The sequence below is a fragment of the Rodentibacter heidelbergensis genome, from assembly GCF_002000125.1.
Lineage (GTDB): Bacteria > Pseudomonadota > Gammaproteobacteria > Enterobacterales > Pasteurellaceae > Rodentibacter > Rodentibacter heidelbergensis.
The window spans coordinates 1-57,671 of record NZ_MLHH01000005.1 but is presented as its reverse complement, the minus strand read 5'-3'; the positions used below and the strand labels follow the sequence as shown (position 1 = coordinate 57,671).

Below are 57,671 nucleotides of genomic sequence, written 5' to 3'. Positions count from 1 at the left end.
GATGTATTAGAGGCAATGCAATCTGATTCAGGTGAACGCCTCCAACATCTCCGTGTAGATGGTGGAGCGACAAACAATAACTTCTTAATGCAATTCCAAGCGGATATTTTAGATGTGAATGTAGAACGTCCTGTGGTGAAAGAAGTCACCGCCCTAGGCGCAGCCTACCTTGCAGGACTCGCCACCGGTTTCTGGAAAGATTTAGACGAGCTACGAGATAAAGCCCGTGTAGAACGCACTTTCACCCCAGATAACGATAACGAAAAACGTGAACGCCGTTACAAAGGCTGGAAAAAAGCCGTAAAACGCTCATTAGAATGGGCAAAAGAAGAGGATGTTTAACACAATATGCAAAAACAATGTAGAAGATCAGATTAAATCTGACAAATCACAATAAAACATGAGCGTTTCCTGAAGAGGAAACGCTCATGTTTTATGATTACAATCCCCTCATTAAACACTGGACCGGTTTACTCAATTTAGCTTAAGAACTAGGTAACATTCCCAAGCTTGCAAAATCATGGGTATGCTCCAAGATATATTTTATCGCTATCAACAGGCAGTTGAAGAAAGCGGTGTGGATGCGTGACTCAATTAAAACTGACGTGTCCCTAACATTAAAAATCGAGTCGATGAAAAAGTTGAAAAGCCGTGTTGTAGTTTGCTTTGGATAATCCAGTATTCGGATAAGCTCGGGTCAATAACGAAGTACGAAACAAGGTATTTTTGCTTCCGTAGGTGGTATCCAGCCGATTTGCTTAAGGCACTATATTGCTAATTTAACACAGTGATTGGCTGCAGTTGAAAAGCTAGTTGCCGAGCAAGGTATTCCTAGATACAAGCCTTAGAGCGTAAAAAGAAAGATGAGCTTGCTTATGGTGAAATTGAAACTGCTCACCCAGGCTATCTGGGAGGACAAGATACTTTCTATGTAGGTAATCTTAAAGGTGTTGGACGCATTTATCAGCAAACCTTTATTGATACATACAGCAAAGTTTGCATTTGCCAAGATTTACTAATATTACGTATTCTTACTGACAGAGGGAGAAAATATTGTGATAAGGTAGAAAATCACAATTATGAGCTTTATTTGGCAATTAATGATATTGACTATATAAAAACGAAAGTAAAACACCCGCAGACAAATGGTATCTGTGAACGTTTTAACAAAATCATTTTACAGGCTTATTTTATTTAAATTAGACATGAATAATGTTTGTTTATAAAAAATCTGCACCTTAATCAGCTGGTTAATGTATCCAACTTTTGGGGTGCAGATCTATCCTTAAAAAACGCGGTGCGATTTCAGTTTAAATTAACCAACGATTAGGCTTGACCTTTAACGGCTTTTAAACCCGGGAACGCAGCCGGTGTGCCTGCACGTTCTAATGCTTCTTCGATACGGATTAATTGGTTGTATTTTGCAATACGATCAGAACGGCTCATAGAACCGGTTTTGATTTGACCTGCTGCCGTACCCACCGCTAAATCAGCGATAGTCGCATCTTCGGTTTCACCGGAACGGTGAGAAATCACCGCAGTATAGCCGGCGTCTTTCGCCATTTTGATTGCCGCTAAGGTTTCCGTTAAAGAACCGATTTGGTTGAATTTGATTAAGATAGAGTTTGCGATACCTTTTTCGATACCTTCTTTTAAGATTTTAGTGTTAGTAACGAATAAGTCATCACCCACTAATTGCACTTTGTCGCCTAATACTTTGGTTTGATATGCAAAACCGTTCCAGTCAGACTCATCTTGGCCGTCTTCAATAGAAACGATCGGATATTGTTTGCAAAGCTCTTCAAGATAATGCGTGAATTCTTCGGAAGTGAATGAACGACCTTCGCCTTTCATTTCATATTTGCCGGTTTCTTTGTTATAGAACTCAGAAGAAGCGCAGTCCATTGCTAAGGTCACATCTTTACCTAATACATAACCGGCTTTTTCTACCGCTTCTTTGATACAAGCTAGGGCATCAGCGTTAGAAGCAAGATTTGGCGCAAAACCACCCTCATCACCAACAGCCGTGCTCATTCCTTTTGCTTTTAATACTTTTGCGAGATTGTGGAATACTTCCGCACCAATACGAAGTGCTTCACGCAATGTTTTTGCCCCTACCGGTTGGATCATAAATTCTTGAATATCAACATTATTGTCTGCATGCTCACCACCGTTGATGATGTTCATCATTGGTAATGGCATAGAATAAACGCCCGGCGTACCGTTGAGTTCTGCAATGTAAGCGTACAATGGTAAGCCTTTAGAAGCAGCGGCCGCTTTTGCGTTGGCTAATGAAACCGCTAAGATAGCATTAGCACCAAAGTTTGATTTGTTTTCTGTACCATCTAAGTCGATCATAATTTGGTCGATCTCAGCTTGGTTTAAAGCATTTTTACCCACTAATGCATCTGCGATAGGGCCGTTAACTGCTGCAACCGCTTTTAATACACCTTTACCTAGGAAACGTGATTTGTCACCATCGCGTAATTCTAATGCTTCACGAGAACCCGTTGATGCGCCTGATGGTGCAGCGGCTAGACCTACAAAACCACCTTCTAAATGAACTTCTGCTTCAACAGTTGGATTACCGCGTGAGTCGATGATTTCACGACCAATCACTTTAACGATTTTTGCCATTTTTGTTTTCCTCTTTAAGTTAATAAAAATGCGTATTAGGCGAACCTAAATCGTGCGCTATGATAAAGCTATTTTGTTTTTTTGTCTTGCAAAAAATGCTCTTGCCTTGATCTTTGTCTAATTTTTAAATGCTATAAAATGTAGCACTCTCTCCCGTCTTGCAGACAAGGTTAAGAAAAAGATGAAAATCACCGCATTTTTCATACCCTATCGCTCATGAAGCCATATTAACCAAGCTGTAAGGGAGGAACCGGTTTGCCAATTCTGGCGTAAAATTCCACCACAAAATCATCAAAGCGATCTTCTTCGATTGCTTGGCGAATTTCAGCCATAAGACGTTGATAATAACGCAAATTATGGATGGTATTTAAACGAGCGCCTAAAATCTCACCGCACTTATCCAAATGATATAAATAGGCTTTCGTGTAATTTTTACAGGTGTAGCAATCGCAATGAGGATCGAGTGGGCTGGTGTCATCACGGTATTTCGCATTACGAATTTTCACAATACCGTCCGTGACAAATAAGTGACCATTACGGGCATTACGGGTTGGCATCACACAGTCGAACATGTCGATACCACGGCGAACACCTTCAACCAAATCTTCCGGTTTCCCAACCCCCATTAAATAGCGTGGTTTATCTGCCGGAATTTGTGGACAGATATATTCCAAAATACGGTGCATATCTTCTTTTGGCTCGCCCACGGCCAATCCGCCTACGGCATAACCGTCAAAACCGATGTTGACTAAGCCCTCCAAAGAGATTTTACGCAATTCCTCAAATACCCCCCCTTGAATAATACCGAAAAGGGCGTTTTTATTGCCAAGTTCATCGAAGCGATCACGACTACGTTTTGCCCAACGAAGAGACATTTCCATAGACTTTTTGGCATAGTCAAAGGTGGCGGGATAAGGGGTACACTCATCGAAAATCATCACAATATCAGAGCCGAGATCATATTGAATTTCCATGGATTTTTCCGGGGAAAGAAAGATGCGTTCGCCATTAATCGGATTTTGAAATTTGACGCCCTCTTCAGTAATTTTGCGTAATTTACCGAGGCTAAATACTTGGAAACCACCACTATCCGTTAAAATTGGGCGATGCCACTGCATAAAATCATGCAGATCACCGTGTTTACACATCACTTCTTGTCCGGGGCGCAACCACAAATGGAAGGTATTCCCCAATAAGATATCAGCGCCCGTTGCCCGCACTTCTTCCGGTGTCATCCCTTTTACCGTACCATAAGTGCCCACCGGCATAAATGCAGGCGTTTCCACGCTAAATGTGCCTTGTGGACGTTCAAACACCAATCGACCACGGCGTGCATTACCGCTGGTTTTGTCTAATTCATATTTCATTTTCATTTCCTCAACGAATAAACAGTTCGAAGATTTTGTCAATAAAAAAGCCTGTTTAAATTTACAGGCTTTATGTTATACTTTTTTCAATGCTCTTTGAGCAGAGGCGGATCTGCGAAAAATCAGTCCGCCAGTGGCACCTGACGGGCTGTTTAAGTAGATCCTTAATGTTTTAACTATCCAATTAAGGATAAAAACCATGATTAAATTTATTATTAAACTAATCATCGTTACTCTGCTTTGCCTGCTATTAAAAGGTAGCGCTGGCTAAGCAGATTTACCGGAACAAGAGATAGTTAGCGCTATCTCTTGTTTTTTATTGTAGGCGTTGCCTTTCTTTAAGTCAAACGACTTATTCCAATCCCTTTACCTTCGGATTTTTTGTAATAAACATGGCATCACCATAGCTGAAAAAACGGTAGCGATTTTCGACCGCACTTTTATAAGCATTCATTGTGTGGCGAAAACCGGCAAAGGCAGAAACCAACATGATGAGCGTGCTTTCCGGTAAATGGAAGTTAGTGATTAAGGCATCCACCACTCGGAATATTTTCCCCGGATAAATAAAAATTGAAGTGTCGGAAAAATACGGTTCAATCAAATCCGAATTACCGTTTTCTTCTGCAGACAAGGCTGCGGTTTCAATCGATCGAACGGAAGTCGTCCCCACCGCAATCACACGCTTTCCCGCTTTTTTGGTAGCAATAATGGCATTGCACACTTCTTGTGAAAGCTCCACATATTCGGCGTGCATAATATGATCTTCAATATTTTCTACACGAACCGGCTGAAATGTCCCCGCCCCCACATGGAGTGTCACAAATTCAAAATTGACGCCTTTAGCTTGAAGTTTTGCCAACAGTTCATCATCAAAATGCAAGCCCGCAGTGGGGGCGGCTACTGCTCCCGGTACTTTGCTGTAAACGGTTTGGTAACATTCTTGATCCGCTTCTTCATCAGGGCGATCAATATAGGGCGGCAATGGCATATGTCCAATTTGTTGTAACACCGCTAAAACTGTGGTGGTTTTATCCTTTAATTCCACTTCAAAAAGGCTGCCATGACGTGCCGTCATTACCGTAGAAATACCGTGATTTTCTCCCAGTTTATCCTCCCCTAAAATTAACTCAGCCCCTTCCTTTGGTGATTTTGAAGAACGAATATGGGCAAGAAAACGGTGCTCATCCAACATCCGTTCGACTAACACCTCAATTTTTCCGCCACTGGCTTTGCGTCCAAACATTCGGGCGGGAATCACACGAGTATTGTTAAAAATTAATAAATCCCCTTCCTCAATGAGCTCTAATACCTCCGTGAAAGTGCGGTGAGAAATAGCACCATTTTCACCGTTTAATGTCAGAAGACGACAAGAGGAACGCTCTTCTTTTGGATAACGAGCAATAAGCTCGTCAGGTAAATCAAAATGGAAATCGGAAACTCGCATAGTAGTCTTTAGTTGATAAAAAGAATGGGTAGTCTAGTTGGAATAACTAGGAAGCTCAAGGGGAAATGACAAACCTTTCCCCTTTCTCAATTAAAGGATCATTTTAACTAATTTATCCGCTTTAACTCGGGCAAATTTTTTCAATAATTTTTGAACAGGTTCTGGATATTGGGAAAGCGCTTCTAACTCAGAATAATGTTTTAACACATGCGTATGTTGACGAATATGCTCAAGCTCTTTTTCAGCCTGATCCAGCAATTCTTGCTTCGGATCATGAATTAATAGGCCATTTTCCGCATCTAAACGCCACGCTCGAGGGTTTAAATTATTACCGGTTAATAAAATATAACGATTATCCACCCACACCCCTTTTAAGTGATAAGTGTTATCACCGTCTTTCCACAAGCGAATTGTTAATCGCCCCTGTTCAATTTCTTGTTGGAATTTTTCACAAAAATGGCGGAGATTACTTTCGTATAAATAAGGTAAAGCGCCTGCCATTTTGAACGGTTGTTCCGGTGGAATATAAAAATCGTTTGCCACTTTGTCGCCAACGATAATTTCGATCTTCTTGCCTGCCTCTAAAAGCGTGCTAATTTTATTTTGCAGGGTACGAGGAAAATTAAAATAAGGGGTACAAATGACTAAATTTTCTTGAACCTGCAAAAATAAATCTTCAATGATTTGGTTTAATTCATTGCCGGATGCGCCTAAACCAAATAAAGGGGAAATGCTTAAAATATCGGAAAAATCGGCCGCACTTTCCAAGCTATACTCCGCATGATTGGCTAAGTTTTTACGATAAGCACGAACTGCAGATCGAATTTCCTTGGTACGAGGGCGATTTGTGACATCAAGGGGATGAACCGCACTGAAGTCTAATAAATAATCATTAATAAAATTCACCATCGCATCGGCTAAAGCCTGATTGGTGATTTTTTGATAGCGATCATAGCGGTATTTATCACCTTGTTGTAAATAAACGTTGTTAATACTCGCACCGCTATAAAGTACCGTATCATCAAAAATAAATCCTTTGATATGTAAAACACCGAACACTTCACGGGTATTAATCGGTACCCCAAAAAACATATTCGGATCCTCTGAAAGCTGGTAAGTTTGACGCTGTTCCACATACCAATCGGCATTGGTTGCCGATTTTTCCGCCCCGAGTAGGTTGCGTTGACCCCGATGCCAATCGACAAGAATTTTGACATCCAATTCAGGGTGCTCTTGTTTTATGCGATAAATTTCGTCAAGAATCTCTTGCCCTGCTTCATCTTTTTGCCAATAAAGTGCGGTGACATAAATGCGTTTTTTAGAATTTCTAATTAATTCAATTAGTTGTGCTTTAAATTCAACCGGACTAAACAAAAACTCAACCTGCGCTTTTTCTAAGGGTAAAAAAGGCAAATTTTGGAGCTTTTGCTCAGTACGTTTTACTTTATTGATTAACATAATCTATCCTACAATTTCTAAGGAGCGGCTAGTTTACAATATTTCCTCTTAGGATTAATAGAAAAAAGGTTTTTTTTCGTTATAATGCTCACAAATTTTCATATTTTTTGACTATTTTTTAGACAAAAATTTCCTGAGTAACAGAGCATGAACCATTCCCGCAAACCCACTTTTCAATCCCATTCTGACAAAATTTTTCAAGAACGTCGTCCTAAAGGTGCACGTTCTCCGTCTGTTGAAGATCGCCAAAACGATGAAAAATACCGTCAAAATCGACCGCACTTTGATAACCAACGTGATAAAACTCATCTTCAAAGCAAAGTGCACGAACCGCATATTGAAACGCTTTCTCTCAACAAAGCGCCTTCTAAAGATAAGGGTGAACAAAATCAAGTAAAAGTCGTGATAAAAAGTCGGAAGAGCGAGAATAAGCCTAAAGAAAAGAAAACCGGCCCACTTTCTCCCCGAGCCCCGGAAAAAATCAAGAAAAATCGGGCAGAAGAAATGAAAGTCTGTGGTGAAAATGCCTGTTTGGAATTGTTTGCACAGCGTCCGGAAAACATTGTGCGAATTTGGGCGACGGTGCAAATGTCCCATAAGATCGGCGAAATATTGCGTTATTTAGCAGCAAACAAAAAAGTTTATCACATCGTAGATGACAAAGAGCTATCCCTTGTCAGTGGCACAGAACACCACGCTGGCATTTGTATGTTGGTGAAAAAACCACGTCCTTTCACCTTAGCGGGCTATTTGGCAATTCCCCGTCAGGAAGATGTCTTAGTTTTGTTGGATAAGGTCAATAATGCTCAAAATATCGGGGGCGTATTGCGTACCTGTGCCTTTTATGGGGTAAAAAATCTGATTACTGCCCATCCCGAAACAATCTATTCTTCAGCGGCAATGCGTGTTGCAGAAGGCGGGGCAGAACACCTCCGTTTATTGGAATGTTTGGACAGCGAATCAGCATTGCAACAACTTCGCCAAGCCGGTTACCAAGTGGTACATATTGCACAAGACAAAGCAGGACAGCCTCTCGATCAAGTGCAATTTCATCGGAAAGTCGTTTTTTTACTAAGCGAAACGCACACCGCTGATTTATACGAAAATCAAGACCTCAATCTTCGCTTATCTTTAAGTAATCCACTCAAAAGTGGGCTGAATATTGCCGTCAACAGCGGTATTTTGTTAGCAAAATGGTATTTTGCTCAATAAACCCTGTTTTATATAAATTGATGTCATCACACAAAAAATCGGCACCAATAATGGATGCCGATTTTTTATAAACGAAGTTTTTATTTTGACTGAGCGTCTTTTTTGAAACCGGATTCTACTTCTCGCATATCCGGTAATTGGTGTGCTATACCTTTATGGCAATCAATACAGGTTTTGCCTTCTGTTTTGATTTTCTCATGCATTTTCGCAGCAACAGGTCGTTGCTCACTAAAATTCATTCGCTCCACATTATGGCAATTACGACATTCTTGAGAATCATTGGCTTTCATTCTTGCCCATTCTCTTTCTGCCATTTCCAAACGGTGGGCGTTAAATTTCTCTAAGGTATCCACTTTGCCCGTATAATGTGCATACACCTCTTTTGCCGCAATGATTTTACGTTTCATCTTTGGCCCGAATTCATGCGGTACATGGCAATCCGGACAGCTCGCCCCCACACCGGTACGGGTTTGATAATGAGCACTGTGAAGATACTCCGGATAGGCATCATTCATATGACAACTGGCACAAAACTGCTCGGTGTTGGTTTTCTCCAAGCCATAATTAAAGCCAACCCAAGATAAGATCCCGCCAATAAATGCCAGTGTAATAATCGTGCCAACCGCCATTCGGCTTGGTTTACGAAACCAATGCCAAAAGCGCACAATGAAGTTTGGTTTTTTCTCTGACATAGTCTTCCCTCTTAGTTACCGTAGCCTTTCATTGGTTTGAAATCATTTGGCACGATAGGCTCTACGTTGGATTGGGAAACGTGGCACTGTAAACAGAAATAACGACGAGGAGAAGTATCCGAGCCAATATTCCCATCACGATCCATAAAATGCGTTGGGCTGATTCGCGTTGCACCGCTCAAACGTGAGTTTTCCGGGCTATGACAGTTTAAGCACTGGTTAACATTTTTTGTCACCTGATAATTCGCCACGCTATGCGGCACCATCGGTGGTTGGTTTACATAATTTAACGCTGATAATTCACTTTGGCGTGGCGCTTTGTGAAATGCAGGTGTTACATTTTCCGGTGATTGGGTTAAATCTTTGCCCACCGGTTGAACCTCTGTTGCCATTAATGAACCGGCAAAAAGTGCGGTCATTAATCCCACTAAAATTTTAGATTGTTTTTTAGTCATATTAATCACTCCCCTGAATGATCGAATCGAGTCGAGAATTTGAATACTTTTTCAGCACAAACGTCAATGCAACGTCCGCAGCTAATGCAATCTTTGGAAAGCACCAGTAGGCTTTCGTCTTTCTTACCATGTAAAGGTGAACGCAATACTTGGGGTTCCGGGCAAATGTTGTAGCAATCCATACAATTATCGCACTTCGTACGATCAATCACTTTAATTCGGATAAGACTTTTGCAGCCAATAACACCATACATTGCCCCTATCGGACATAAATGCCCACACCAACCATGTTCGGCAATCAATAAATCAAAAAGAAAAATAACCAGAATTAACCAAGCCGTTGCGCCTAAGCCAAAAACAAAGGCCCGACCTAATGCCGCCACAGGATTAATCCACTCCCACAACAACATTCCGCTTAACGCACTGCCGATTAAAATCATCAGCAAAATACCATAGCGTAATCCTCGTGGGAGTTTTGCCGTTTGCCGAATACCCAGTTTTCGGCGTAACCATGCGGCCGTATCGGTCACCATATTCAACGGACAAACCCAGCCACAAAACACCTTGCTCCCCACCAATGCATAAAAAAGCACAATGATGGCGGCACCGATAAGTGTGAGCGAATCAGGCAAATGACCGCTTGCAAGACTTTCTGCGGTAATGAGCGGATCACTAAAAGGCACGGTTTCCAGCAGTAAACTCCCGCTGTAATTCCCTTTTAAGATCCAAACACCCAAATAAGGTCCGCTCAAAAACATCGCAAGAATACTGAGTTGGCTTAAACGCCGCCAAAATAAAAAGCGATGAGCATACCACCTGCCCCATTTCTCTCTCGCCTCACGACCGGCATATTTCGGTGCGTTTGCCATTATTTCGCCCCTCCTAAAACCGGTGCTAACACAGGTTCAGCCGGCTCTGGCATAGCGAGGGTTTCAGGCATTCGGGTTGGTAAGGAAATCATTTCTTTTGGTGCAAGAGAATGACCGGCTTTCGCTTTTTCCTCCCAGCCTAAACGATAGTGTTTCCCCAACATTCCTTTCGCCAAATCCATCGGCAGGATTTTTATCGCTGCTTCCTCCAAAACACAGGCTTGTTCGCATTTTCCACAACCGGTACAGGCATCGGAATGAACCGTTGGGATAAACAATGCATGTTTATCTGAACGGGGGTTATGTTGTTTTTCCAAAGTGATCGCTTTGTCGATTAAAGGACAAACCCGATAACACACATCACAACGTAGCCCTTGCCAGTTTAAGCAGGTTTCGTGATCAAGCAGTACCGATAATCCCATTCGGGCATCATTAATATTTGTCGCATGGCGATCTAATGCCCCACTCGGGCAAGCATGGGCACAGGGAACATCCGGGCACATTTCGCATGGTTTATCACGAGCAATAAAATAAGGCGTTCCTGCTTCCACCGGGGATAATAATGAAGCTAAATGCAACATATCATAGGGGCATGCTTGCACACATTGACCACAACGAATACAAGCCGCAGAAAACGCTTTAGCATCTTGCAACGCAAAAGGAGGGCGTAAAGGCACGCCTTCACGAGCAAGGCTCTGATTTTGTTGTAATCCTAATAAAATCCCCACGCCAACAAGCCCGCCCGTGGTACGGACAGTTTCTTTTAAAAATCGGCGGCGTTCAGGATTAAGATTAGGCTTTTTCATTTTCTTTTTAATCATTGAGCGCACTTTACAACATTAACACTCTCAGTGAATGGGAAGAGAGAATGAAGTAAAGTGCGGTTGATTTCTTACATATTTTTTGCCTCCACCCGTTTACGGGGAAGGCAAGATACATTCACCTTGTAAAAATATTAAGCCGCTTTTTCCACTTTTACCGCACATTTTTTGAAGTCGGTTTCTTTTGAAATCGGGTCGGTTGCATCAAGTGTTAACACATTAGCAAGCTGACCGGCATCAAAGAAAGTGGTATAAACCAAACCTCTTGGCGGCTTATTACGTCCTCTTGTGTCTAAATGTGAAATCATTTCACCACGACGAGAAGAAATCTTAATTTTATCGCCATGACGTAACCCTCTTGCTTCAGCATCAAGTGGATGCATCCACACTAAATTATTTGGAAATGCACGGTGTAATTCCGGTACACGACGGGTCATCGAACCGGTATGCCAATGTTCTAACACACGGCCGGTTGATAACCATAAATCGAATTCCGCATCCGGTGATTCTGCCGCCGGCTCATATGGAACAGCAAGGATAATCGCTTTTTTATCCGGATAACCGTAAAATGCCACCCCTTCGCCTTCTTTCACATAAGGATCGTAACCTTCACGATAACGCCATAAGGTTTCTTTGCCATCCACCACCGGCCAGCGTAATCCACGGGCTTTATGGTAGGTATCAAATGGCGCTAAATCATGACCGTGTCCACGACCAAATTCCGCATATTCCTCAAATAACCCTTTGTGAACGTAGTAGCCAAAGTGTTCAGATTCGTCATTTAATTGACCTTCTGCCAGTTCACTTAATGGGAATTTATCGATCTGACCGTTTTTAAACAACACGTCATATAAAGTCTTACCACGATATTCCGGCATTTGTGCAAGTAATTCTTCCGTCCACATTTCATCGGTGGTGAAGTATTTGGCAAACTCCATTAACTGCCACAAGTCAGATTTCGCCTCACCCGGTGCTTTCACTTGCTGACGCCAGAATTGCGTACGGCGTTCTGCATTACCGTATGCCCCTTCTTTTTCCACCCACATCGCTGTTGGTAGGATTAAGTCTGCTGATAGTGCAGAAACCGTTGGATAAGGATCGGAAACAATCACGAAGTTGCCTTCTTTACGCCAGCCCGGTAAACGGTCAGCATTAATATTCGGCCCCGCTTGCATATTGTTGTTACACATCTGCCACAAGACGTTCATTTTTCCATCGTGCATTGCACGATCTTGGGCAATCGTATCCAAGCCGACTTTTTCAGAGATCGTCCCTTTTGGTAATTTCCAAATACGTTCAGCGGTTTCACGGTGTTGCGGATTGGTTACCACCAAATCTGCCGGTAAACGATGTGGGAAAGATCCCACCTCACGCGCTGTACCACAGGCTGAAGGTTGACCGGTTAAAGAGAATGGGCCACAGCCCGGAATAGAAATTTTGCCGGTTAATAAATGGATATTGTAGATAAGGTGGTTTGCCCAAACCCCACGGGAGTGTTGGTTAAAGCCCATTGTCCAGAAAGACACCACTTTTTTATTTGGATCGGCATAAAGTTTTGCCAAATGTTCCAGTTGATCTTTTGGTACACCGGATAATTCATGCACTTTATCAAGGGTATATTCTGAGACCAATTGCTTCAATTCTTCAAAAGAGGAATCGTACATTTTACCGGCTGTTTTACGGTTGGTGTCTTTCTCTAACGGATTTTCAGGACGTAAACCATAACCGATATTGGTTTCACCCCGTTTAAATTTGGTGTGTTTATTAACAAAATCCCAATTGATCGCATCATTTTGAATGAGATAGTTAATGATGTAGTTCATAATCGCCAAATCCGTTTGAGGTGTGAACACCAAACCATAATCGGCAAGCTCAAAACTACGATGTTCAAAGGTAGAAAGTACGGCCACTTTCACATCAGGATTAGAAATTCGGCGGTCTGTAATGCGTGACCACAAAATCGGGTGCATTTCCGCCATATTAGAACCCCAAAGCACAAATGCTTCAGCACGTTCAATATCATCATAGCAACCCATTGGCTCATCCATACCAAAGGTACGCATAAATGCCACTGCGGCAGATGCCATACAATGACGGGCATTCGGATCCACATTATTCGAACGGAAACCGGCTTTCCAAAGTTTGTTTTTCGCATAGCCTTCCCAAATAGTGGACTGACCGGAACTGAACATCCCAACGGCATTCTGACCGTTCTTTTTGAACGCTTCTTTAAATTTTTCCGCCATGGTTTTGAAAGCCACATCCCAAGAAACCGGCGCAAAATCCCCGTTTTTATCGAATTTGCCATTTGTCATACGCAACATTGGCTGTGTTAGACGATCCTTACCATACATAATTTTAGGTAAGAAATAACCTTTAATACAGTTTAAACCACGGTTTACTTCGGCATCCGGATCACCTTGAGAGGCGACCACTCGGCCCTCTTTCGTACCTACTAACACCGCACAACCCGTTCCACAAAAACGGCATACGGCTTTATCCCACTTGATTTCAGTTTCTGCCGCCACAACGTTTTTAACCGGAATAGTTAATCCCGCCGCAGTTGCCGCCGCCATCGCCGCATTGGCTTTCATAAAATCTCGACGACTTAAATTCATTGCATCACCCCTTCTCACAGATTGATTTGATCAATTTATTTCTTTTGCTCATCTTGCTCGTGATACACCAAGGATACATTAATCACCCCATCAATCTCTTTCACACTTTCGATATTATCCAGCAGAAGATGTTGATCATGTGATTGCATCACCACGACAAGTTTTCCCATTTTTTCATCAAAAACAGGGATTTCCGTATGTTTAATCGCTGAAAGTGCGGTCTGAATTTCCGCTAATTTTTCAGGATTGCCTTGCACAATTAGCCCAACAACATGCCAATCTTGTGCATTTTCTAAGGTTACATTTGTATTATTCATGCTTTAGTATTTTAATGGCACTCACAGGACAGCTTTGTATACAAGCCCCACAGCCGTTACATTGCTCCATCTCAACCCAAGGTTGCGCCACACCACCGCTTTGCAAACGAAATCGAATGGCATTCATAGAACAGCTATCTTGGCATGAACGACACTCAATACGATGCTGTGTTAAACAATGCTCATGAATGCGAATTTTATGTTCCCAAGGCGCTTCATCCACCGAACGGAAAACCGGTTGTTGGCAAGCCTCAACACACTTTTGACAAAAAGTACATTCGCCATTGTCAAAGCGAACTTCCGGAAAACCGCCCTCACCTTTGATTAAAATCTTTGTTTCACAGACTGTAAGACAAGCGTTGCAACGGGTACATTTGTCAATAAATTCACGTTCACCGATTGACCAAGGCGGGCGAACGGCATCAAACCGAGGCGTATTTTCTTGCTGAGATGAAGTTAAAAATCTACCCCGTAAAAATGCTCTGCGTGGTAAGTTTTCAACGACCATTTTTCTCGCCTTTTGTGAATAATTTCTCGCCTAATTTATCGGTGCTGAATTATGTAATTTATCCCCTAGAAAGAGAAACTACCAAAAAGAGGTAAATGAAGAAAAAAATGAACATTTGTTGTGATAGATCAAGAAAACTATTAGAAAGGACATTGACTTTAGCCGGCTGCTCTCAAATCAAAGAAAATGGGTGATGTAAAATACCATCGCACACAACCAATAGATAAAAAATAACCCCACAATGCTTTTCTTGTGGGGTCTATAAATAAACTCAACCTTGTTGATGAGAAGGTGATTTGCTTAAATGAAGGTTACCTCGCCTTTAAGTAAGGCGTTGATTGAAAGAGGGGGTTAACCCATCCCATATTTTTTCAATTTTTTGCGCAACGTACCACGATTGATACCAAGCATATTGGCGGCTCGGGTTTGATTACCACGGGTATATTGCATCACCATATCAAGCATTGGGTATTCAACTTCCGATAATACTAATTCGTAAAGGTCATTGACATCTTGACCATCTAATTGTGATAAATAATTACGTAATGCCTGTTTAACAGAATCACGCAATGGTTTGTTTGTTACTTGTGATTGAGCGTTTAACACGGATACGGTTAACGCATCAGACGGATTACGTTGTTGTTCTAACATTTTTCTCTATCCAAAATTGAATTAAAAAATTCTTCTAACACAACAAGTTGTTCCTTAGGATGGCTGATTGTGTTAAAAGTCTGTCTAAAAACGGAATCAGGTTGAATCCCCTGTAAATACCAAGCCACATGTTTACGGGCGATGCGATAGCCTTTTTGTTCACCATAGAATTCATGTAATTCTTGAATATGATGCAAAATTTGACCGCACTTTTCGCTTAAACCGGGTGGTTGAATCATCGAATCATGCTCAATAAAACCCACTACCTGCTGAAATAGCCAGGGATTACCAAGCGCTGCCCGACCTATCATAATTGCATCAGCACCGGTGTAATCAAGTACTGATTTTGCTTTTTGAGCGGAATCAATATCGCCATTTGCAATGACAGGAATGGAAATGGCTTGTTTTACCGCACGAATATTGTCGTATTCTGCTTCACCTTCAAAAAGACATTCTCTCGTCCGCCCATGAATGGTTAAAGCCTGAATGCCGGATTGTTCGGCAATTTTACCGATTTGCACACAGTTTTGGTGGGATTTATCCCAGCCCGTACGAATTTTTAACGTCACCGGTACATTCACCGCATTGATCACTTCCCGTAGAATGTTTTCTACCAAATCAGGAAATTGCAAAAGCGCAGAACCGGCAAGTTTACGATTTACCTTTTTGGCAGGACATCCCATATTAATATCAATGATCTCTGCCCCGTACTCCACATTAATGGCCGCCGCTTTCGCCATTTCTAAAGGATCAGATCCTGCAATTTGCACGGCATTGATGCCGAGATCATCACTATGGGCTAAACGAAGTTGAGATTTTTCCGTATGCCAAACCTGAGGATTGGTGGACATCATTTCTGAAAATGTCAGTCCCGCACCATAATGTGCACAAAGGCGGCGAAAGGGCTTATCGGTAATGCCTGCCATGGGGGCGAGTAAAACACGATTTTTCAATTGGTATGAACCGATTTTCACCTCTACCACCCTTACAAGCCTAACCCCAGCGTTGCTGCCCGCATTATGGTGAAATGAGGCAACAACCGACAAGGCGTGCTATGATACGCATTTTGCTTGAGTTTGCAAGGGAAAGTTGCTCAAAAAAACGCCTTATTCCGAGTGATAAAACCTCATTGCTTCTAGCAAGAGGTCACATCACTTAATAAGAATGTCATCTTTGAGTGATGATTTGATAATCGTCATTCATTCGTTTTGTTCTATAACACAGAACAAAAGCGCAATGGAATAAGATAAGACGGATAGTTTGAGTAAAATAGACACTGATAAATGGAAATAATGAGAAGAAACATTCCCTTTACCAACGTCCATGCAAACGATTACCTGGTCTTACCTGTAATTCTGCACCATTCTTCGCGTACAGCAACAGGCTCTAAGCGAAAGGTTTGTGCGTAGGCTTCACAAACTGATGGGGCTTGGCTTTCTAAAATACCGGATAAACCCAAATGGCCGTTTTCTTTAACAAGTTGGCTAATCACGGGGTAAAGCGCTTTTAAGGGGCCGGCAAGAATATTGGCAACAACAACATCTGCTTTTAGATTTTCCGGTTTTTCATCCGATAAAAAGAGTTGTAAACGATCCGCCACACCATTTTGTTCCGCATTATTACGGCTGGCAAGAATGGCTTGCGGATCGATGTCAATGCCAATCGCACTTTTTGCTCCCAGTTTTAATGCTGCAATAGCTAAAATACCCGAACCACAACCGAAATCAATGACGGTTTTGCCTTTTAAATCCAATCCGTCTAACCATTCTAAACAAAGGGCGGTTGTCGGGTGCGTGCCCGTACCAAATGCAAGGCCGGGGTCTAACATCACATTGACGGCATTTTCATCCGGTACTTCTCGCCAACTTGGGCAAATCCATAAACGCTGGCCAAACCGCATTGGATGGAAATTATCCATCCATTCCCGCTCCCAATCTTTGTCTTCAATTTGTTCGACTTTATAAGCGGTATGCTCATCTAAATGCCCAGCTTGTTTCAGTAAATCGACAATTTCTGCCATATCGGTTTGTGCATCAAATAAAGCGATCACATCGGTATTGCCCCAAAGACGGGTTTCACCGGGCAAGGGTTCAAAAATAGGGGTATCTTGGCTGTCCATAAAAGTAACGGATACCGAACCGATTTCTTCTAGGAAATCACTGATTTTTTCTGCTTTTTCATTAGTGCTATTCAGGCGAATTTGAATCCAAGCCATATCTTTTCCTTATTCAATTAGTCTTTTTCATAACCTTCGTAATAGTAAGATTGTTCAATTCCTTTAAAAATGATTTCTCGATTATCAACATCACTGGTTAAATTCATTTGTAATAGAAAACGAATTTCTAAATCGTTAATTGGACTAGGTTCCATCGCTTGTAAATATTGTGTTTTATCAATATGTTGCCAATTGACAACTTTACCTAAGTTTTTCTTAAGAATTAAATCAAGCCAGATCCTTGTTGAACGTCCATTCCCTTCTAAAAAGGGGTGAGCAATATTCATTTCCACATATTTACTTACAATATCCTCAAAAGTCTCTTCCGGCATGAGTTCAATTTTGGCGAGCGCTTCCTTTAAATAAAGGGAATTTACAAAGCGAAAATGCCCCTTTGAGATATTTTGCTCACGAATTATGCCGGCAAACTCATAAAGTCCGCCAAAAAGATATTGATGAATTTGTTGTAAGCCTTTTGTTGAGCCGATTTCAATTTGATGAATATCACCACTTTCAAACAAACGATAAGCATTTTCTAGGCTCTGTTGATCAATTTTTTTCACGCTATTTTTCCTAAATGAGAAGGGGCATTATACCGATTTTTTCAATAATTTCGGCAGTAAGGTTGAGCCTAGGGTGGCAAACATAATCATTACGATGCCGACTAGGGTAGAAAATGAAAGGGTTTCACCCAGTAGAACGACGGCAAATAAAATACCGAATAACGGCTCAAGGGAAACTAAAATGCCGGAAAGATTGGCATTTACCGTATTTAAGCCTTTATTCCATAGCCAATAGGCCAGCCAACTGCAACCGATGGCGAGATAAAATAACCCGATAATGCCGTATCCATTGAGGTTAACTTCCCAAGTTTCAGTTAGTAGGAAGGTGAATGGCAAAGTCGTTATTGTTCCCAATACAATGGTTGCCGAGGTATAAGCCTGGGTAGAGATTTTTGCAATGACGGATTGTGTCCAACGTAATACACAGGCGAAAATGATGCCGGCAGCTAACACTAATAAACAGCCGAATAGGCTAATTTCATTAATTCCTTCATTGTGTTGTCCGCCGTTGATCATCACCGCCACCCCGAAAAAGGCGAAAGCACCGAAGAGCCAATGAAACCATTTTGCCTTGTCTTTAAAAAAGAAATGCCCCACAAACACAACGAGTAAAGGCTCAAGCCCAATCATCGTAACAGCACTGGAAGCTGAGGTATATTTCAAACCGATAAATTGTAGTAAGAAAACCGCTGTATAATTAAAAAAGGCGAGCCACCACAACTGTTTTCTCATCCCTTTATCAATTTTCTTCCAACGGCGTAGAAAAAGCGGAAAAACAAAAATCATTGCAATAATTAACCGCACTTGCACCACGAGGACAGGATCCATCATTGAATAAGTGAATTTTGCGGCAATTAATGAACTGCTCCAAAGCAGCAGTGCGATAATTTGATAGAGCATGATTTTTATTTCATTGTGAAGACACACTTTCTGTGTCTGGTAATAACCTATTAAACAATTTAATCTTATTCCGGATACCTGTAGAGCACCCTAACACATCATACCAGTTAACACCTAAAGTGCGGTTATTTTTTCTGCTGTTTTTCCACTGTTTTTTCCACTACGGCTCTCGCCCCATTTATTCCCCACCAAAAATGCGATTAAACCGAAGATCAATGCCGGTACGATTTGATGGAAGCCTAAGAGCTTGATATTAAATTGGGTAAGCCAAACATAGCTGCTTAACCCCACCATCATTGAGCTTAATGCACCATAAGCATTGGCTTTATCCCAATAAATCCCCAACAAAATAACCCATAAAAAAGCCGCCTCTAATCCACCAAAAGCGAATAAATTGAGCCAAATGATCATCTCAGGCGGATTGAGCGCTGCCAAAATTAAAAGTGCGGTCAAAATGAGCGTAATAATTGAAGAAAAGACACTGATTTTTTTCTCATTTTTTGCCGCATTCGGTTTGGCGGCAAGATATAAATCTTTAATAAAAATTGACGATGATTGAATAAGTTGCGCATCAATGGTGGACATAATGGCAGACATGGGGGCAGCTAAGAAAATGCCTGCCACAATCGGTGGCAGCACCTGCAACATGAGGGTAGGAATCACCTGATCCGCAATGGTTAAATCCGGTATAATCGCCCGCCCTAATGCCCCGGCTAAATGCATTCCGAACATAATAAAGGAAAGCACCATGGTACCAATTAGCATGCCACGATGTAAGGCTTTACTATCTTTGAATGCCATGGCACGCACTGCAGTGTGTGGCAATCCCACCACACCAAAACAGACCAACACCCAAAAGGAGGCCATGAATTGAAAACCGAGCATTTCATTCGGGCCATAAGGACTGACTAATGCCGGATCAATTTCCGTTAATTTATTGACCGCACTTTCCACGCCGCCAAGGGCATAGATTGTACCACCAAGTAAAATAACCGTACCAATAATCATCACCGTTCCTTGAATGGTGTCGGTGAGTACCACCGCACGAAAACCACCAATAAAGGTATAAATCCCCACGGTAAAGGCAAACAGTAAAAGCGCTTGTGTGTAAGAAATCCCAATGGTGGTTTCAAGTAATCTTGCCCCACCGATAAATTGCACCGTCATTGCCGCAAAGAAGGCGAGTAACAACGCTAGACTAGAAAGCCAAACGAGATATTTGTTTTTATAACGATAAAGAAACAGATCATTAAGCGTGAGCGCATGGGTTTCCCGTGAAAGGAGGGCAAATTTTTTGCCTAATACGCCCAAAGCAAGCCACACCGCCGGCACTTGGATCATGGCAAGCAATACCCAACCTAATCCATATTTATAAGCCGCCCCCGGCCCACCGACAAAAGAACTTGCACTGGCATAGGTGGACGCCGTTGTCATAGCCAGAACGAAACCTGTCATCGAACGGTTGCCCACATAATATTCCGTTAAAAAATCCCCTTTGGTTCGTTTCACATAAGCATAGATCGCCGCACCAAATACAAAGGCAAGATAGAGAATTAAAGGAAAAATAATACCAAGGTTCACCGGCTATCTCCTTTATCCTCAATATCTAAGGAAATATCCAGATAAACAATTTTAACCACCCAATAACCGACAACGCAAAACAAAATCGGTAAGTAAATGCAGGAAAGCTCAAACCAAAGGGGAAAACCAATAGGCCCTTGGGTTTCTTTCGGTAAGTAAGCACACAAACACCAGCCAACCACATATAACAGGGTAAGCCCAAATGCCCATTTTGCTTCCTTAGCGGCTTGTTTGTACCGTTGTGTGAGCGTCATCAAAAATCTCCTTAAAAGGTTTTGCTCATTTCTAAATAAACACGGCTTTTATCATAACGATAAAAGGGATGATTGCTGTTTATTTTTTGATAAGTCCAAGTTATTTTTGGCGTTATTCCCCAAAAATAAACATCACGATGCCATAAAGTGACGGAAGTAAAATATTCATCATTTTTCTGACGAATTTGAAAAAAATCAATATCTTTATAAGTTCGTCTTGCATAAGCAAGGGTTAAACGGGAAGAAATTCCCCACGGCCATTCTTGCCCCCAAGTAAGACGCATATTCTTGCGTTGGTAGGCATTATCTCGATCTCTCGTATTTTCACGGTTGTAATCGAGCCCTGCCAGCCAATATTGCCCGCTCTTTGGAACATAAAGCAGGCTGTTGGACCAAAGATAATTATTGCCATTGAGATGTTTTCGCCAATCATAACGCTGTTCGCCATACTCAAGTGCGGTCGAAATTTGCCATTTTTCATTGAGCCAATAATTTGCCTCTAATCGTAGCCCAGAATTTTTTGAATATTGTTTTAATGAATTACTGCCCGATGAACCACCGCCATACCAACGTTTTTCCATAAAGGGCATAAGTGAGGTTTCAAAACGTGCAGTTTGATAACCTACCCCAGTCCCCACACGAAAGGTGAATTCATTGTATTTTTTGTTATTCCAAAAATATCGCCCTTGGCCTTCAAATTGCAGTTTGGTGTAGAGATTATTCGCCCAAGACCATTTTTTCTCTGCATTTAAAGCGTAGGAAAAACCCTGCGCACTTTCTTTTTCCCAAGCATTCCAATTGCCAATTTTTGTGCCGGATTTAGGCGCGTTATTGATGTTTGATTCATTTAAATAACTCACCCCCCCGTTCACTTTCCATTGGTTTCGTTTGTTTAAAGCCGAGAGATATTCATCAATCACAACCACCATTTCAGGGGAAATATTTTCGGCACGCAGTTTTTGGAATTGGTCTTTTGCTGCTTCATTGTCATTATTTAGAAAGAGTACTTGGGCTAGTTGATAACGCAATGGAAGAATATCGGAATGTTGGCTAAAAAGCGAACGATAACGTTGTACTGCTTGCCCAGTATCACCCTGTCGGCGGGCGTAAATTGCTTTCGCCCATTCAAATAGTACAGGATCTTTTTCAGGCAAATTTTGATAAAGCGGTAGCAATAATTCCACCACTTCGCCGTTGTTTTGCAACACTGCCGGAACCATTCCTCGAACGATTAAATCAGGATATTGAGCTAATTGTTCTTTGGTTACTGAAAGGATCGATTTTTCTTCTTTTGCGACATTTGGTACTTGTTCGTTGAGTTTTGGTGCGGCGACCTGAAGGCGATCATGGGTTAAGTCATTTTTCGATTGTGCTATTTCAGCTTGCACAACGGCAGAAAATACGACACCCAATAGCGAGGCTAATAAAGTTTTCGTCAATTTCATTTTGTATTATATCAGGATAGAAATAAAGCAAGCGCAATGCTTGCTTTATTAAATGAGCGTAAGGAGGAAAAATTATTTTTTTTGCGCGCCATACACACCAAGGTAGGTTTCTTTAGGATTGATGTAACTACCTATTAGTTCACCGGCATTATCACCGTAGAATCGCCCCTCTGTTATCGTCCCCGCTGAACTTTCACCGAAGAATTGATTACCATTGATGTCAGCGGAAATATCAATAACGTTATTACTCTTAGTGGTTAAGTGACCTGATAAGGTTTTATCTGAGAAGTTAGCCGTAAATTTAGCTTTTGTTTGAACAAAATCATCAATGATGCCTTTGTCTGTACTAGAGTAAGTATGAACGCCAATACCTTCATAAGTCGCAGATCCGGAGGTTGGCATATTGTTTGTCAGGTTTACACCGTAAGCGACCAAATATTGATTTTGCAAGTCTTTATCGGCGACAAAACCCAAACGAGTAGTTTGACCTCCACCCACATAACGAAATTTTGTTGCATCAATAATCGTTGAAATTGAACCATAGACATTCAGTGGTATAAGTGTAATAGATTTACCTTCAACATTAATCACATTGAAATTATCTTCAGAAGATGCTGTCGTAAATAGTTCTTGAACATTACCCTCCGCCTTAGGGATTAAGTATCCTGCAGGTCGCTTATCCACCGAATGAGCAGGCGCCTCTACCCGTGTTAATGGTTGTACTGGCTTAGATGGTTGTGGTTCAGTAGAATTGGCGTTTTGATCGTTTTTTTCATCCGGTTGTGGGTGGGGGCGCTTCAGGATTTACTACGTCCGGTTGTTGTGCCGGTTGTGAAGGTTCAACGTTTGATTGATTCGGCTGTGTTGGCGTTATTGGTTGCGGATCACTGTTACTTCCTCCCCCACTACTTCCACAAGCTGAAATCATTAATGCGGCGAGTGTTGTTAAACTAAATTTAACTAATGTCTTTTTTATTCGTGTCATAAAGGCTCCTTACTTAATTGTTAATCATTGGCAAATCGGCAGTATAGCCTAATGAATCACCTTTGTTAAGCAAATAACCTTCTTAGATTTAAAATCCTTTATAAAGTAAAAGAGCGGTCAGAAATCCACAAGATTTTTTTCGGTATTATGCAGCAGTTTCACAACGTTGCTTTTTTGTTATCTTGTAGGGGCACACTGCGTGTGTCCCTACGTTCTATTAAAATTTCTATTTTTGTGCATTTGCGACATAATATCGTTTTTTTGACCGCGCTTTTTTCGTTAATAATGGCGATTATTTTACACGAGAAACATATTCGCCTGAACGGGTATCCACTTTAATCACTTCGCCGATTTGGACGAACAGAGGCACTTTGACTACCGCACCGGTACTGAGGGTTGCCGGTTTACCGCCGGTACCTGCCGTGTCGCCTTTTAAGCCAGGGTCGGTATCGACAATTTCTAATTCAACAAAGTTGGGTGGTGTCACGGTGATAGGTGAACCATTCCATAAAGTAACGATACAATCAGCCTGGTCTAACAACCATTTTTCAGCCTCCCCTACGGCTTTTGCATCGGCGGAATATTGTTCAAAAGTTTCCGGATGCATGAAATACCAAAACGCTTCGTCTTTGTATGAATAGGTTAAGTTGAGATCCATCACATCAGCGGCTTCAACAGACGTTCCGGATTTGAAGTTCACATCCAACACTTTGCCTGAAATGAGTTTGCGAATACGGGTGCGGGTAAATGCTTGACCTTTTCCCGGTTTAACGAATTCATTTTCAATAATCACGCAAGGCTCGCCGTCTTGCATAAATTTTAGACCCGGTTTGAAATCACTGGTAGTATATGTAGCCATATTAAATATCCTAAAAATAGAAATGGTTTGAAAAGTGCGTATTTTAACTCAAGACCCCACCATTAGAGAAGAACAAAATTGGCTCCCTATTCTAAAAAATGCCATTTCCGACCCTCGTTTATTACTCCGTCAATTAAATTTATCAGAACAAGATTTTGCGCCCTCATTCAATGCCCGTAGGCTTTTCGCCCTTCGAGTGCCTCAACCTTTTGTGGATAAAATAGAAAAAGGTAACCCAAAAGATCCCCTTTTCTTACAAGTGATGTGTTCGGATTTGGAATTTGTGCAAGCGGAGGGGTTTTCGCCTGATCCCCTCGAAGAACAAGAGGCCAATGCCGTTCCCAATATTTTGCATAAATATCAAAATCGCCTTTTATTTATGGTGAAGGGGGGGTGCGCCATCAATTGTCGCTATTGTTTCCGCCGCCATTTTCCCTATGATGAAAACCCAAGCAATAAAAGAAGCTGGCAACAGGCATTAGATTACATTGCCGAACATAGCGAAATCGAAGAGGTGATTTTCTCCGGCGGTGATCCCTTAATGGCGAAAGATCAGGAATTGGCTTGGTTGATAAAACAGCTTGAAAATCTACCGCACTTACAACGGTTGCGTATCCACACCCGTTTACCGATTGTTATCCCCCAACGTATTACCGATCCCCTTTGTCATATTTTGGCCGAAACCCCTTTACAAACGGTGATGGTCACCCATATTAATCACCCTAATGAAATTGATGATCTTTTAGCCGAGGCGATGAAAAAACTCCGTCATGCGGGAGTTACATTGCTTAACCAATCGGTGTTGCTGAAAGGTGTTAATGATGATGCGCAAGTGTTAAAAAAACTCAGTGATCAATTATTTCGCATTGGGATTTTACCCTATTACCTGCATTTGCTAGACAAAGTGCAAGGGGCAAGCCATTTTCTTGTGAGCGATACGGACGCCCACGCCATTTATAAAACCTTACAATCCCTCACTTCCGGTTATTTAGTGCCTAAATTAGCCCGTGAGATCGCAGGTGAACCAAATAAGACTTTATACGCCGAATAAGATCCGATAAAATATGCCGGATTTTTTCACCGCACTTTTGTCGTGGTGAGATCAAAAGAATAATTATTAAATGAGGCAATCTGTGAATTCTATGAATAACAATCAATCAAACGATAACCAATCACAAAATGAACTTGATCTCGGGCTCAATCAAGCGGATTCAATTACGCCAAGAAAACCGATCCAATCAAGTGAATCATTCTTTGATAAAGCAAAAGGATTATTTGGGCGTAAAGATCAACCTGAAACGCAATTTCATGTGCGTAAAGAACCGACTTTTGGTGAAAGTTCGACACAAGAAACCGCTCAATCCTCCCACTTAGCGTTTACTACGGAATTAAAAACCACTGCTGAAAATGTAACGCAAACAACTATTGAAAAAGTTGAAGACCAAGTAGAAGAACTTAAAGAAAGCGTGGTTTCAACCACTGAGCAGGCCAAAGAAACCTTAGCCGGTGGGGCTGCTGCCGTAGCAACGGCATTAAAACGCCCTGAAAAATGGAAAATCTTACAAATTTTACCGGAAAAACACCGTCGTCTTTTTATTGCGATTTTGGCGTTAGTGTTGCTGTTAATCCTCTTTTTCGCCTTAAAACCGAATTCGGATACGGTGGAATCCTTTGAGCTACAAAACAGCAATGAAATTCCGGTGCAATTCCAATCCTTAGATCAATCACAACCCATTGAAACCACGGTGTTAGATAATATTCCTGCGCCACAAGAAACGGCACCGGTTGCTGAGCCACAAGCCAATGCTTCAGCAGAACCCGGCAAAATGGAATATATGGGCGATGCACAAAAAGATGCGCCAAAACAGCAGGAAAGCGTTGTGGCAGCACCTTCTGTACAACCTGAAACCCTCCCTATTGCTCCGGTTAGTCCACAACCGGCCAAACAGATTGAAGCCCGTCGTGAAACGGTCAGCCGTGAAACGGCTAAACCGTTTGTACAAGCACCTAAAGTTGTCGAAAAAACCGTTGTGAAACCACAGGTTCAAACGAAACCGGCTCAAGCGAAAAGCGAACAGGTACGACAAGCGCCGGTGAAAGAAGTCAAACCTGTCGAGAAAAAAGCCATAGAGAAAAATGAACGCAAAGTACAAATTGTTGAAGCAAAACCGGCAACCAATGCTGTGAAAACAACCGCCTCCGGTAGCGCAAGCAAAACCTTAACCGTGCCGAAAGGGGTTTCTTTGATGCAGGTGTTCCGTGATAACAATTTGAATATTTCCGATGTGAATGCGATGACCAAAGCCAATGGTGCAGGCAATGCGTTGAGCAGTTTTAAACCGGGCGATAAAGTTCAAGTTTCCTTGAACGGACAAGGGCGAGTCAATGAGCTGCGTTTATCGAACGGAGCAAAATTTGTACGTCAGTCTGACGGTTCATATCAATTCCAAAAATAATTTTAAGGGCGAACATTCGCCCTTTTTGTTTCCTTTCGGTGGAGGATTATGCTAAAGAAAACATTATTTATTTCGACCGCACTTTTACTGAGCGGTTGCAGCCAAAGCCCTTTATTAAATGAACCGCCTCAACAAAAAATGGTGGTACAAAAAGTGGATAAAACCTCTCAAATCGGTTCAGCAAAATTGTATTTTTGCAAAGATGATAAGGAAGTTCGTGTGGTGCACACCACACAGAAACGAAATAAAAAAATGTTAAAACAAGTGTCCATCAGCTTTAATCAAGTTACGGAAAAACTCACCCTGATGATTTCCGAGCGGGGCAATAATTACGGTAATATCCGTTGGACATGGTTTGAACGCAATGATTTTAGCACTTTGAAAACCAGTGTCGGTGAAATTTTAGCAGCGCAATGTCGGCTTAAATCCACCTCCTCATCAACGAGCAAATAAGCGGTGTTAAACGAGCTTCAACGCGGTTTTGTTTTACACCGCCGTCCTTATAGTGAAACCAGTTTGTTAGTCGATCTTTTCACAGAAGAAAGCGGTCGGCTTACCGTCATCGCCAAAGGTGCACGGGCAAAACGCTCAACATGGAAATCCGTTTTACAGCCCTTCACGCCCCTTTTATTGCGCTGGACAGGAAAACGCGGGCTGAAAACCCTCACCAAAGCAGAACCGGCAGCGATGAGTTTACCCTTACAACAAACCTCACTTTATAGTGGTTTTTATGTGAATGAATTGCTCACTCGTGTGATAGAGCCTGAAACGGCCAATCCACAATTATTCCAACATTACCTACAATGTTTAACCCGTTTGGCAACCGAAGCCAATGTCGAACCTTGCTTACGTTTATTTGAATTTAACTTACTTCAAATTTTGGGCTATGGTGTGGATTTTTTACATTGCGCCGGTTCCGGTCAGCCGGTCGATCCAACCATGACTTATCGCTATCGTGAGGAAAAAGGCTTTATTGCCTCTTTGGTGAAAGATAATCTCACCTTTTACGGGCGGGAGCTGATTGCCTTTGCCAATCTTGATTTCTCCGATGAGGCGGTACGTCAAGCGGCTAAGCGTTTTACACGTCAAGCACTCAAACCCTACCTAGGCGATAAACCCTTAAAAAGCCGGGAATTATTCACTCAACAGGTTTTATTTTTAAAATAATGGCACTGCTTTATACTCAACAGAAAAAATCCAATCCACCACAAAAGATCAGCGCAACCATTATCGAGCTGGATTATCAAGGTTTAGGTGTGGCAAAAATTAACGGTAAGACTTGGTTTATCGAAAATGCCTTACCTCAAGAAAAACTAGAAGCGCTCGTTATCGAAGAAAAACGCCAATATGGACGGGCAGTAGCCAAAAAATGGCTTGAAAAAAGCCCCCATAGGGTTTTGCCACCCTGTCCCTATTATGAACGTTGCGGTGGTTGCCAAGCTCAACATATTCCCATCGAAATGCAACGTGAAGCGAAACAATCCGCTCTGTTCAAACGTTTGGTAAAACTTCAGCAAGAGCCTATTGATTTCCAACCAATGATTTGTGGTGAGCCTTGGCAATATCGCCGACGGGTGCGTTTAAGCCTAAAATTTACCCCCAAAACGAAACAAATTGACATGGGGTTTCGCCAGAAAAACACGCATGATTTAATCTCAGTGGCTCGTTGTGAAGTGGTCGAACCTGCTATCAATCATTTACTCCCTAAACTGACCGCACTTTTGAGCGATTATTCCACCCCAAAACAACTTGGACATATTGAATTGGTCGCCGCAGACAATGGCGTGGCGATGTTGTTACGCTATATGGGAAATCTCGCCGAAATTGACCGCACTTTACTCATCCATTTTGCCAAGCAAGAAAATATCATGCTTTTTCTACAAAGTGATGAGGGGATAGAACAACTTTATGGCGAGCCTCCCTATTACCAATTTAGCGATAGCATGAAATTTCATTTTGATATCCAAGATTTTATTCAGGTTAATCGCAAGTTAAATGAGGCCATGGTACAAACTGCCCTAGACTGGCTTGCGCTTCAACCGACCGATCATGTTTTAGATTTATTTTGTGGAATGGGAAATTTCACCCTTCCTCTTGCGAAACGGGTAAAAAGTGCAGTCGGTATTGAAGGTGTGGCTGACATGGCGGAAAAAGCAAAACAAAACGCCGCGCGAAATCAGATCAAGAATATTGAATTTTTTCAAGCTAATCTTGACCAATCTTTTGTTGGGCAGATTTGGGCAAACCAGCCTTTTAATAAGATTTTGCTTGATCCGCCTCGTAGTGGTGCTGCCTTTGCCCTAACCGCATTAAGTGAGCTAAAGGCGGAAAAAATCCTTTATGTTTCATGCAATCCGGCGACATTAGTGCGTGATGCAGAAATATTGCGTGGATTTGGCTACAAAATTGAAAAAAGCGCAGTGGTTGATATGTTCCCCCACACGGGGCATTTGGAATCCATAACGTTATTTTCTACAAAATAAGTGGCTCATTCTGTTACAATGACTGGCTAAAATGGAGTGACAGGATGTTGCTCTTTTCTTCATCAACAAGGGGGGGATTATGGTTGCTGTTCGTGGATCACATTTGTTAAATCCAAAAGATTTTGTGATTGAACCATGGTGTGCTGCGTTAAAACTGACAGAACAAACGGAGAAGCGTCTGATTGAGGCATGGTACTATGTGCGCAATTTGATGGATTCTCACCCTGATGAAATGAAAAATGCCACATTGACAGGCCAATCCGGTGTCGAAATGGTGGAGATTTTGCATGAGCTGAATATGGATGCAGAAAGCCTGATTACCGCGATGCTTTTCCCTATTGTGGCAAATCGGCTGGCAGATTGGGAGAGCTTGAAAGAAGATTTTGGCCCGGAAATCACTAAATTACTGAAAGGCGTGGAAGAGATGGATAATATCCGTCAACTTAATGCCAGCCATTCTGCCAATGCCTTACAAGTGGATAATGTGCGCCGTATGCTCCTTGCCATGGTCGATGATTTCCGCTGTGTAATTATTAAACTTGCCGAACGCATCACCTTTCTGAGAGATGCTGAAAATCGCTGTTCCGAAGAAGAAAAAGTGCTTGCCGCCAAAGAATGCGCCAATATCTACGCCCCTTTAGCAAACCGTTTAGGTATCGGGCAATTAAAATGGGAACTGGAGGATTATTGCTTCCGTTATCTGCACCCCGAACAATATCGTACTATTGCTAAATTACTCCAAGAACGCCGCCTCGACCGTGAGCAATACATTGCCGATTTTGTGCAAGAATTAAGTGGTTATTTGCGTGAAAATATTGAGCAGGTAGAGGTGTATGGCCGCCCAAAACACATTTACAGTATTTGGCGTAAAATGCAGAAAAAACACTTGGAATTTAGCGGGCTCTACGATGTGAGAGCGGTAAGAATTATTGTTCAAAAATTGCAAGATTGTTATACCGCATTAGGCATCGTTCATACCCATTTCAAACATTTACCCAAAGAATTTGACGATTATGTCGCCAATCCAAAACCAAACGGCTATCAATCCATTCATACTGTTGTGTTAGGAAAAGGCGGTAAACCCATTGAAGTGCAAATCCGTACCCAGCAAATGCACGATGATGCAGAACTCGGGGTGGCAGCCCATTGGAAATATAAAGAAGGCACGACAGGTAGCTTATCCGCTTATGAAGAAAAAATCGCTTGGTTGCGTAAATTATTAGCATGGCAGGATGATATTACCGATTCCGGTGAAGTGATGGCGGAATTGCGTAGCCAAGTTTTTGATGATCGGGTCTATGTGTTTACGCCAAAAGGCGAGGTGGTCGATTTGCCAGCCGGTTCAACGCCGCTTGATTTTGCTTATGCTATTCATAGTGAAATCGGTCATCGTTGTATTGGCGCAAAAGTGGGAGGACGTATCGTTCCTTTCACCTACCAATTACAAATGGGTGATCAAATCGATATCATCACCCAGAAAAATCCCAACCCAAGTCGGGATTGGCTTAATCCGAATTTAGGTTTTACCCACACCGCAAAATCCCGCTCAAAAATTCAAGCTTGGTTTAAAAAACAAGATCGTGATAAAAATGTGCCGGCAGGAAAGGAATTGCTGGATAACGAACTTGCCCGTCTAAATCTGAATATCAAGCAAGTCGAGCCTTATGCCCTGCCTCGTTATAACCTCAAAAGCCTCGAGGATCTCTATGCAGGAATTGGCAGTGGTGATATTCGTTTAAATCATTTGGTGAACTTTTTACAAAGTAAACTGATTAAAGTGAGCGCCGAGCAGGCGGACCAAGAAATTCTTCGCCATGTAGCCAATAAAAGTGCGGTCAATTCTCAGCAAAAAAATGCAGAAAAGAACGGCAGTGTGATTGTAGAAGGTGTAGGTAATTTAATGCATCATATTGCCCGTTGCTGCCAGCCTATTCCCGGGGATGCCATTGTGGGATATATCACAATGGGGCGAGGCATTTCTATTCATCGTAGTGATTGTGAACAATTTTTAGAATTGCAAGCCGCCCATCCGGAACGGGTGGTGGAATCCCTTTGGGGAGAAAATTATGCCCGAGGTTTCCATATCAATATTCGTATTATCGCCAGTGATAGAAACGGATTATTACGAGATATCACCACGGTGTTGGCAAATGAAAAAATCAGCGTGTTAGGAGTGGCGAGCCGGGCGGATACCAAAAAACAACTGGCAACCATTGATATGGAAATTGAACTTCACAATGTAGAAAGTTTAAGCAAGATCTTAGCAAGACTTGCCAAATTAGATGATGTGATTGAAGCAAAACGTTTATAGGTAAATTTATGTACAAAACAACGGGATTAACCCATTTAATCAATTCAACAAAATATTCCCTCCAAGGTTTGAAAAGCGCCTTTAAAAATGAAACGGCTTTTCGCCATGAGTGTTTTCTTGCAGCCATTTTAATTCCGCTCGCTTTCTTTCTAGGGGAAACGAAACTTGAAATCGCCTTAATGATTTCATCGGTTTTGCTGGTCATGGCGGTGGAATTATTAAACAGTGCCGTTGAAGCAGTGGTTGATCGCATCGGCACCGAACGCCACGAGCTATCAGGCAGAGCCAAAGATCAAGGCTCTGCTGCCGTATTTGTAGCCCTTTGTATTGCGGCTGTGATATGGGGAAGTATTCTCTTCTTCTAAAGTGCGGTCAATTTTTTCACTGTTTTCGGATTTTGGCTTATGCATCGGCATAAGCCATTTTCTTATAGACAAAAAGTAAGCAAGCGCAATAACCTTATTTTCGTGCTGGAAATCCGCATTAAAGAATGATAGGTTAATTCACCGCAGTAACAATGCTGTCCTCTAAAGAGAAAAACCTGATGAAACATTTAAACTTTATTTTGGGCTTATTTTTGGTGTTGGTGATCACAACCATCGCTGTATTCATTGGAAATCATGCCTGGGTAACAAATCTCAATATCAGTACACTAACATTGGCGATTATTCTCGGAATTTTATGTGGTAATACCTTCTACCCTAAAATCGAAAATTCTACCCATCAAGGTGTCACCTTTGCCAAAGGAAAATTACTTCGTCTTGGCATCGTGTTATATGGTTTTAGAATAACCTTACAGGATATCGGGCAAGTGGGGGTCAATGCTGTCTTTGCCGATGCGCTTATGCTGATCTTCACCTTTTTGATCACTTATTGGATTGGCATTAAGCTATTGAAAATTGATAAACAAATCGTTTTACTCACCGGTGCCGGGTGCAGTATCTGCGGGGCGGCGGCAATCATCGCCAGTGAGCCGGTAGTAAAAGCCCCTTCTTATAAAGTTTCGGTTGCCGTTGCGTTAATCGTTATTTTCGGCACGCTTTCTATGTTTTTATACCCGTTGCTTTATCCCATTTTAATTGAGGCAATCAATCCTCATCAATTTGGCATTTACATTGGCTCGACAGTGCATGAAGTGGCTCAGGTTTATGCGGCGGGAAGTAATATTAATGCGAATGTAGCTGATGTTGCCGTAGTGTCCAAAATGATACGGGTAATGATGTTAGCGCCTTTTTTACTTGTCCTCTCTTATTTTTTACACAAAGAGGAAAAACAAACGCAGGCGATTGCTATTCCCTACTTTGCGTTGATGTTTATTCTCGTTGCAGTATTTAATTCTTTTAATTTATTACCTGTGGAATGGGTAAAAATATTAGTTCAAATTGACACCATTTTACTCATGGCAGCAATGGCAGGACTTGGGCTTACCACCAACATCAGCACCGTGAAACAAGCGGGATTAAAGCCATTACTCTTAGGCTTCTTGGTTTTCGTATGGTTAGTTGTTGGTGGGTTTGGTGTTAACCTACTGCTTTATCATTTATTGGGTTAATTAAAGGCTTTCCAAACCCTTAAGGAACTTTTGATCATCGATCAATTATCTTTTTACTGATAAAGGCATCGTAAGTAAAAGGGCAACAATGAGCGTTATAAGCTTTCACAAAAGCCAATAAAAAATCTGCCTCTTCATCATTCATTACTTTAATGCTGAAGAGGCAGACAAACCGTTTCTAAAAATCTCAGTTTTCAGTCTTTTACAGGGTTTTCGCCAAGTTTTTAATAAAGGCTTTAAAATCCTTGCCTAATTTTTCGTGGCGAAGACCATATTCGACAAAAGCTTCCATATAACCGATTTTATCACCGCAGTCAAAGGTACGACCTGTCATATGAAATGCTTCGACCATTTCTTTTTCAATGAGCATATCAATGGCATCGGTTAATTGGATTTCATCACCGACACCCACAGGTGTTCTTTCCAATAAATCCCAAATTGCCGCAGAAAAGACATAACGCCCTACCACAGCAAGATTAGAAGGGGCATCTTCAACAGCCGGTTTTTCAATAATGCGTTGAATTTTGGCACTTTCTCCCCCTACTAATTCCGCACCGCCACAATCGGCAATACCGTAACTGCTCACATCCTCTTGAGCAACAGGTGCGACCATAATTTGGCTGGCTTGTGTTTCATTGAAACGTTTAATCATTGCGGATAAATTTTCTTGCTTCTGATCTGCACTAAAATCAGCAAGCAATACATCAGGTAATACCACTGCAAAAGGTTCATTACCCACTAGCGGACGGCCACATAGCACCGCATGCCCTAAACCTTTTGCATTACCTTGGCGAACGTGCATAATTGTCACATCTTTCGGGCAAATAGAACGCACCTCTTCAAGAAGTTGACGTTTAACACGCTTTTCTAACATGGTTTCAAGTTCAAAAGACGTATCAAAATGGTTTTCGATCGCATTCTTTGATGAATGGGTTACAAGCACAATTTCTTTAATGCCGGCTGCCACACATTCATTCACGACATACTGAATTAAAGGTTTATCCACCAACGTGAGCATTTCTTTTGGAATTGCCTTCGTGGCAGGTAACATACGCGTGCCTAAACCGGCGACAGGAATAATTGCTTTCATGTTTAAATCCATTAAGTTATCTGAATAATCAAGGTGAATCATTGGAAGATTCATCTTTCGTCTGCTTAATTCGTTGGTAAATCTCTTCTCGGTGAACAGATACTTCTTTAGGTGCTTGAACACCGAGCTTTACTTGGTTTCCACGTACACTTAAAACTGTGATAGAAATATCGTCTCCAATAAGTACACTTTCGCCAACTTTGCGAGTTAAGATTAACATCTTTTATCTCCTTAGTTTGCATTTATTAGATATCCCTATCAATCAAGGAAAGGTTGGCAATCCCACCAACCAAGGCTTGTACTACAGATTTTCGTTTAACCAGTTCTGCGCCACAGTCAGAGCCTGTGCCACATTTTCCGGTTGGGAGCCTCCTGCCATTGCCATATCCGGGCGACCACCGCCTTTACCACCAACCTGCTGAGCCATTAAATTCACCAGCTCACCAGCTTTGACTTTTGCCGTTATATCATTCGTCACACCTACTACGAGGTTGACTTTTTCATCTAAAACAGAAGCAAATACGATGACGCTCGAGCCAAGTTGATTTTTTAAATCATCAACCATGACACGCAGTGATTTTGTTTCAACACCCTCTAATTGATGCACAATCACTGAAATGCCGTTAATTTTAACCGCACTTTTCGCTAAATCAGACCCCGCCTGCATCGCCGCTTTTTCTTTTAAGCTTTGCAGTTCTTTTTCCCCTTTTTTCGCTTTATCCTGAAGCTGTTGGATTTTATCTGTTAGGGTGTTGACATCTGATTTCAATAGGTCAGCACTTTGATTCAGAATACGCTGTTGCTCTAAAATCCAGTTGATTGCCTGCTCCCCCGTCACCGCTTCAATACGGCGAATACCGGCAGCCACCGCAGTTTCTGTTGTAATCTTAAACAAACCGATATCACCGGTTCGTTTAGCGTGAATTCCTCCGCATAGTTCAATAGAGAAATCGCCCATGGTTAATACACGAACCTGATCAGCATATTTCTCACCAAAGAGTGCCATTGCCCCTTTGGCTTTTGCGGCTTCAATATCCATAATATCCGTTTGGATAGGGAAATTGGCCCGGATTTTTTGATTCACAAGACGCTCGATTTCTGCAAGCTGCGCTTTCGTTATCGCTTCAGGATGAGAAAAATCAAAACGTAATGCATTATCTGCCACTAGTGAACCTTTTTGCACTACATGCGTGCCTAATAATTGGCGTAATGCGGCATGCAATAAATGGGTTGCAGAATGGTTAAGTGAGGTTTGATGACGACGTTCAACATCCACCACGGCATTCACGATTTGACCGACAGAGAGCGTACCTTGTTCTAACTCACCAATATGACCAAATACCTGACCATATTTCTGTGTATCTTTCACATTAAAGGCAATACCTTGTGCCAGTAAATGACCGCTATCACCAATTTGACCGCCCGATTCTGCATAAAATGGGGTGTTTTCTAATATCACCACAGCACTTTGACCGGCAGAAATTTGTTCGACCGATTTGCCATCATGGAAAAGTGCGGTCACTTTTGCCAATGATTCCGATTCGGTATAGCCTTCAAATTTGGTTTCACCTTCAACACGAATGACATTGTTATAATCGACCCCAAACTGACTAGCGGCCTGCGCACGGGTGCGTTGTGCTTCCATTTCGCGCTCAAAACCGGCTTCATCAATGGTAATATTACGCTCACGACAAACATCTGCCGTAAGATCTAATGGGAAACCATAGGTGTCATACAGTTTAAATGCTACTTCACCAGAAAGTACGCCATTTTTAACCTCGGCAAGGGCCTCATCTAAAAGCGCTAATCCTCGTTCTAATGTGCGGGCAAATTGCTCTTCTTCCAAGCGTAACAGCTTTTCTACATTTGCCTGTTTCTCTTTCACCTCTAAACCGGCTTCTGCCATGACATCAATTAGGGTTGGAACCAGTTTATAGAAAAACGCTTCTTTCGCACCGAGTAAATGACCATGTCGTACTGCACGGCGGATAATACGGCGTAAAACATAACCACGCCCTTCATTTGACGGGATCACCCCATCTGCAATTAAATAAGCACAAGAACGAATGTGGTCTGCGATAACCCGCAAAGATTTATTGGCTAAATCGGTAGTTCCTACAATTTCTGCAGCTTTCGCAATTAACGTTTTAAAAATATCAATATCGTAGTTTGAATTAACGTGCTGCAATACGGCTGAAATCCGTTCTAATCCCATTCCGGTATCCACTGACGGGCGTGGTAATTTTTCCATTGTGCCGTCAGCCAAACGGTTGTATTGCATAAATACTACGTTCCAAATTTCAATGTAACGGTCGCCATCTTCTTCAGGTGAACCCGGAGGCCCGCCCCAGATATGATCGCCATGATCATAGAAAATTTCCGTACAAGGCCCACAAGGACCGGTATCCCCCATTGCCCAGAAATTATCTGAGGCATAAGGTGCGCCTTTGTTATCGCCAATTCGGATAATACGTTCTGCGGGTACGCCTACCTCTTTATGCCAAATATCATAGGCTTCATTGTCCGTTTCATAGACCGTTACCCACAATTTTTCTTTTGGTAAGGCAAGCCATTGTGGAGAGGTTAAAAACTCCCAGGCAAAACGAATGGCATCATGTTTGAAATAGTCACCAAAACTGAAATTACCTAACATTTCAAAGAAAGTATGATGACGTGCTGTATAGCCTACATTCTCTAAATCATTATGTTTTCCGCCTGCACGCACACAACGTTGTGCTGTTGTAGCACGGGAATAAGGGCGTTTATCTAAACCAAGGAATACATCTTTAAATTGGTTCATTCCCGCATTAGTAAAAAGCAATGTCGGATCATTGTCTGGGACAAGAGAGCTACTTGCGACAATTTGATGCCCTTTACTATGGAAAAAATCAAGGAACGATTGTCTGATTTCCGCTGTTGTTTTCATCGTAAACCTATTGTTAAGAATCATTTAAAGTTAAAAAACTAAGGCGCGGTATTCTTGCATATTTTTTAAGTTTAGAGAATGGTTTTTTTCTTGTAACGCCTATCTTTGTTTATGATTTAAACGACTTGCAATTTTTATGATAAAAAATATCCATCAAATAAAAAACATTCACCAAAATAAGAAAATAAAAACCGCACCCTGTTACGCGATAAGTACGCAATTGAGAAGTGCGGTTTAATTTATTTCAAACAACTAATAACTAGCCGTTGCCTATTCGTCACGAAGTGGAACAACCAACATATCAATTTTAATTGAATTCATTACTTGGCGTGTAGAAGACATTAATTTACTCCAAAAATCCTGATGATGTCCCGTTACCAATAAATCAACGTCATACTGCTCAATCGCATCAGCAAGTACTTGACGTAAATCACCGCTACCACTCAATTTTTCCGAAATCGGATAACCTGCATATTCTGCCAGATCCAATAATGCCTTTTGAGTTTCGCTTGAAATTCTATCTTGCATAGAAGACATATTCACATCAATCAGCCCTGTATAAAGATCCGAAAAATTCACATCGACATGGATAATTGAAAGCTTCGCCTCATGACGTTTGGCAATCCCCGCTGCTTTTTTGATTAAAAAGGCGCTTTCATCGGAAAGATCCACTGCGACTAAAACATGTTTATACATAATCGACTCCTATCTGATTGAGTTTGTCTTTCTTTTGACGCCATAGTAGCACTTCAATAATCAAAAAAACTTGCACTAGATCACATTTTGAGAAATTCCCTATTTTTTCCCCATAAGATTTTCAATCTCTTCAATTTCCTTTGGCACGGCAGCCGTTAAAATTTTATTGCCATATTCCGTCATTAATAAATTATCCTCAATACGCACACCAATGCCTCGATATTGCTCAGGCACATTCGCCTCTTGCGAAATATATAGCCCCGGCTCAACAGTTATCACCATACCGACTTCGAGGGTGCGGCTACGTTCCTCGCCATATTCCCCCACATCATGCACATCTAAGCCAAGCCAATGACCCAATCCGTGCATATAAAACTGACGATACGCTTTTTGTTCGATAAGCGCCTCTACATCACCTTGTAAAATACCTAAATCCACTAAGCCTTGCACTTTGATGCGAATGACCTCATCATTCGCCTGTTTTATGGAATTGCCCGGTACCAACAATTCAATGGCTCGTTTTTGTGCTTTTAATACCAATTCATAAATCTCACGTTGGGCTTGGCTAAATTTGCCGTTTACAGGAAAGGTTCTTGTAATATCACCGGCATACATCGCAAACTCACAACCGGCATCAATTAGCACTAACTCCCCGTCTTTTAAGGGTTGATCGTTTTCTGTGTAATGCAAAATGCAAGCGTTATCCCCGCCGGCAATAATGGAATTATAGGCCGCAAAACGTGCGCCATGCCGATTAAACTCATGCAAAATGTCCCCTTCAATTTCATACTCAAAACGATTGGCTCGGGTTTCCTGCATCGCTTTAATATGGGCTAATGCGGTGATTTGTCCAGCTTGCTGCATAAGGCGAATTTCATTCGGTGATTTAATTAAACGCATTTCGCTCAATATAGGACGCCAGTCTAACACTTGCGAAAAATTAACCCCACTGTCTGCAATCAATTTATCTCCCCACAGGTGATATTCCGGCACATGGTAAAGTGCGGTCAGATTTTGGGTCATTTTGGGAAAATGAAGGGCGAAATCGTCAATGGAATAGGCCTCATTCACCTCAAGGGCTTGCGGTGCACGTTCCACCCCTAAACGGCGACCATTCCAAGTTTCAAGTAAAGGATCCCGAGGGCGAAGAAAAACAATGGCTTTTTCAGTTTGTTCGGTTTTCACCAATAATAGGGCGGCATCAGGCTCATTAAATCCGGTTAAATACCAAAAATAACTGTCCTGCCGAAAAGAAAAATGACAATCATGATTACGGCGTTTTTCAATTTCGGAAAACAATAACAATGCCGAATTCGGTTGCATTTGTGCCAACACCTGTTGGCGACGTGCTGCAAATTCTTCCCGAGGTAATTCTGCTCTGTAGGCTAAATCCATTTTTTTCTCCTTTTTGATGAACGGCACTTCAATTAATTAATGTAGTATCGGTTTTTCTGTCTTTGTCGGTTGATGAAATTCGGTGTAAAACAACGTAGCAATGGTGCGAACATATTCAATGATCTCCTCCAATGCTTCGTTCATTTCTTCCTCATTATCGTCTTCATCATAACCCAGTTGGCAAATGTCATGTAAATCTTCGAGCGCCTCGGCAATTTCACCTTTTTCTCTGTCTAAATGCGGTTGTGCCAGCCCTAAACCCAACAAAAAATGATTCGCCCATTCGGACAAACTATCTGCTCGGGCAAAGACATTTTCATTTTCCGTTAAACCCAATTCAAAAGAAAAGCTTTCTACATCCGCTAATGCGTTGGAAATGGCTTGATAAAGTTCGCTCACTTGCGCTAAAAGTGCAGTTGGATAGGCGTGATTATCATTAGTAAATTGATAAAGTAGAGGCTGCCAACTTTGATCGTTGATGCCGCCACAAATTAAGCCGCTTAAAAAGCCGTGAAGTTCTGTGGCATTTATCCCAATGCCCTGAGATTTAAGTTGTTGATTAAGTTCGCTTTGAAAGATGGTCATAATTTATTCCTGTAATGAAATGCGTCCAGTGTACCCCTTTAACAATAAAAAAGCGATCGCTTTTCCAAAGGAAAAACGACCGCACTTTTTATCTTATCATTGGGGGAAAATTACATCATTCCGCCCATGCCTCCCATACCGCCCATGCCGGCACCGAGGTCTGCTTTTTCTTCTTTTGGCAGCTCAGTCACCATACATTCAGTGGTAATCATTAAACCGGCTACTGATGCAGCAAATTGTAATGCAGAACGGGTCACTTTGGTTGGATCTAAGATCCCCATTTCTAACATATCGCCATATTGTTCGGTGCTGGCGTTATAACCGAAGTTACCTTCGCCCGCTTTCACCGCACTTGCCACAACAGAGGCTTCTTCACCGGCATTGGTTACGATTTGACGTAAAGGCGCTTCCATTGCACGCAATGCCAGTTTGATCCCCACATTTTGTTCTTCATTATCACCTTGTAGGCTTGCAGCCACTTTAGAAGCAGCACGCACTAATGCCACACCGCCCCCAGCAACGATACCTTCTTCAACCGCAGCACGGGTTGCGTGTAACGCATCATCTACACGGTCTTTTTTCTCTTTCATTTCCACTTCAGTTGCCGCACCCACTTTGATTACCGCAACACCGCCGGCTAATTTTGCCACACGCTCTTGAAGTTTTTCTTTGTCGTAATCCGAAGTGGATTCTTCAATTTGCTGACGAATTTGCGCCACACGGCCGTTAATTTGTGCCTGATCACCTACGCCATCAATAATGGTGGTGTTGTCTTTGTTGATCACCACACGTTTTGCTTGACCAAGATCTTCTAATGTCGCTTTTTCAAGCTCCATACCAATTTCTTCAGAAATCACGGTACCCGCAGTGAGAATCGCAATATCTTGTAACATGGCTTTACGGCGATCACCAAAGCCCGGTGCTTTCACTGCTGCCACTTTCACAATACCACGCATAGTGTTCACCACGAGGGTTGCAAGGGCTTCACCTTCAACATCTTCAGCAATAATTAATAATGGTTTGCCTGCTTTCGCCACCGCTTCTAACACCGGTAATAATTCACGGATATTGGCAATTTTTTTATCCACTAATAAGATATACGGGTTATCCAATTCAACGGTTGCCGCTTCCGGTTTATTGATGAAGTATGGAGAGAGGTAACCACGGTCGAATTGCATACCTTCTACCACCGCTAATTCATCTTCAAGGCCGGTACCGTCTTCTACAGTAATCACCCCTTCTTTACCTACTTTTTCCATTGCTTGTGCAATTAACTGACCGACAACGCTGTCAGAGTTGGCAGAAATCGTTCCCACTTGCTCAATTTCTTTTGAGGTTTCGCAAGGTTTAGACAGGTTTTTAAGCTCTGCCACCACCGCACTAACGGCTTTATCAATCCCACGTTTTAAATCCATTGGGTTCATGCCTGCCGCAACCGCTTTTAATCCTTCGCTTACAATCGCTTGAGCAAGAACTGTCGCCGTGGTTGTACCATCACCGGCGGCATCATTGGCTTTGGACGCCACTTCTTTCACCATTTGTGCGCCCATATTTTCAAATTTATCTTCTAATTCAATCTCACGAGCTACAGATACCCCGTCTTTGGTGATTGTTGGTGCACCGAAAGATTTATCTAAAATCACATTACGACCTTTCGGGCCAAGGGTCACTTTCACGGCATCAGCTAAAACATTCACACCTTTTAACATTTTTGCACGGGCATCATTACCAAATTTCACATCTTTTGCTGCCATTTTATTTTTCCTTTCTCAGTTATTTGTTATCTCAAGTGATGAAAAGTGCGGTCATTTTTCACCGCATTTTCATTATTCTACAATTGCTAAAATATCGTTTTCAGAAATGATGAGCACTTCCTCACCATCGATTTTTTCGCTTTTCACGCCATAGCCTTCATTAAAAATGACGGTATCTCCTACTTTCACATCTAAAGGTTGAACCGTGCCATTTTCTAAAATACGACCTTTCCCCACGGCTAACACTTTTGCACGGGTCGATTTGGTTGCCGCAGAACCGGTTAATACAATGCCGCCTGCCGATAAGGTTTCGACTTCTTCACGTTTAATAATGACACGATCATGTAACGGACGAATATTCATGGTTAATTTCCTTCTAAAAGTTTGAAATGCGTTTACTATAATAGGGTGCAAAATCGCCCTTTCAAGGGGGAAAATCAAAAAATTTTCCCCTAAAAAAACTAATGCGAAAAATGAAAATATGTCGTGATGTACCATTTTAAAATTGTGACTTAGATCAATTTTTTTCTTGTAGAAATTCCTATAATAACCACGAATTAACTAACCCAAATAGGTGAAGACTATGACACAATTTAGAACAGAAGTGGATTTACTCGGCAACCGTGAAGTACCTGCCAACGCTTACTGGGGAATTCATACATTAAGAGCTGTCGAAAATTTCAATATTTCAAATGTGACCATTTCTGATGTGCCGGAATTTGTCCGTGGAATGGTAATGGTAAAAAAAGCCACCGCCCTTGCTAATGGTGAATTAGGTGCAATTCCTGCGGATATTGCCAAGGCGATTGTGGCTGCTTGCGATGAAATTTTAACCACTGGAAAATGTTTGGATCAATTCCCTTCTGATGTGTATCAGGGAGGCGCCGGTACATCGGTAAATATGAATACCAATGAAGTGGTAGCCAACCTTGCACTGGAGAAAATGGGGCATCAAAAAGGCGAATACCATATCATCAATCCAATGGATCACGTCAATGCCAGCCAATCAACCAATGATGCCTACCCGACCGGCTTCCGTATCGCCGTTTATAACAGTATTTTGAAATTGGTTGATAAAATTCAATACCTACAAGAAGGCTTTGAAAATAAAGCCAAAGAATTTTCCAACATCTTAAAAATGGGGCGTACCCAATTACAAGATGCCGTACCAATGACCGTGGGGCAGGAATTTAAAGCCTTTGCCGTCTTGCTTGAAGAAGAAGTACGCAACTTAAAACGAACTGCCGAATTGTTACTGGAAGTCAACCTTGGTGCCACAGCGATCGGTACCGGTTTAAATACCCCTCAGGGCTATACCGAACTTGCCGTGAAATACCTTGCAGACGTCACCGGATTACCTTGTACACCGGCGGAAAACCTTATTGAAGCCACCTCTGACTGCGGGGCTTATGTGATGGTTCACGGTGCATTGAAACGTACTGCGGTGAAACTCTCTAAAGTTTGTAATGACTTACGTTTACTTTCTTCCGGTCCTCGTGCAGGTTTAAAAGAGATCAATCTTCCGGAATTGCAGGCAGGCTCTTCTATTATGCCGGCAAAAGTGAATCCTGTTGTTCCTGAGGTGGTCAACCAAGTATGCTTTAAAGTAATCGGTAACGACACCACTGTGACCTTTGCGGCAGAAGCCGGTCAGTTGCAATTAAATGTGATGGAACCGGTTATTGGTCAAGCGATGTTTGAATCTATCGATATCTTAGCTAATGCCTGTGTCAACCTACGGGATAAATGTGTGGACGGCATCACCGTCAACAAAGAAATTTGTGAAAACTACGTTTTCAATTCTATCGGTATCGTCACCTATCTCAACCCATTCATCGGCCACCACAATGGCGATTTAGTGGGTAAAATCTGTGCAGAAACCGGCAAAGGCGTGCGTGAAGTCGTGCTTGAGAAAGGCTTATTAACGGCAGAACAGTTAGATGATATTCTTTCTGTAGAAAACTTAATGAACCCGACTTACAAGGCAAAATTAAATAAATAATTGCTGAGTAAACCGAAATGAAAAACGGCGACAAGGCTAGACCTATGTCGCCGTTTTTTTAATGTGGATTTTGGCATATAAATTTCAGGATACGGGCGTTCTGTCCTTTATATAAAAGTATTTCAAGGGGTTAGGCAGACAGAATATCCCTGTCGTACAACACGCTTTACATCATCGTAAAAAACACCATCAATTTTGACCGCACTTTTATCTTAAATGAAAGAAAAATTGATGGTTATTTCATTACTACCCCTAACCATTTTTCTTGTTCTTTCTCGCTCCAACCTTTCCGTTTGGCATAATCTACCGCTTGATCTTCATCAATGCGCCCAAGGGTAAAATAATGACTTGCCGGGTGGCTGAAATACCAACCACAAACACTGGCTGCAGGCCACATGGCATAGCTTTCGGTGAGTTTCATACCAATGCGTTGTTCCACTTCAAGTAAATCCCAAATGATCTGTTTTTCTGTGTGTTCAGGGCAACTTGGGTAGCCGGGTGCCGGGCGGATACCCACATATTCTTCACGGATTAAGCGTTCATTTTCAAAGGTTTCATCGCTATATCCCCAAATTTTTGTGCGAAGTTCAAAGTGTAAATACTCCGCCATAGCCTCTGCTAAACGATCACCCACTGCTTGCAGTAAAATGGCATTGTAGTCATCCCCTGCGGCTTTGTAGCCTTCCACAAGATCATGTTCTTCAATCCCTGCACAAACTGCGAACATCCCCAACCAATCTTGTTTGCCACTTTCTTTGCCGGCAATAAAATCGCTCAAGCAAAGATTATAAGGGCTTTTACTGTTTCTCCCCCGCTCGCCTTGTTGGCGGAGATGATAGGCTTTGCCGATAACCGAAGTGCGGTCAAAATGCTGATAGATTTCAATATCATCGCCCACACGGTTGGCCGGAAATATCCCCATCACCCCACTTGGATTGAGTTTATGATTTTGTTCTAATTCATCTAATACGTTTTGCGCATCATTCCACACTCGGCGGGCTTCTTCCCCCCCTTCCGGATAATCAAAAGCATCAGGATAGCCTCCCATTAGCCCCCATAAACGGAAGAACGGTGACCAGTCTATAAATTTGCGTAATGTGGCAATTGGCACATTTTTATATTCCACAATGCCGGTATATTTTGGATGAGGCACTTGGTAATCCGCCCACTCACCACTGAAGGCATCAAAGCGATTAGCTCTGGCTTCTTCTATGGACAACTGTTTACGAGGCGCTTTTTTATTAGCAAAGGCTTGCTGGATTTTCTCGTATTCTTGTTTTGTTCTCGCCCAAAGTTCGGCTTTGGTTTCCGGGTTCATCAACGCCGCACACACCGTCACCGCGCGAGAGGCATTAGTGGTGTAAATCACCTCATGCTGATATTTCGTATAAAGCTTAATCGCCGTATGTTCTTTGGAAGTGGTCGCTCCACCGATAATGACAGGAATATTCAACTTCAAGCGGTTCATTTCACCTAAAAAATATTCCATTTCATCGAGGGAAGGGGTGATCAAACCACTTAAACCGATAATATCTGCCTTTTCATCAATCGCTGTTTGAATGATTTTATCCGCTGGCACCATCACGCCTAAATCAATCACTTCAAAATTATTACACTGCAACACCACACTGACGATATTTTTACCAATATCATGCACATCCCCTTTTACCGTGGCGATCACCACTTTACCGCTTGATGAGCCTTTTTGTTTGGTAGCATTGATAAATGGCTCTAAATAGGCGACCGATTGTTTCATCACTCGGGCAGATTTCACTACTTGCGGTAGGAACATTTTGCCATCGCCAAATAAATCGCCCACCACATCCATACCGTCCATTAACGGCCCTTCAATCACCTCAAGCGGGGTAGGAAATTTTTGACGGGCTTCTTCCGTATCTTCCACAATGTAGGTGGTGATCCCTTTTACCAAGGCGTGTTTCAAACGCTCTTCCACCGGCCAAGTGCGCCACTCAGCCACACCGTTTTCCTCTTGGGAAGTGCCCTGATTTCGATATTTTTCTGCGATATCTAAAAGGCGTTCTGTGGCATCCGGGCGGCGATTTAGCACGGCATCTTCCACCACCTCACGCAATTGGGGATCGAGATCATCATAAATAGCCAACTGACCGGCATTGACAATCCCCATATCCATCCCTTGTTTGATAGCATGATAAAGGAAGACGGCGTGAATGGCTTCACGCATCACATTGTTGCCTCGGAAAGAGAAAGACACATTCGACACCCCACCTGAAATTTTCGCATGGGGTAAGGTTTGTTTAATTCGCCCGGTTGCATTGATAAAATCCACACCGTAATTATTGTGTTCTTCAATGCCCGTACCAATGGCAAAAATATTCGGGTCGAAAATAATATCTTCCGGTGGAAAGCCCACTTGATTGACTAAAATATGGTAAGCCCTTGTACAGATCTCTACTTTACGATCTTCTGTATCCGCCTGTCCCACTTCGTCAAAGGCCATCACCACCACCGCAGCACCATAACGTCGAACCAATTTGGCTTGCTGAATAAATTTCTCCTCGCCCTCTTTTAACGAGATAGAATTCACAATACCTTTGCCTTGAATGGCCTGCAAACCCGCTTCAATCACTTCCCATTTAGAGGAATCAATCATCACCGGCACTTTTGCCGCATCGGGTTCTGTTGCCATAATATTAAGAAAACGGGTCATACATTTTTGTGAATCCAGCAAGGCTTCATCCATATTCACATCGATCACTTGTGCACCGTTTTCCACCTGATCAATGGCGATCTCAATGGCTTCGGCAAATTTTTCTTCTTTAATCAATTTTTTGAATTTCGCCGATCCCGTTACATTATTGCGTTCCCCCACATTGACAAATAGGCTGTTTTCATCAATGTTAAGCGGTTCAAGCCCGGATAAACGCATTGCGGTATGGATTTCAGGTAAAGGACGTGGCGGAATATTTTCCACCGCTTGAGCAAAGGCTTTAATGTGTTCCGGTGTTGTGCCACAACAGCCACCCACGATATTAACTAAACCATTTTCCGCCCATTCTTTGATATATGCCGCCATCTCATCGGCCCCTAAATCGTAGCCGCCAAAGGCATTAGGTAAGCCCGCATTCGGGTGAACGGAAACATAACTTTCGCTGATTTTCGACATCACTTCCACATAAGGCCGTAGCTCTTTCGGCCCTAAAGCACAGTTCAACCCAAAACTTATCGGTTTGGCATGGCGGAGGGAATTATAAAACGCCTCTGTCGTTTGCCCTGAAAGGGTCCGACCTGAAGCATCGGTGATCGTACCGGAAATCATAATAGGTCGTTCCACACCCAGTTCCTCAAATACGCTCTCAATAGCAAAAACCGCTGCTTTAGCGTTGAGGGTGTCGAAAATCGTTTCGATCATAATGATGTCCGCCCCGCCTTCGATTAACCCTCGGGTTGCTCTAGCATAGGCTTCCACCAATTCCATAAAGGTCACATTACGAAAACCGGGGTCGTTCACATTCGGTGAAATCGAAGCGGTTCGGTTGGTAGGCCCCAAAACGCCCGCCACAAAACGAGGCTTTTCCGGAGTGGAATATTTATCCGCTGCAAGACGTGCCAGTTTTGCACCGGCAAAATTCAGTTCATAAGCAATGGCTTGTAAATCATAATCCGCCTGGGCAATTGTGGTAGAACTGAAGGTGTTGGTTTCAATAATATCCGCCCCGGCCTCAAGATATTTTTCGTGAATGGCTGAAATCAACAAAGGTTGTGTGAGGGTGAGTAAATCATTATTCCCCCGTAAATCGACCGCACTTTCTTTAAACCGCTCGCCCCTAAAATCCGCCTCGCTGAGTTTATATTGCTGAATCATCGTTCCCATTGCCCCATCGAGAATTAAAATACGTTGGGCAAGGGCGTTTTTAAGTAGGGTTAAAGCGTTATTTGATTGCATGATTTTAGACCAGAGAGATTAAAAATAATGGTGGAGATAATAGGCAGAAGGCAAAAAAGTGTCAAATATCTCATCAAAAAAGCTAACGTATCACATCAATCACGTTAGCTTTTTCAATGACGAAGCGTTATCGAAAGTGCAGTTTTAAATAGGATCTAACCCCAGCACTTTACGCCCGTTAATACTGGCAATATCCACCATCGCATCTAAATGTGGGAAACGGCAACCTGCCGCCAGAAGGCTTAGCTCTTGCCATAAATCCCCCTCACAAAGCGGCACCATATAATCGCAGATATTATCCGTTCCCAGTGCAACCGTAATGCCTTCCGGAATCATCTCATCAGCAGGGGTTAAAGCATTGTGAAATGGCATTAAATCTTCTTTACGGTTACTGTCAATCCACGCCATCGGGCAGGCGATCATCATCATTTTTGCCCGACGCATTTTTTCATACAATTTATAGCGATATTCTTTTGAATGAGAGCCAATTGAAATGCCATGAATACCGACTACCCGACCTTCCATACCATGTTCAATGGTTTTATCACAAAGTTGTTCGGTTTCTTTTTCACCGGGATGGTTAAATTGATCCACATGCACATGGCACATAATGCCAAGGGATTTTGCTTTATCGAGCAAAATATCCATCGCCTCAAGCCCCCGACCATAATCCACTTCGTCACGATAAGGCAAGCCACCGATCATATCCACCATTTCAGAGCCGATATCAAACCATTTTCTCGCCGTAGGTTCGATCACCCCTTTTAAGGTTTGATTGGCAAATTTGAGAATAATATCGTGTTTATAGACTTCACGGGCTTTATGGGCAGCGATAATCGCGCGATCTTCACAAATAGGATCAATATCCACAAAGGTGCCGAATGCCGTTACCCCTTGAGAAATCATTAACTCAATGGATTGGCAAAAACGGGCATAATAGTCATCCACACTTGACGTCCGTTTTACTTCATCCACCAAATCCCATTTTTGTTGTAAATTACTGCTATGATAAATCCCGATTTTTTCCGGTGTCATCGTAAAGGCACGGTCGGCATGGGCATGAGCATTCACCCAGCCACCTTTTTTGATGATTTCATCACGGATATAGGTTTTAAAACTACGAACATGACTTTTCATACAAACTCCATAACAAGAATGAGGATAAAAAGACGAGAAGCGTATTAATTGAAAGGCACGACAAACGTGGCGAGAAGCATAGTAATAATGTTATGAAAAACTCACGGATTTTCATTAATAACATCTTTCCAGTCTTAAACTGGAGCGCAAGTATAAAGGGTTAAAGGTTAAAAAGCTATTCCTTTTTAACGAGAAAAAATAGCGAAAATTTCCGGTGTTATATAGCACTTGCACAAAACTATTGGCTATCTTCCCTCCCTCCGTTTACGGGGGGAGGTGCCGCAGGCGGAGGGGGGGAAATGCAGTTATTTTCACCGAGTTTTTGCAACTTTGTTGCAATCCTCCTCAGGGCTACGCCTTGCTTCCCCTAAACAGAGAAAGCGAAAAATTATCTATTGTGCAACTACTACATAATATTGAAAATTTCCTACACCCTTATTTCTCAAAAAAGGAATTTTCACGTTTAAACATTTCCAAAAAAAGCCCAAGTGGAGGACGATCAGAGGAAAGTTCCTGATAAGCGCGGTCAAATTTTTTGTAATTTCCTTTTCGGTCAATATGATATTGCGTACCGTTCGGGAGGATTAAAACATTCCAACGATAATTAGAAACCAATACCCAATCATCGCCGGTCAAATCAAATAAATTACGCCCTTGGGAATAATCATTCATCGGGTTTTGCACATTAAAAAGCGTCGTCATCAATGCCGGTAGCACATCCGTATGGCTTGTCAGCCCCGTTTCCTCGCCAATCGGCAAGTCTTTCCAATAAACCAATAGTGGAACCTGAATTTCATCACGACCAAAATAATTGAAACTCTCTTTCTCATTCATTTCCGCAAATCTTAATCCGTGTTCTGCGGTGATAATCACCAGGGTGTTATCTAACGGTGTGTTGGCTAATACACTGTCAATTAGCGGATCAATATTTGCTAACGCCTGATGATATTCCCCCTCATTTTTTGCCTGTAATTCCAAATCAAGATAAGCAAACCAAGGGGCATTTTCCTTTCTTGCCGCCATAAATTCATTGAAATTTTTGACCGCACTTTTATTGCCTAATTTGCCTTGAGGTAATTTTATCCCACGGAATAATGCCTGACGGAAAAGGCTCTCTTTAAAATTCGTTGCGGAGAATAACCCCAACTGATATTGCTCTGCTCGCAATTTTTCAATGAATACCGAAGGCGTGTGATTACTTAAAATGCTGTCCATATAGTTCGCATTTAAACCATAAAACAGCCCAACCAACCCGGCATTGTTCGTATTACCGCTGCTGTAATGATGAGTAAATTGCGTTGTACTGGTAGCAAACTCCGCCAATTTCGGCATTTTTTCACTGGAAATAGCATCATAACGCAAACCGGAAACCGTGATAATTAATACATTCGGTTTTTCTGCCATTGGCGCAAACTTGAGCTTATTTCTAGGATAATCAATTTTTAAGGCATCTAACCGCCCTTCCTGATTGAGTTTTTGAGTATATTGTTCACTGTCGAGCAAACCGTGTTTCTCTAGGAAAGAACGTGCCGTCATCGGATAGGAAAGCGGAAAATTGGAACGCTGCATAGTGATAGGACGATACAAATAGGCATCGGCCCAAGCATAAATCAAATGAGTAGCGATAAAACTTAAGGTGAAGAAAATGCCCACTTTCTTCAACCATTTTTGCCGTTCCAAACTACGAAGTTTTTCCCAGCTCCAACGGGAAAAAAGCATTTGTATCAATAAAATCACCGGCATCGGCGCAAAGAAAATCTGCCAATCACGAGACATTTCACCATTTTCCGGATTGACTAACAGGTTCCAAACCACCGATGACAAATGCAAATTAAATCGATGAAAGACTTCCGTATCAAAAAGCAACAAAGTGGTACAAATCGTGGCAAGAATCACCGCCAAACCACGAAAAGTACGATGATTTTTCACAATAAAACTTAAAGGAAAAATCACCAACAAATACACCGCAAAAACACTAAAGCTGAAATGCCCCAATAAACTGACAAAAAAGTAAAGTTTTCCACCCAGCGTATCCGGCCAATCAATCAAAAAGGCATAACGGGCGCCAATTAAAATCGCGATAATGATATTAAAAAAGGCAAACCAATGCCCCCACGAGATTTTTTGTGAGGTTTCATCACGGTATTGTTTTCCACTGAAAGTGCCTTTTTTAAACCACATCATATTAGTGCGTTTTCACTGCGTTAATCAAAGAATGAGAAAAAGCCTCTGCCAAGGCTTCCCGCTGACTTTGTGGCACACTGGTGGTGAGCAAATTGCTTGTCATATTCCCCAATGCAATAAGTGATAAATCCACCGGTGCTTTATGTTTTTCCAGCACGGCAATCATATCATTGATAATCGCATTTAACTGCGCATCGGAATATTTTGAATGTTGAGCCATGATAAAAATAAGAGATAAAAAAGTGCCTCTATCATACCCGATTATTGACAAGATCCTAAATAATTTCTTTTTTCTTGCTGAAAAAGTGCGGTTATAATTTGGCGTATTTTTTAGAGAAAACATCGAGGACTAGAGATAAGCAGAGCCTATCTCACAACCCAACTGAAAATAGGCGTTGCGCCGTTTCGGTATGATATGAAAGCAAAAGGGAAAGAAAATGAGTATTACCGTAAACCAAATTGTCTTACACCAGCTCATCAAACAAGCCGATGGGGAAAATGCCAAAATGGAAAGCATTTTGCGGGATGAGTTGCTCAGCATTACACCGGAAGTGGAACAAATGATGCTACAACTCCACCAAGGCTATCAAAACAAAGCAAAAGCCTTTGGGGTTTTCCAAGAAAATTCCGTCTTCGCTCAACATTTAAACCGTTTATTAGAACAAGAAATCGAATTTTTAGGCTTTAGCCAATATGCCACCAAACTCTTAGCCGCTGAATTAAGCCAATATTCTTTTGCTGACAGCGGCACGCTGATTTTATGTCAATATAATTTCTTAGCCACCGATTACCTGTTTATTGCCTTGTTGGACAGTCGTCACAGTATGTTGGTGGATGAACATTTAGATATTCATCGCACCGAATATCTTGATATCACCCAGTTTGATATTGCCGCACGGGTGAATTTGACGGATTTACAGATAAATGCCAATTCCAATCGCTATTTAACCTTTATTAAAGGCCGTGTAGGAAGAAAGATCAGTGATTTCTTTATGGATTTTTTAGGGGCGGAAGAAGGGTTAAATCCACAAGTTCAAAATCAATGTTTACTGCAAGCCGTCAGTGATTATTGCGAACAGGGTGAACTGAATAAAGAACAAACTCAAGCGGTAAAAAAACAGGTTTTTGAATATTGCAAAGGGCAAATCGCCGGGGGCGAAGACATCGAATTAGCGGAACTTTCCGCCAATTTGCCCACTCTAAACGAGCAATCTTTTATCGCCTTTGCCGAAACACAAGATTACGGACTGGAAGAAAATATTCCGCCTGTGCGTTCAGCATTAAAATCTCTCACTAAATTTTCCGGTTCAGGTAAGGGAATTACACTAAGTTTTGATGCGGATTTGCTTAACAGTCGTATTCACTGGGATCCGATAAGTGATGTCCTCACCATAAAAGGCCTGCCGCCTAATTTAAAAGATCAACTACAAAAATCTTTAAAATCAGAGAATTAGTTTGGCAACTGTACGAACTTTGGGTATTATTTGACTAATTTTGCAAAAAATTAAGGTAAAGAAAATGCAATTTAAAACTCTTTTTGGCGCCACTGTCTTGGCATTAAGCCTTTCTGCCTGCTCCACCGTTGAAAAAGTGGTTTACCGTATTGATGTACCACAGGGTAACTATTTAGAAGCCGCCACAGTGGCGCAAGTGAAAGAAGGGATGAGCGTTCAACAAGTGCAATATTTACTTGGTACGCCTGTTTTAATTGATCCTTATAACAATTTAACTTGGTACTATGTTTTCTTACAACAACGTGCCTATGAAGCACCGGAACAACATACCTTCACAGTCAAATTTGACCAACGGGGCATCGTGACTAACACGCATTTAGATAAGCCATTGCCGGAAGTCGCCTCTGAAAAAGAAAATAATACGATCATAGAACGGACAGGCGAAAATACTAAAAAATCTTGGTGGAAATTCTGGTAATCAGCTTTTACTCACTACATTAATGATACGAATGTAGTGATTTTTCTTTTTTATTTTTGAATAAAATCTCAAGAGGGTTGATAATGTCAAAGATCTTACTCGTTGATGATGATATCGAACTGACAGACCTACTTTCAGAAGTGCTTTCCCTATCAGGCTTTGATGTGGATGTCGCAAACAACGGACAAGAAGCACTCAATAAACTTGAACAAGATTATTCATTAATTTTGTTAGATGTCATGATGCCGGTATTAAATGGTATTGAAACCCTAAAACAAATCCGCCGACAATCCAACATTCCCGTGATGATGCTCACCGCCCGTGGTGATGATATCGATCGTGTGTTAGGGTTAGAACTCGGTGCCGATGATTATTTATCAAAACCCTTTAATGATCGTGAATTAGTCGCCCGCATTAGAGCCATTTTGCGCAGAAGCGAAAGCAATCTCAACAACGCCTCAGAAAGCCAAGAAACGCCAAACAATGAAGGTTGGATTTCTTTTGATGGATTAAGGCTTAATCAGCGCTATCAGCAAACCTTCTATAAAACCCAAGAGCTACCCCTCACTGCTTCCGAGTTTTCATTACTTGAAGCCTTGGTGCTTGCTCAAGGGGAGCCGATTACGCGTGAAGAACTGAGCATGCATGTATTAGGTAAATCCCTAAGCCCTTTTGATCGTTCCATTGATATGCACATGTCAAATCTACGCAAAAAACTCCCACCAAGAGAAAATGATCTCCCTTGGTTTAAAACCTTACGGGGTCGAGGCTATCTTTTAATCAGTAAATAATGACGATGCAATATCACAATAAATTTAGTTTAAACCAGCTCACTTTCCGAACCTTTAGCGTATTTTGGCTCGGTTTCTTTTCAATGATGCTGCTTGTTATAACCTTACCTTATTTTGATAACAGCCTTTCGCCATTACAAGAAAATGAAGTCACCTATTATCAAAAGAAAATTGCTGAATCGGTTCGCAATAATAAAATCAAATCCTTAGTCGCTGAAGTGCCCATACTTCCCATTGATCGTGCCACAGATGGCAGACCAGTATTATTTGATCCTTACAAAAAAGAGCTTTTCGGTGCATTTAACGATGAAAAAAATGATCTCTATCGTTTTATAGATCAAGTGGATGAATTTATCCAACCCATGAAAAAAAGCTTTGGACAAATTCAAATTGCCGGCCCTTTCCAAATTTATTTAGACGATTTTAATAAACCTTATTCACTTTTTTTTATTTCTCAAGTTAATCACTACCAAGAAATTTTACGGTATATGATTGACCATCCATTTATCATTTTTTTACTCACACTCCTTATCACCAGCCCCTTATTATGGTGGTTTACCCATACCATTGTGAAACCGATCTCCCGCTTACAAAAAGCGGCAAATACCATTGCGCTGGGGGATTTTGAAATTGATGCACAATTAACAAAACAAGGGCCACTCGAACTTCGCCAAGTGGGACAAAGTTTTAATCGAATGGCAAAATCAATTAACAATTTAATCTCAAACCACCAGAATTTACTTTCATCCATTTCTCATGAACTAAAAACACCGCTAACCCGCTTACAATTAGCCACCGCCTTGGTTCGTCACCAAACCGGTGATAACCCTGCGGTACAACGCATCGAAAAAGAAATTGAGAGGATGGATAAAATGATCAGCGAGTTGCTCTTAATTTCCCGCCAACAAATGAACACACAAATCAAACGAAATATTTTCCTTGCCGACAAGCTTTGGAACGAAGTGATACAAGATGCCCTTTTTGAAGCCGAGCAACGAAAAATTGAGTTTGAACAAACGATCATTCTCCCCAATAACGGCACACCTATTTTGCTTAACGGCAACATTAAATTGTTGCAAAGTGCGGTCGAAAATATCATTAGAAATGCGTTGAAATACACGAAGGATAAGATCAAACTCAGTATTTTTATCCAAGAAGAAGAAGAAGAATTTATCAGGATCCGCATCGATGACAACGGATCCGGGGTGCATCCCGATGAATTTGAAAAAATCTTCCAACCATTCTATCGTGTCGATGAGGCCCGCACTCGTGAAACTGGGGGAACCGGGCTAGGACTTGCTATTGTGTCTAATGTGATTAAAGAACACCAAGGCAAAGTTTGGGCTGAAAAAAGTGAATTAGGGGGCCTAGCGGTGACGATTGCACTTCCTCTTTGGTTGAATAAATAAAGGCTAAATCGAGATTAGTGCTGATATGGCATTACGCTTGCATGCTTGGCTTGGTAAAGACAGCCCAAGCCCTGAAAGTTGGCTACATCAGCAAGCGGATTATGATTTATGGATAGCCTCACAAAAAAGTCATTTTTCGGTGACACCATTATTCACATAAACATCAATTACCATTTTCATCGAAAGTGTTTTCCCTGAGCAATAAAAAAACGGGCATACCAAATAGCGTATGTCCGTTTTCTTATTTTAAAGAGGCAGCCAAAACTTCATGAATTTTGACCGCACTTTTGATTCACTAGAATTTCCAGCCGATGGCTGCACCGCCGGCGTAATCTCCCGCATTGTTCGCACTACCACCAATTTTAATGATAAGACGACCATTATCGGAAACTCTGGAATACCCTACCGCAATAGCCGATGCCCCGCGGTATGTTCCTCCACCAAGGCTTACGATACGATCGCCTGCACGATAGGCTTGAGGGAGTAAAGCCATAGCAACAGCAGAAGCAATACCACTACGCAAACGGCGATCCACACGGTTAATACGGCTATTCACTTGTCCCATATTTAACGATAATTTTTGGTTAAAATAGCCTAAATTTACCGCGTCATTCGCTTCTTTAGGATCGGCAACATTTGTCACTCTGACCGGTTTATCCGAACCACTATTAAGTCTGACGACATCAGTTCGATGCTGAACATCTTTACCGGATTCAGGATCAACGTAAACAAGCGGCCCTTCCATTTGCAATTGGGTTAAGGCTTGGCTTAAGGTTTTCTTATCCGTATCCCCATAAATATCAAAGGTACCGGTAATATCTGAGCGGCCTAAGTCAATTCTTGCATCATCGGCTAGGGTAAGAGATTGATTAACTCTCAACTCATCTAACACCGTTTTACCTTCCACACGAAGATCTTTTTCAACGGTGAGATTTCCACCAATGGTTGAATTCCCTTTCGTGTTACTGTCGCCATTCACGGTGAGGTCTTTTTCAATCGTCGCATTGTTGGTGACACTCAAATCTTTCGTGGTTGTCGTTCCTTCAATGGTGCTATCGCCTTTTACAGTCAGATCTTTCTCAATCGTCGCATTGTTGGTAACGCTTAAATCTTTTGTAGTTGTCGTTCCTTCAACAGTGCTATCACCTTTCACAGTGAGGTCTTTTTCAATCGTCGCATTGTTAGTAACGCTCAAATCTTTTGTAGTTGTCGTTCCTTCAACAGTGCTATCACCTTTCACAGTGAGATTTTTCTCAATATTGGCATTGTTTGTCACGGTGAGATCTTTTGTGGTTGTCGTGCCTTCAACGGTACTATCGCCTTTCACAGTGAGATTTTTCTCGATGTTGGCATTGTTGGTGACCGTGAGATCTTTGGTGGTGGTTTTACCCGCCACCGTCACATTCTTCTCAAACGTCCCATTGCCTTTTACCGTGGAATCCCCTTTGACGGTGAGGTTTTTCTCGATGTTGGCATTATTCGTCACCGTGAGATCTTTTGTGGTTGTCGTGCCTTCAACGGTACTATCGCCTTTCACAGTGAGATTTTTCTCGATGTTGGCATTGTTGGTGACCGTGAGATCTTTGGTGGTGGTTTTACCCGCCACCGTCACATTCTTCTCAAACGTCCCATTGCCTTTTACCGTGGAATCCCCTTTGACGGTGAGGTTTTTCTCAATATTGGCATTGTTCGTCACCGTGAGATCTTTTGTGGTGGTTTTGCCCGCCACCGTCACATTCTTCTCAAACGTCCCATTGCCTTTTACCGTGGAATCCCCTTTCACAGTGAGATTTTTCTCGATATTGGCATTGTTCGTCACCGTGAGATCTTTTGTGGTTGTCTTACCTGACACTTTCACATCTTTCTCAAAAGTGGCATTGCCTTTTACCGTAGAATCCCCTTTCACGGTGAGATTTTTCTCAATATTGGCATTGTTTGTCACCGTCAAATCTTTGGTGGTGGTTTTACCCGCCACTTTCACATCTTTCTCAAAGGTGGCGTTATCTTTCACCGTGAGCTTACGGAATGTCGGATCTTTTGCCATAAGGATCTCTATTGCCCCGGTCGCCGCATTGGATACTGTACGAATATTGCTGCTATCCGCCTCTTTATTCGCTGATAAACTGCCTTGGATTTTCAGGGTTTGACCGAATTTACGGTTAATCACCGCAGCGTTATTGCCCACAAAATTCAGCCCTTTATCCGTGAGGGTATTAAAGTTCTGAATCGCCTTGTGAAGTTGACCGCCCGTCACCGCCTCTTTACTGCCGGCAGCAACCTTTCCTTCTCCGATATTAGTGATCACATTGCCGCCCATATCCACTTTTGTTCCTTTCGATACGGTAAAGGTTTTACCCTGACCACCGAAAGTTGAATCGCCTTTTACAGTAAGGTTTTTCTCAATGTTGGCATTGTTCGTCACCGTGAGATCTTTGGTAGTGGTTTTACCCGCCACCGTCACATTCTTCTCAAACGTCCCATTGCCTTTTACCATGGAGTCCCCTTTTACGGTGAGATTTTTCTCGATATTGGCATTGTTCGTCACCGTGAGGTCTTTTGTGGTGGTTTTACCCGCCACCGTCACATTCTTCTCAAACGTCCCATTACCTTTTACCGTGGAATCCCCTTTTACGGTGAGATTTTTCTCAATATTGGCATTGTTTGTCACGGTGAGATCTCTGGTGGTGGTTTTGCCTACCACTTTCACATCTTTATCAAAGGTAGCGTTATCTTTCACCGTGAGCTTACGGAATGTCGGATCTTTTGCCATAAGGATCTCTATTGCCCCGGTCGCAGCATTGGATACTGTACGAATATTGCTGCTATCCGCCTCTTTATTCGCTGATAAACTGCCTTGGATTTTCAGGGTTTGACCGAATTTACGGTTAATCACCGCAGCGTTATTGCCCACAAAATTCAGCCCTTTATCCGTGAGGGTATTGAAGTTCTGAATCGCCTTGTGAAGTTGACCACCCGTCACCGCCTCTTTACTGCCAGCAGCAACCTTTCCTTCTCCGATATTAGTGATCACATTGCCGCCCATATCCACTTTTGTTCCTTTCGATACGGTAAAGGTTTTACCCTGACCACCAAAAGTTGAATCGCCTTTTACAGTGAGGTTTTTCTCAATGTTGGCATTGTTGGTCACTGTGAGATCTTTTGTGGTGGTTTTACCCGCCACTTTCACATCTT

50 protein-coding genes and 2 pseudogenes (1 of these 52 running past the window's edge) are annotated in these 57,671 nt (G+C 42.1%); 17 read left to right on the top strand and 35 right to left on the bottom strand.

The annotated features are described in order from the left end of the window. Both glpK and BKK48_RS02465 read left to right on the top strand, forming a co-directional pair. A protein-coding gene (gene glpK, locus BKK48_RS02470) for a glycerol kinase GlpK (protein ID WP_077426624.1) crosses the window boundary here: on the top strand, positions 1 to 342 show its final stretch. Its footprint begins 1,170 nt before the window's first position; 342 of the gene's 1,512 nt are visible here — the last part of the coding sequence; its start codon lies off the left edge, out of view; its stop codon occupies positions 340 to 342. 86 nt (positions 343 to 428) lie between these two features. Next, a pseudogene (locus tag BKK48_RS02465) lies at positions 429 to 1,192 on the top strand (helix-turn-helix domain-containing protein); the annotation flags it as partial. A gap of 134 nt (positions 1,193 to 1,326) precedes the next feature. Here BKK48_RS02465 and eno read toward each other — a convergent pair. The 4 genes from eno to pssA form a co-directional block, all read right to left on the bottom strand. Then, complete coding sequence (gene eno, locus BKK48_RS02460; RefSeq protein WP_077426623.1) at positions 1,327 to 2,637, bottom strand: phosphopyruvate hydratase; 1,311 nt, start codon at positions 2,635 to 2,637, stop codon at positions 1,327 to 1,329. A gap of 227 nt (positions 2,638 to 2,864) precedes the next feature. After that, positions 2,865 to 4,004 (bottom strand): tRNA guanosine(34) transglycosylase Tgt, encoded by a 1,140-nt coding sequence (tgt, locus tag BKK48_RS02455; protein ID WP_077426622.1) that lies wholly within the window; start codon positions 4,002 to 4,004, stop codon positions 2,865 to 2,867. Positions 4,005 to 4,356: 352 nt separating this feature from the next. Further along, positions 4,357 to 5,448 carry a tRNA preQ1(34) S-adenosylmethionine ribosyltransferase-isomerase QueA gene (gene queA / locus BKK48_RS02450; protein ID WP_077426621.1) on the bottom strand — a complete coding sequence of 364 codons (1,092 nt, stop codon included), beginning with the start codon at positions 5,446 to 5,448 and terminating at the stop codon, positions 4,357 to 4,359. Positions 5,449 to 5,538: 90 nt separating this feature from the next. Continuing rightward, the gene (gene pssA, locus BKK48_RS02445) at positions 5,539 to 6,906 is read right to left on the bottom strand and encodes a CDP-diacylglycerol--serine O-phosphatidyltransferase (protein ID WP_077426620.1); all 1,368 of its coding nucleotides are present in this window, start codon (positions 6,904 to 6,906) and stop codon (positions 5,539 to 5,541) included. 147 nt (positions 6,907 to 7,053) lie between these two features. Between pssA and BKK48_RS02440 the strand changes: the two genes are divergently transcribed. Beyond that, positions 7,054 to 8,118: a TrmH family RNA methyltransferase gene (locus tag BKK48_RS02440; RefSeq protein WP_077426619.1), complete on the top strand. Its 1,065-nt coding sequence runs from the start codon at positions 7,054 to 7,056 to the stop codon at positions 8,116 to 8,118. A gap of 80 nt (positions 8,119 to 8,198) precedes the next feature. On the opposite strand, the gene BKK48_RS02435 is transcribed toward BKK48_RS02440, so the two are convergent. The 18 genes from BKK48_RS02435 to efp all read right to left on the bottom strand — a co-directional run bounded on the left by BKK48_RS02435 (position 8,199) and on the right by efp (position 23,851). Further along, a complete protein-coding gene (locus BKK48_RS02435; protein ID WP_077426618.1) occupies positions 8,199 to 8,810 on the bottom strand; it encodes a cytochrome c3 family protein in 612 nt (203 codons plus the stop codon). Positions 8,811 to 8,821: 11 nt separating this feature from the next. After that, the gene (locus BKK48_RS02430) at positions 8,822 to 9,265 is read right to left on the bottom strand and encodes a nitrate reductase cytochrome c-type subunit (RefSeq protein ID WP_077416585.1); all 444 of its coding nucleotides are present in this window, start codon (positions 9,263 to 9,265) and stop codon (positions 8,822 to 8,824) included. 5 nt (positions 9,266 to 9,270) lie between these two features. Then, the gene (gene napH / locus BKK48_RS02425) at positions 9,271 to 10,134 is read right to left on the bottom strand and encodes a quinol dehydrogenase ferredoxin subunit NapH (RefSeq protein ID WP_077426617.1); all 864 of its coding nucleotides are present in this window, start codon (positions 10,132 to 10,134) and stop codon (positions 9,271 to 9,273) included. After that, positions 10,134 to 10,940, bottom strand: coding sequence for a ferredoxin-type protein NapG (gene napG, locus BKK48_RS02420; RefSeq protein ID WP_077426731.1), 807 nt, complete (start codon positions 10,938 to 10,940; stop codon positions 10,134 to 10,136). The genes napH and napG overlap by 1 nt, the downstream gene beginning before the upstream one ends. A gap of 149 nt (positions 10,941 to 11,089) precedes the next feature. Beyond that, positions 11,090 to 13,573, bottom strand: coding sequence for a nitrate reductase catalytic subunit NapA (napA, locus tag BKK48_RS02415; protein WP_077426616.1), 2,484 nt, complete (start codon positions 13,571 to 13,573; stop codon positions 11,090 to 11,092). A gap of 35 nt (positions 13,574 to 13,608) precedes the next feature. Then, positions 13,609 to 13,890, bottom strand: a complete 282-nt coding sequence (locus BKK48_RS02410) for a chaperone NapD (RefSeq protein WP_077426615.1) — start codon at positions 13,888 to 13,890, stop codon at positions 13,609 to 13,611. Beyond that, positions 13,883 to 14,398 carry a ferredoxin-type protein NapF gene (napF, locus tag BKK48_RS02405; protein ID WP_077426614.1) on the bottom strand — a complete coding sequence of 172 codons (516 nt, stop codon included), beginning with the start codon at positions 14,396 to 14,398 and terminating at the stop codon, positions 13,883 to 13,885. The genes BKK48_RS02410 and napF overlap by 8 nt, the downstream gene beginning before the upstream one ends. 351 nt (positions 14,399 to 14,749) lie before the next feature. Then, positions 14,750 to 15,049, bottom strand: coding sequence for a DNA-binding transcriptional regulator Fis (gene fis / locus BKK48_RS02400; RefSeq protein WP_077426613.1), 300 nt, complete (start codon positions 15,047 to 15,049; stop codon positions 14,750 to 14,752). Next, complete coding sequence (dusB, locus tag BKK48_RS02395; RefSeq protein WP_077426612.1) at positions 15,043 to 16,023, bottom strand: tRNA dihydrouridine synthase DusB; 981 nt, start codon at positions 16,021 to 16,023, stop codon at positions 15,043 to 15,045. The genes fis and dusB overlap by 7 nt, the downstream gene beginning before the upstream one ends. A 359-nt stretch (positions 16,024 to 16,382) precedes the next feature. Beyond that, complete coding sequence (gene prmA, locus BKK48_RS02390; RefSeq protein ID WP_077426611.1) at positions 16,383 to 17,264, bottom strand: 50S ribosomal protein L11 methyltransferase; 882 nt, start codon at positions 17,262 to 17,264, stop codon at positions 16,383 to 16,385. A gap of 17 nt (positions 17,265 to 17,281) precedes the next feature. Then, on the bottom strand, positions 17,282 to 17,827 hold the full coding sequence (gene fic / locus BKK48_RS02385; RefSeq protein WP_077426610.1) for a protein adenylyltransferase Fic: 546 nt from the start codon (positions 17,825 to 17,827) through the stop codon (positions 17,282 to 17,284). A gap of 27 nt (positions 17,828 to 17,854) precedes the next feature. Then, complete coding sequence (locus BKK48_RS02380; RefSeq protein WP_077426609.1) at positions 17,855 to 18,727, bottom strand: DMT family transporter; 873 nt, start codon at positions 18,725 to 18,727, stop codon at positions 17,855 to 17,857. 114 nt (positions 18,728 to 18,841) lie between these two features. After that, positions 18,842 to 20,308 (bottom strand): sodium/pantothenate symporter, encoded by a 1,467-nt coding sequence (gene panF, locus BKK48_RS02375; protein ID WP_077426608.1) that lies wholly within the window; start codon positions 20,306 to 20,308, stop codon positions 18,842 to 18,844. Next, complete coding sequence (locus BKK48_RS02370; RefSeq protein ID WP_077426607.1) at positions 20,305 to 20,562, bottom strand: YhdT family protein; 258 nt, start codon at positions 20,560 to 20,562, stop codon at positions 20,305 to 20,307. The genes panF and BKK48_RS02370 overlap by 4 nt, the downstream gene beginning before the upstream one ends. 11 nt (positions 20,563 to 20,573) lie before the next feature. Next, entirely contained in the window at positions 20,574 to 22,007 is a 1,434-nt protein-coding gene (locus BKK48_RS02365) for a surface lipoprotein assembly modifier (RefSeq protein ID WP_077426606.1), read from the bottom strand. Between the two features lie 72 nt (positions 22,008 to 22,079). Then, positions 22,080 to 22,691 (bottom strand): transferrin-binding protein-like solute binding protein, encoded by a 612-nt coding sequence (locus BKK48_RS02360; RefSeq protein WP_077426605.1) that lies wholly within the window; start codon positions 22,689 to 22,691, stop codon positions 22,080 to 22,082. An 88-nt stretch (positions 22,692 to 22,779) separates the two neighbouring features. Further along, on the bottom strand, positions 22,780 to 22,992 hold the full coding sequence (locus tag BKK48_RS02355) for a hypothetical protein (protein WP_077426604.1): 213 nt from the start codon (positions 22,990 to 22,992) through the stop codon (positions 22,780 to 22,782). 292 nt (positions 22,993 to 23,284) lie between these two features. After that, a complete protein-coding gene (gene efp / locus BKK48_RS02350) occupies positions 23,285 to 23,851 on the bottom strand; it encodes an elongation factor P (RefSeq protein WP_077426603.1) in 567 nt (188 codons plus the stop codon). A gap of 34 nt (positions 23,852 to 23,885) precedes the next feature. Between efp and epmB the strand changes: the two genes are divergently transcribed. The 8 genes from epmB to BKK48_RS02310 all read left to right on the top strand — a co-directional run bounded on the left by epmB (position 23,886) and on the right by BKK48_RS02310 (position 32,653). Continuing rightward, on the top strand, positions 23,886 to 24,902 hold the full coding sequence (gene epmB / locus BKK48_RS02345; RefSeq protein WP_077426602.1) for an EF-P beta-lysylation protein EpmB: 1,017 nt from the start codon (positions 23,886 to 23,888) through the stop codon (positions 24,900 to 24,902). 91 nt (positions 24,903 to 24,993) lie between these two features. Next, positions 24,994 to 26,307 (top strand): opacity-associated protein OapA, encoded by a 1,314-nt coding sequence (gene oapA / locus BKK48_RS02340; protein ID WP_077426601.1) that lies wholly within the window; start codon positions 24,994 to 24,996, stop codon positions 26,305 to 26,307. Positions 26,308 to 26,355: 48 nt separating this feature from the next. Further along, entirely contained in the window at positions 26,356 to 26,760 is a 405-nt protein-coding gene (locus BKK48_RS02335) for an MliC family protein (protein ID WP_077426600.1), read from the top strand. 3 nt (positions 26,761 to 26,763) lie between these two features. Continuing rightward, the gene (recO, locus tag BKK48_RS02330) at positions 26,764 to 27,474 is read left to right on the top strand and encodes a DNA repair protein RecO (RefSeq protein WP_077426599.1); all 711 of its coding nucleotides are present in this window, start codon (positions 26,764 to 26,766) and stop codon (positions 27,472 to 27,474) included. Further along, the gene (gene rlmD / locus BKK48_RS02325) at positions 27,474 to 28,790 is read left to right on the top strand and encodes a 23S rRNA (uracil(1939)-C(5))-methyltransferase RlmD (protein WP_077426598.1); all 1,317 of its coding nucleotides are present in this window, start codon (positions 27,474 to 27,476) and stop codon (positions 28,788 to 28,790) included. The genes recO and rlmD overlap by 1 nt, the downstream gene beginning before the upstream one ends. 79 nt (positions 28,791 to 28,869) lie before the next feature. Next, a complete protein-coding gene (relA, locus tag BKK48_RS02320; RefSeq protein WP_077426597.1) occupies positions 28,870 to 31,101 on the top strand; it encodes a GTP diphosphokinase in 2,232 nt (743 codons plus the stop codon). Between the two features lie 8 nt (positions 31,102 to 31,109). Then, positions 31,110 to 31,466: a diacylglycerol kinase gene (locus BKK48_RS02315; protein WP_077426596.1), complete on the top strand. Its 357-nt coding sequence runs from the start codon at positions 31,110 to 31,112 to the stop codon at positions 31,464 to 31,466. 179 nt (positions 31,467 to 31,645) lie between these two features. Continuing rightward, positions 31,646 to 32,653, top strand: coding sequence for a YeiH family protein (locus BKK48_RS02310; RefSeq protein WP_077426595.1), 1,008 nt, complete (start codon positions 31,646 to 31,648; stop codon positions 32,651 to 32,653). 202 nt (positions 32,654 to 32,855) lie between these two features. On the opposite strand, the gene galU is transcribed toward BKK48_RS02310, so the two are convergent. The 8 genes from galU to BKK48_RS02270 form a co-directional block, all read right to left on the bottom strand. After that, positions 32,856 to 33,743, bottom strand: a complete 888-nt coding sequence (gene galU, locus BKK48_RS02305) for a UTP--glucose-1-phosphate uridylyltransferase GalU (RefSeq protein ID WP_077426730.1) — start codon at positions 33,741 to 33,743, stop codon at positions 32,856 to 32,858. 28 nt (positions 33,744 to 33,771) lie between these two features. Beyond that, the gene (gene csrA, locus BKK48_RS02300) at positions 33,772 to 33,963 is read right to left on the bottom strand and encodes a carbon storage regulator CsrA (RefSeq protein ID WP_077426594.1); all 192 of its coding nucleotides are present in this window, start codon (positions 33,961 to 33,963) and stop codon (positions 33,772 to 33,774) included. A gap of 81 nt (positions 33,964 to 34,044) precedes the next feature. Further along, on the bottom strand, positions 34,045 to 36,669 hold the full coding sequence (gene alaS / locus BKK48_RS02295; RefSeq protein WP_077426593.1) for an alanine--tRNA ligase: 2,625 nt from the start codon (positions 36,667 to 36,669) through the stop codon (positions 34,045 to 34,047). 270 nt (positions 36,670 to 36,939) lie between these two features. Next, positions 36,940 to 37,365: a universal stress protein UspA gene (uspA, locus tag BKK48_RS02290; RefSeq protein ID WP_077426592.1), complete on the bottom strand. Its 426-nt coding sequence runs from the start codon at positions 37,363 to 37,365 to the stop codon at positions 36,940 to 36,942. 99 nt (positions 37,366 to 37,464) lie between these two features. Beyond that, entirely contained in the window at positions 37,465 to 38,760 is a 1,296-nt protein-coding gene (gene pepP / locus BKK48_RS02285) for a Xaa-Pro aminopeptidase (protein ID WP_077426591.1), read from the bottom strand. A 36-nt stretch (positions 38,761 to 38,796) separates the two neighbouring features. After that, a complete protein-coding gene (locus BKK48_RS02280; RefSeq protein ID WP_077426590.1) occupies positions 38,797 to 39,345 on the bottom strand; it encodes a YecA/YgfB family protein in 549 nt (182 codons plus the stop codon). Positions 39,346 to 39,455: 110 nt separating this feature from the next. Next, the gene (groL, locus tag BKK48_RS02275) at positions 39,456 to 41,099 is read right to left on the bottom strand and encodes a chaperonin GroEL (protein WP_077426589.1); all 1,644 of its coding nucleotides are present in this window, start codon (positions 41,097 to 41,099) and stop codon (positions 39,456 to 39,458) included. A 72-nt stretch (positions 41,100 to 41,171) separates the two neighbouring features. Further along, entirely contained in the window at positions 41,172 to 41,462 is a 291-nt protein-coding gene (locus tag BKK48_RS02270) for a co-chaperone GroES (protein ID WP_077419730.1), read from the bottom strand. Positions 41,463 to 41,682: 220 nt separating this feature from the next. Here BKK48_RS02270 and aspA point away from each other — a divergent pair, with 220 nt between their 5' ends. Continuing rightward, on the top strand, positions 41,683 to 43,101 hold the full coding sequence (gene aspA / locus BKK48_RS02265; RefSeq protein WP_077426588.1) for an aspartate ammonia-lyase: 1,419 nt from the start codon (positions 41,683 to 41,685) through the stop codon (positions 43,099 to 43,101). Positions 43,102 to 43,336: 235 nt separating this feature from the next. Here aspA and metH read toward each other — a convergent pair whose 3' ends face one another. The 4 genes from metH to BKK48_RS02245 form a co-directional block, all read right to left on the bottom strand. Further along, on the bottom strand, positions 43,337 to 47,026 hold the full coding sequence (metH, locus tag BKK48_RS02260; RefSeq protein ID WP_077426587.1) for a methionine synthase: 3,690 nt from the start codon (positions 47,024 to 47,026) through the stop codon (positions 43,337 to 43,339). A gap of 144 nt (positions 47,027 to 47,170) precedes the next feature. Continuing rightward, positions 47,171 to 48,163: an amidohydrolase family protein gene (locus BKK48_RS02255; RefSeq protein ID WP_077426586.1), complete on the bottom strand. Its 993-nt coding sequence runs from the start codon at positions 48,161 to 48,163 to the stop codon at positions 47,171 to 47,173. A 435-nt stretch (positions 48,164 to 48,598) separates the two neighbouring features. Beyond that, positions 48,599 to 50,347 carry a DUF3413 domain-containing protein gene (locus BKK48_RS02250; protein WP_077426585.1) on the bottom strand — a complete coding sequence of 583 codons (1,749 nt, stop codon included), beginning with the start codon at positions 50,345 to 50,347 and terminating at the stop codon, positions 48,599 to 48,601. A 1-nt stretch (position 50,348) separates the two neighbouring features. Beyond that, on the bottom strand, positions 50,349 to 50,567 hold the full coding sequence (locus BKK48_RS02245) for a YejL family protein (protein WP_077426584.1): 219 nt from the start codon (positions 50,565 to 50,567) through the stop codon (positions 50,349 to 50,351). 217 nt (positions 50,568 to 50,784) lie between these two features. Between BKK48_RS02245 and yejK the strand changes: the two genes are divergently transcribed. The 5 genes and pseudogenes from yejK to BKK48_RS10115 all read left to right on the top strand — a co-directional run. Then, a complete protein-coding gene (gene yejK / locus BKK48_RS02240) occupies positions 50,785 to 51,801 on the top strand; it encodes a nucleoid-associated protein YejK (RefSeq protein ID WP_077426583.1) in 1,017 nt (338 codons plus the stop codon). Positions 51,802 to 51,865: 64 nt separating this feature from the next. After that, entirely contained in the window at positions 51,866 to 52,279 is a 414-nt protein-coding gene (gene bamE, locus BKK48_RS02235) for an outer membrane protein assembly factor BamE (protein WP_077426582.1), read from the top strand. 83 nt (positions 52,280 to 52,362) lie between these two features. Then, a complete protein-coding gene (locus BKK48_RS02230; protein ID WP_077426581.1) occupies positions 52,363 to 53,070 on the top strand; it encodes a response regulator in 708 nt (235 codons plus the stop codon). A 5-nt stretch (positions 53,071 to 53,075) separates the two neighbouring features. Continuing rightward, on the top strand, positions 53,076 to 54,479 hold the full coding sequence (gene cpxA / locus BKK48_RS02225; RefSeq protein ID WP_143538769.1) for an envelope stress sensor histidine kinase CpxA: 1,404 nt from the start codon (positions 53,076 to 53,078) through the stop codon (positions 54,477 to 54,479). Between the two features lie 13 nt (positions 54,480 to 54,492). After that, positions 54,493 to 54,639 (top strand): annotated as a pseudogene (locus tag BKK48_RS10115) (helix-turn-helix transcriptional regulator); the annotation flags it as partial. A gap of 135 nt (positions 54,640 to 54,774) precedes the next feature. On the opposite strand, the gene BKK48_RS02220 reads toward BKK48_RS10115, so the two are convergent. After that, the coding region (locus tag BKK48_RS02220; protein WP_143538761.1) for a YadA family autotransporter adhesin at positions 54,775 to 57,671 on the bottom strand (2,897 nt) is incomplete at its 5' end.

Excerpts from the sequence above, each read along its gene's own strand:
- aspA (WP_077426588.1), top strand. The coding sequence starts at position 41,683 with ATGACACAATTTAGAACAGAAGTGGATTTACTCGGCAACCGTGAAGTA.
- BKK48_RS02335 (WP_077426600.1), top strand. The coding sequence starts at position 26,356 with ATGCTAAAGAAAACATTATTTATTTCGACCGCACTTTTACTGAGCGGT.
- napH (WP_077426617.1), bottom strand. The coding sequence starts at position 10,134 with ATGGCAAACGCACCGAAATATGCCGGTCGTGAGGCGAGAGAGAAATGG.
- galU (WP_077426730.1), bottom strand. The coding sequence starts at position 33,743 with ATGAAAGCAATTATTCCTGTCGCCGGTTTAGGCACGCGTATGTTACCT.
- BKK48_RS02315 (WP_077426596.1), top strand. The coding sequence starts at position 31,110 with ATGTACAAAACAACGGGATTAACCCATTTAATCAATTCAACAAAATAT.
- BKK48_RS02410 (WP_077426615.1), bottom strand. The coding sequence starts at position 13,890 with ATGAATAATACAAATGTAACCTTAGAAAATGCACAAGATTGGCATGTT.
- BKK48_RS02250 (WP_077426585.1), bottom strand. The coding sequence starts at position 50,347 with ATGATGTGGTTTAAAAAAGGCACTTTCAGTGGAAAACAATACCGTGAT.
- fis (WP_077426613.1), bottom strand. The coding sequence starts at position 15,049 with ATGTTAGAACAACAACGTAATCCGTCTGATGCGTTAACCGTATCCGTG.
- relA (WP_077426597.1), top strand. The coding sequence starts at position 28,870 with ATGGTTGCTGTTCGTGGATCACATTTGTTAAATCCAAAAGATTTTGTG.
- BKK48_RS02370 (WP_077426607.1), bottom strand. The coding sequence starts at position 20,562 with ATGACGCTCACACAACGGTACAAACAAGCCGCTAAGGAAGCAAAATGG.
- BKK48_RS02440 (WP_077426619.1), top strand. The coding sequence starts at position 7,054 with ATGAACCATTCCCGCAAACCCACTTTTCAATCCCATTCTGACAAAATT.
- rlmD (WP_077426598.1), top strand. The coding sequence starts at position 27,474 with ATGGCACTGCTTTATACTCAACAGAAAAAATCCAATCCACCACAAAAG.
- napF (WP_077426614.1), bottom strand. The coding sequence starts at position 14,398 with ATGGTCGTTGAAAACTTACCACGCAGAGCATTTTTACGGGGTAGATTT.
- bamE (WP_077426582.1), top strand. The coding sequence starts at position 51,866 with ATGCAATTTAAAACTCTTTTTGGCGCCACTGTCTTGGCATTAAGCCTT.
- BKK48_RS02355 (WP_077426604.1), bottom strand. The coding sequence starts at position 22,992 with ATGACACGAATAAAAAAGACATTAGTTAAATTTAGTTTAACAACACTC.
- BKK48_RS02430 (WP_077416585.1), bottom strand. The coding sequence starts at position 9,265 with ATGACTAAAAAACAATCTAAAATTTTAGTGGGATTAATGACCGCACTT.
- napA (WP_077426616.1), bottom strand. The coding sequence starts at position 13,573 with ATGAATTTAAGTCGTCGAGATTTTATGAAAGCCAATGCGGCGATGGCG.
- prmA (WP_077426611.1), bottom strand. The coding sequence starts at position 17,264 with ATGGCTTGGATTCAAATTCGCCTGAATAGCACTAATGAAAAAGCAGAA.
- eno (WP_077426623.1), bottom strand. The coding sequence starts at position 2,637 with ATGGCAAAAATCGTTAAAGTGATTGGTCGTGAAATCATCGACTCACGC.
- BKK48_RS02255 (WP_077426586.1), bottom strand. The coding sequence starts at position 48,163 with ATGAAAAGTCATGTTCGTAGTTTTAAAACCTATATCCGTGATGAAATC.
- cpxA (WP_143538769.1), top strand. The coding sequence starts at position 53,076 with ATGCAATATCACAATAAATTTAGTTTAAACCAGCTCACTTTCCGAACC.
- BKK48_RS02365 (WP_077426606.1), bottom strand. The coding sequence starts at position 22,007 with ATGAAATTGACGAAAACTTTATTAGCCTCGCTATTGGGTGTCGTATTT.
- groL (WP_077426589.1), bottom strand. The coding sequence starts at position 41,099 with ATGGCAGCAAAAGATGTGAAATTTGGTAATGATGCCCGTGCAAAAATG.
- alaS (WP_077426593.1), bottom strand. The coding sequence starts at position 36,669 with ATGAAAACAACAGCGGAAATCAGACAATCGTTCCTTGATTTTTTCCAT.
- csrA (WP_077426594.1), bottom strand. The coding sequence starts at position 33,963 with ATGTTAATCTTAACTCGCAAAGTTGGCGAAAGTGTACTTATTGGAGAC.
- BKK48_RS02230 (WP_077426581.1), top strand. The coding sequence starts at position 52,363 with ATGTCAAAGATCTTACTCGTTGATGATGATATCGAACTGACAGACCTA.
- BKK48_RS02245 (WP_077426584.1), bottom strand. The coding sequence starts at position 50,567 with ATGGCTCAACATTCAAAATATTCCGATGCGCAGTTAAATGCGATTATC.
- BKK48_RS02380 (WP_077426609.1), bottom strand. The coding sequence starts at position 18,727 with ATGCTCTATCAAATTATCGCACTGCTGCTTTGGAGCAGTTCATTAATT.
- tgt (WP_077426622.1), bottom strand. The coding sequence starts at position 4,004 with ATGAAATATGAATTAGACAAAACCAGCGGTAATGCACGCCGTGGTCGA.
- napG (WP_077426731.1), bottom strand. The coding sequence starts at position 10,940 with ATGAAAAAGCCTAATCTTAATCCTGAACGCCGCCGATTTTTAAAAGAA.
- yejK (WP_077426583.1), top strand. The coding sequence starts at position 50,785 with ATGAGTATTACCGTAAACCAAATTGTCTTACACCAGCTCATCAAACAA.
- metH (WP_077426587.1), bottom strand. The coding sequence starts at position 47,026 with ATGCAATCAAATAACGCTTTAACCCTACTTAAAAACGCCCTTGCCCAA.
- BKK48_RS02270 (WP_077419730.1), bottom strand. The coding sequence starts at position 41,462 with ATGAATATTCGTCCGTTACATGATCGTGTCATTATTAAACGTGAAGAA.
- uspA (WP_077426592.1), bottom strand. The coding sequence starts at position 37,365 with ATGTATAAACATGTTTTAGTCGCAGTGGATCTTTCCGATGAAAGCGCC.
- BKK48_RS02435 (WP_077426618.1), bottom strand. The coding sequence starts at position 8,810 with ATGTCAGAGAAAAAACCAAACTTCATTGTGCGCTTTTGGCATTGGTTT.
- oapA (WP_077426601.1), top strand. The coding sequence starts at position 24,994 with ATGAATAACAATCAATCAAACGATAACCAATCACAAAATGAACTTGAT.
- efp (WP_077426603.1), bottom strand. The coding sequence starts at position 23,851 with ATGGCTACATATACTACCAGTGATTTCAAACCGGGTCTAAAATTTATG.
- pssA (WP_077426620.1), bottom strand. The coding sequence starts at position 6,906 with ATGTTAATCAATAAAGTAAAACGTACTGAGCAAAAGCTCCAAAATTTG.
- BKK48_RS02280 (WP_077426590.1), bottom strand. The coding sequence starts at position 39,345 with ATGACCATCTTTCAAAGCGAACTTAATCAACAACTTAAATCTCAGGGC.
- BKK48_RS02310 (WP_077426595.1), top strand. The coding sequence starts at position 31,646 with ATGAAACATTTAAACTTTATTTTGGGCTTATTTTTGGTGTTGGTGATC.
- queA (WP_077426621.1), bottom strand. The coding sequence starts at position 5,448 with ATGCGAGTTTCCGATTTCCATTTTGATTTACCTGACGAGCTTATTGCT.
- pepP (WP_077426591.1), bottom strand. The coding sequence starts at position 38,760 with ATGGATTTAGCCTACAGAGCAGAATTACCTCGGGAAGAATTTGCAGCA.